The organism is Stenotrophomonas sp. YJH_SMC_32 (assembly GCF_059369975.1).
Map to the genome: position 1 here is coordinate 1 of NZ_JCAFTE010000009.1, position 56,085 is coordinate 56,085.

The 56,085-nt window shown below is 67.7% G+C and carries 52 protein-coding genes; 33 read left to right on the forward strand and 19 right to left on the reverse strand.

Annotated features, from left to right (window positions below; genetic code table 11):
• Window positions 1-497 precede the first annotated feature (497 nt).
• The gene (gene tyrS, locus AC5P7S_RS12315) at window positions 498-1,709 is read right to left on the reverse strand and encodes a tyrosine--tRNA ligase (RefSeq protein WP_095377916.1); all 1,212 of its coding nucleotides are present in this window, start codon (window positions 1,707-1,709) and stop codon (window positions 498-500) included.
• Between the two features lie 167 nt (window positions 1,710-1,876).
• Here tyrS and AC5P7S_RS12320 point away from each other — a divergent pair, with 167 nt between their 5' ends.
• Together AC5P7S_RS12320 and AC5P7S_RS12325 are read left to right on the forward strand one after the other, a co-directional pair.
• Window positions 1,877-3,349 carry a M23 family metallopeptidase gene (locus AC5P7S_RS12320; RefSeq protein WP_095377915.1) on the forward strand — a complete coding sequence of 491 codons (1,473 nt, stop codon included), beginning with the start codon at window positions 1,877-1,879 and terminating at the stop codon, window positions 3,347-3,349.
• A gap of 66 nt (window positions 3,350-3,415) precedes the next feature.
• A complete protein-coding gene (locus AC5P7S_RS12325; protein WP_095377922.1) occupies window positions 3,416-4,543 on the forward strand; it encodes an anhydro-N-acetylmuramic acid kinase in 1,128 nt (375 codons plus the stop codon).
• A 68-nt stretch (window positions 4,544-4,611) separates the two neighbouring features.
• Here AC5P7S_RS12325 and AC5P7S_RS12330 read toward each other — a convergent pair whose 3' ends face one another.
• From AC5P7S_RS12330 to AC5P7S_RS12340, 3 genes are all read right to left on the reverse strand, one after another.
• Window positions 4,612-4,842 (reverse strand): hypothetical protein, encoded by a 231-nt coding sequence (locus tag AC5P7S_RS12330; RefSeq protein WP_005420465.1) that lies wholly within the window; start codon window positions 4,840-4,842, stop codon window positions 4,612-4,614.
• Between the two features lie 78 nt (window positions 4,843-4,920).
• Window positions 4,921-6,225 (reverse strand): AmpG family muropeptide MFS transporter, encoded by a 1,305-nt coding sequence (locus AC5P7S_RS12335; protein ID WP_053500327.1) that lies wholly within the window; start codon window positions 6,223-6,225, stop codon window positions 4,921-4,923.
• Entirely contained in the window at window positions 6,222-7,022 is an 801-nt protein-coding gene (locus AC5P7S_RS12340) for an exodeoxyribonuclease III (protein WP_005420469.1), read from the reverse strand. Before AC5P7S_RS12340 ends, AC5P7S_RS12335 begins: the two co-directional genes overlap by 4 nt.
• A gap of 161 nt (window positions 7,023-7,183) precedes the next feature.
• On the opposite strand from AC5P7S_RS12340, the gene pyrE reads away from it, so the two are divergent.
• The 8 genes from pyrE (at window position 7,184) to AC5P7S_RS12380 (ending at window position 16,682) form a co-directional block, all read left to right on the forward strand.
• Window positions 7,184-7,843, forward strand: coding sequence for an orotate phosphoribosyltransferase (gene pyrE / locus AC5P7S_RS12345; RefSeq protein WP_005420471.1), 660 nt, complete (start codon window positions 7,184-7,186; stop codon window positions 7,841-7,843).
• A 19-nt stretch (window positions 7,844-7,862) separates the two neighbouring features.
• Window positions 7,863-8,525 carry a hypothetical protein gene (locus AC5P7S_RS12350; RefSeq protein ID WP_005420473.1) on the forward strand — a complete coding sequence of 221 codons (663 nt, stop codon included), beginning with the start codon at window positions 7,863-7,865 and terminating at the stop codon, window positions 8,523-8,525.
• Between the two features lie 221 nt (window positions 8,526-8,746).
• Entirely contained in the window at window positions 8,747-8,839 is a 93-nt protein-coding gene (locus tag AC5P7S_RS12355; RefSeq protein WP_005420475.1) for a potassium-transporting ATPase subunit F, read from the forward strand.
• Between the two features lie 12 nt (window positions 8,840-8,851).
• Window positions 8,852-10,561, forward strand: coding sequence for a potassium-transporting ATPase subunit KdpA (gene kdpA, locus AC5P7S_RS12360; RefSeq protein WP_053500329.1), 1,710 nt, complete (start codon window positions 8,852-8,854; stop codon window positions 10,559-10,561).
• A 10-nt stretch (window positions 10,562-10,571) separates the two neighbouring features.
• Window positions 10,572-12,629, forward strand: coding sequence for a potassium-transporting ATPase subunit KdpB (gene kdpB / locus AC5P7S_RS12365; RefSeq protein WP_095377914.1), 2,058 nt, complete (start codon window positions 10,572-10,574; stop codon window positions 12,627-12,629).
• Window positions 12,626-13,276, forward strand: a complete 651-nt coding sequence (kdpC, locus tag AC5P7S_RS12370) for a potassium-transporting ATPase subunit KdpC (protein WP_095377913.1) — start codon at window positions 12,626-12,628, stop codon at window positions 13,274-13,276. Before kdpB ends, kdpC begins: the two co-directional genes overlap by 4 nt.
• Before the next feature lie 51 nt (window positions 13,277-13,327).
• The gene (locus tag AC5P7S_RS12375) at window positions 13,328-15,988 is read left to right on the forward strand and encodes an ATP-binding protein (protein ID WP_053500336.1); all 2,661 of its coding nucleotides are present in this window, start codon (window positions 13,328-13,330) and stop codon (window positions 15,986-15,988) included.
• Window positions 15,969-16,682 (forward strand): response regulator transcription factor, encoded by a 714-nt coding sequence (locus AC5P7S_RS12380; protein WP_005420506.1) that lies wholly within the window; start codon window positions 15,969-15,971, stop codon window positions 16,680-16,682. The genes AC5P7S_RS12375 and AC5P7S_RS12380 overlap by 20 nt, the downstream gene beginning before the upstream one ends.
• A 96-nt stretch (window positions 16,683-16,778) precedes the next feature.
• On the opposite strand, the gene AC5P7S_RS12385 is transcribed toward AC5P7S_RS12380, so the two are convergent.
• From AC5P7S_RS12385 to coaBC, 3 genes are read right to left on the reverse strand one after another with little or no spacing between them, the layout of a single operon-like run.
• Window positions 16,779-19,127: a phosphomannomutase/phosphoglucomutase gene (locus tag AC5P7S_RS12385; protein WP_095377912.1), complete on the reverse strand. Its 2,349-nt coding sequence runs from the start codon at window positions 19,125-19,127 to the stop codon at window positions 16,779-16,781.
• 12 nt (window positions 19,128-19,139) lie between these two features.
• Window positions 19,140-19,613, reverse strand: a complete 474-nt coding sequence (dut, locus tag AC5P7S_RS12390; protein ID WP_005420510.1) for a dUTP diphosphatase — start codon at window positions 19,611-19,613, stop codon at window positions 19,140-19,142.
• Window positions 19,610-20,899 (reverse strand): bifunctional phosphopantothenoylcysteine decarboxylase/phosphopantothenate--cysteine ligase CoaBC, encoded by a 1,290-nt coding sequence (gene coaBC, locus AC5P7S_RS12395; RefSeq protein WP_095377911.1) that lies wholly within the window; start codon window positions 20,897-20,899, stop codon window positions 19,610-19,612. The genes dut and coaBC overlap by 4 nt, the downstream gene beginning before the upstream one ends.
• Before the next feature lie 199 nt (window positions 20,900-21,098).
• Between coaBC and AC5P7S_RS12400 the strand changes: the two genes are divergently transcribed.
• The 4 genes from AC5P7S_RS12400 (at window position 21,099) to AC5P7S_RS12415 (ending at window position 25,212) form a co-directional block, all read left to right on the forward strand.
• On the forward strand, window positions 21,099-21,725 hold the full coding sequence (locus tag AC5P7S_RS12400; RefSeq protein WP_005420514.1) for a response regulator: 627 nt from the start codon (window positions 21,099-21,101) through the stop codon (window positions 21,723-21,725).
• 70 nt (window positions 21,726-21,795) lie between these two features.
• Complete coding sequence (gene radC, locus AC5P7S_RS12405; RefSeq protein WP_014035697.1) at window positions 21,796-22,500, forward strand: RadC family protein; 705 nt, start codon at window positions 21,796-21,798, stop codon at window positions 22,498-22,500.
• A 114-nt stretch (window positions 22,501-22,614) separates the two neighbouring features.
• Window positions 22,615-24,303: an arginine--tRNA ligase gene (argS, locus tag AC5P7S_RS12410; protein ID WP_005420518.1), complete on the forward strand. Its 1,689-nt coding sequence runs from the start codon at window positions 22,615-22,617 to the stop codon at window positions 24,301-24,303.
• A gap of 21 nt (window positions 24,304-24,324) precedes the next feature.
• The gene (locus AC5P7S_RS12415; protein WP_095377910.1) at window positions 24,325-25,212 is read left to right on the forward strand and encodes an SPOR domain-containing protein; all 888 of its coding nucleotides are present in this window, start codon (window positions 24,325-24,327) and stop codon (window positions 25,210-25,212) included.
• A gap of 127 nt (window positions 25,213-25,339) precedes the next feature.
• On the opposite strand, the gene AC5P7S_RS12420 is transcribed toward AC5P7S_RS12415, so the two are convergent.
• Window positions 25,340-26,092, reverse strand: a complete 753-nt coding sequence (locus AC5P7S_RS12420; RefSeq protein WP_005420523.1) for an SDR family NAD(P)-dependent oxidoreductase — start codon at window positions 26,090-26,092, stop codon at window positions 25,340-25,342.
• Window positions 26,093-26,180: 88 nt separating this feature from the next.
• A complete protein-coding gene (locus AC5P7S_RS12425; RefSeq protein ID WP_005420525.1) occupies window positions 26,181-26,669 on the reverse strand; it encodes a hypothetical protein in 489 nt (162 codons plus the stop codon).
• 84 nt (window positions 26,670-26,753) lie between these two features.
• Here AC5P7S_RS12425 and AC5P7S_RS12430 point away from each other — a divergent pair, with 84 nt between their 5' ends.
• A complete protein-coding gene (locus tag AC5P7S_RS12430; RefSeq protein WP_005420526.1) occupies window positions 26,754-27,221 on the forward strand; it encodes a YehS family protein in 468 nt (155 codons plus the stop codon).
• Here AC5P7S_RS12430 and AC5P7S_RS12435 read toward each other — a convergent pair.
• A complete protein-coding gene (locus AC5P7S_RS12435; protein WP_095377909.1) occupies window positions 27,190-28,077 on the reverse strand; it encodes a LysR family transcriptional regulator in 888 nt (295 codons plus the stop codon). The genes AC5P7S_RS12430 and AC5P7S_RS12435 overlap by 32 nt on opposite strands.
• 142 nt (window positions 28,078-28,219) lie before the next feature.
• On the opposite strand from AC5P7S_RS12435, the gene AC5P7S_RS12440 reads away from it, so the two are divergent.
• Window positions 28,220-29,368, forward strand: coding sequence for an MFS transporter (locus AC5P7S_RS12440; protein ID WP_331250375.1), 1,149 nt, complete (start codon window positions 28,220-28,222; stop codon window positions 29,366-29,368).
• Here AC5P7S_RS12440 and AC5P7S_RS12445 read toward each other — a convergent pair.
• Window positions 29,365-30,063: a TorF family putative porin gene (locus tag AC5P7S_RS12445; protein WP_005420530.1), complete on the reverse strand. Its 699-nt coding sequence runs from the start codon at window positions 30,061-30,063 to the stop codon at window positions 29,365-29,367. The two genes, AC5P7S_RS12440 and AC5P7S_RS12445, sit on opposite strands and share 4 nt — an antisense overlap.
• 178 nt (window positions 30,064-30,241) lie before the next feature.
• Between AC5P7S_RS12445 and AC5P7S_RS12450 the strand changes: the two genes are divergently transcribed.
• Window positions 30,242-30,631: a DUF6165 family protein gene (locus tag AC5P7S_RS12450; RefSeq protein WP_005420531.1), complete on the forward strand. Its 390-nt coding sequence runs from the start codon at window positions 30,242-30,244 to the stop codon at window positions 30,629-30,631.
• 6 nt (window positions 30,632-30,637) lie between these two features.
• Here the strand turns inward: AC5P7S_RS12450 and AC5P7S_RS12455 are convergent, their stop codons facing one another.
• A complete protein-coding gene (locus AC5P7S_RS12455) occupies window positions 30,638-31,315 on the reverse strand; it encodes a response regulator transcription factor (protein WP_032954668.1) in 678 nt (225 codons plus the stop codon).
• 198 nt (window positions 31,316-31,513) lie between these two features.
• Complete coding sequence (locus AC5P7S_RS12460) at window positions 31,514-32,086, reverse strand: OmpO family porin (protein ID WP_005420534.1); 573 nt, start codon at window positions 32,084-32,086, stop codon at window positions 31,514-31,516.
• Window positions 32,087-32,296: 210 nt separating this feature from the next.
• Here AC5P7S_RS12460 and AC5P7S_RS12465 point away from each other — a divergent pair, with 210 nt between their 5' ends.
• Together AC5P7S_RS12465 and AC5P7S_RS12470 are read left to right on the forward strand one after the other, a co-directional pair.
• On the forward strand, window positions 32,297-34,699 hold the full coding sequence (locus AC5P7S_RS12465) for a S9 family peptidase (RefSeq protein ID WP_095377908.1): 2,403 nt from the start codon (window positions 32,297-32,299) through the stop codon (window positions 34,697-34,699).
• Window positions 34,700-34,790: 91 nt separating this feature from the next.
• Entirely contained in the window at window positions 34,791-35,150 is a 360-nt protein-coding gene (locus AC5P7S_RS12470) for a DUF1428 domain-containing protein (protein WP_005420538.1), read from the forward strand.
• Window positions 35,151-35,165: 15 nt separating this feature from the next.
• On the opposite strand, the gene AC5P7S_RS12475 is transcribed toward AC5P7S_RS12470, so the two are convergent.
• Window positions 35,166-35,858 carry a hypothetical protein gene (locus tag AC5P7S_RS12475; RefSeq protein WP_095377907.1) on the reverse strand — a complete coding sequence of 231 codons (693 nt, stop codon included), beginning with the start codon at window positions 35,856-35,858 and terminating at the stop codon, window positions 35,166-35,168.
• Window positions 35,859-35,964: 106 nt separating this feature from the next.
• Window positions 35,965-36,852 carry a histone gene (locus AC5P7S_RS12480; RefSeq protein WP_095377906.1) on the reverse strand — a complete coding sequence of 296 codons (888 nt, stop codon included), beginning with the start codon at window positions 36,850-36,852 and terminating at the stop codon, window positions 35,965-35,967.
• Between the two features lie 491 nt (window positions 36,853-37,343).
• On the opposite strand from AC5P7S_RS12480, the gene AC5P7S_RS12485 reads away from it, so the two are divergent.
• From AC5P7S_RS12485 to AC5P7S_RS12525, 9 genes are all read left to right on the forward strand, one after another.
• A complete protein-coding gene (locus tag AC5P7S_RS12485; protein WP_005420544.1) occupies window positions 37,344-38,777 on the forward strand; it encodes a Do family serine endopeptidase in 1,434 nt (477 codons plus the stop codon).
• A gap of 101 nt (window positions 38,778-38,878) precedes the next feature.
• Entirely contained in the window at window positions 38,879-39,244 is a 366-nt protein-coding gene (locus tag AC5P7S_RS12490; protein WP_095377905.1) for a hypothetical protein, read from the forward strand.
• Window positions 39,245-39,252: 8 nt separating this feature from the next.
• Window positions 39,253-39,723, forward strand: a complete 471-nt coding sequence (locus AC5P7S_RS12495) for a phage holin family protein (protein WP_004153834.1) — start codon at window positions 39,253-39,255, stop codon at window positions 39,721-39,723.
• Window positions 39,720-40,181 (forward strand): hypothetical protein, encoded by a 462-nt coding sequence (locus AC5P7S_RS12500; RefSeq protein WP_053499495.1) that lies wholly within the window; start codon window positions 39,720-39,722, stop codon window positions 40,179-40,181. The genes AC5P7S_RS12495 and AC5P7S_RS12500 overlap by 4 nt, the downstream gene beginning before the upstream one ends.
• 67 nt (window positions 40,182-40,248) lie before the next feature.
• Window positions 40,249-41,358, forward strand: coding sequence for an AI-2E family transporter (locus tag AC5P7S_RS12505; RefSeq protein ID WP_005420552.1), 1,110 nt, complete (start codon window positions 40,249-40,251; stop codon window positions 41,356-41,358).
• 31 nt (window positions 41,359-41,389) lie between these two features.
• Window positions 41,390-42,109 carry an HAD family hydrolase gene (locus AC5P7S_RS12510; protein WP_053499497.1) on the forward strand — a complete coding sequence of 240 codons (720 nt, stop codon included), beginning with the start codon at window positions 41,390-41,392 and terminating at the stop codon, window positions 42,107-42,109.
• Between the two features lie 3 nt (window positions 42,110-42,112).
• Complete coding sequence (locus AC5P7S_RS12515; RefSeq protein WP_053499499.1) at window positions 42,113-43,480, forward strand: leucyl aminopeptidase family protein; 1,368 nt, start codon at window positions 42,113-42,115, stop codon at window positions 43,478-43,480.
• 135 nt (window positions 43,481-43,615) lie between these two features.
• Window positions 43,616-44,719 (forward strand): catalase family peroxidase, encoded by a 1,104-nt coding sequence (locus AC5P7S_RS12520; RefSeq protein WP_095377904.1) that lies wholly within the window; start codon window positions 43,616-43,618, stop codon window positions 44,717-44,719.
• Window positions 44,716-45,252 carry a cytochrome b gene (locus tag AC5P7S_RS12525; protein ID WP_005420561.1) on the forward strand — a complete coding sequence of 179 codons (537 nt, stop codon included), beginning with the start codon at window positions 44,716-44,718 and terminating at the stop codon, window positions 45,250-45,252. The genes AC5P7S_RS12520 and AC5P7S_RS12525 overlap by 4 nt, the downstream gene beginning before the upstream one ends.
• 559 nt (window positions 45,253-45,811) lie before the next feature.
• Here AC5P7S_RS12525 and AC5P7S_RS12530 read toward each other — a convergent pair.
• From AC5P7S_RS12530 to AC5P7S_RS12540, 3 genes are read right to left on the reverse strand one after another with little or no spacing between them, the layout of a single operon-like run.
• A complete protein-coding gene (locus AC5P7S_RS12530) occupies window positions 45,812-46,414 on the reverse strand; it encodes a response regulator transcription factor (RefSeq protein ID WP_095377903.1) in 603 nt (200 codons plus the stop codon).
• Window positions 46,411-47,634: a sensor histidine kinase gene (locus tag AC5P7S_RS12535; RefSeq protein WP_095377902.1), complete on the reverse strand. Its 1,224-nt coding sequence runs from the start codon at window positions 47,632-47,634 to the stop codon at window positions 46,411-46,413. The genes AC5P7S_RS12530 and AC5P7S_RS12535 overlap by 4 nt, the downstream gene beginning before the upstream one ends.
• Window positions 47,631-47,759, reverse strand: coding sequence for a hypothetical protein (locus AC5P7S_RS12540; RefSeq protein WP_258391628.1), 129 nt, complete (start codon window positions 47,757-47,759; stop codon window positions 47,631-47,633). Before AC5P7S_RS12540 ends, AC5P7S_RS12535 begins: the two co-directional genes overlap by 4 nt.
• Window positions 47,760-47,961: 202 nt before the next feature.
• Between AC5P7S_RS12540 and AC5P7S_RS12545 the strand changes: the two genes are divergently transcribed.
• The 4 genes from AC5P7S_RS12545 to AC5P7S_RS12560 all read left to right on the forward strand — a co-directional run bounded on the left by AC5P7S_RS12545 (window position 47,962) and on the right by AC5P7S_RS12560 (window position 52,509).
• Window positions 47,962-49,209 (forward strand): efflux RND transporter periplasmic adaptor subunit, encoded by a 1,248-nt coding sequence (locus AC5P7S_RS12545; RefSeq protein ID WP_095377901.1) that lies wholly within the window; start codon window positions 47,962-47,964, stop codon window positions 49,207-49,209.
• Window positions 49,210-49,311: 102 nt separating this feature from the next.
• Entirely contained in the window at window positions 49,312-50,001 is a 690-nt protein-coding gene (locus AC5P7S_RS12550) for an ABC transporter ATP-binding protein (RefSeq protein ID WP_005420572.1), read from the forward strand.
• Between the two features lie 14 nt (window positions 50,002-50,015).
• Window positions 50,016-51,173, forward strand: coding sequence for an ABC transporter permease (locus tag AC5P7S_RS12555; RefSeq protein ID WP_005420575.1), 1,158 nt, complete (start codon window positions 50,016-50,018; stop codon window positions 51,171-51,173).
• 13 nt (window positions 51,174-51,186) lie between these two features.
• On the forward strand, window positions 51,187-52,509 hold the full coding sequence (locus tag AC5P7S_RS12560; RefSeq protein WP_005420576.1) for an ABC transporter permease: 1,323 nt from the start codon (window positions 51,187-51,189) through the stop codon (window positions 52,507-52,509).
• A 74-nt stretch (window positions 52,510-52,583) separates the two neighbouring features.
• On the opposite strand, the gene AC5P7S_RS12565 is transcribed toward AC5P7S_RS12560, so the two are convergent.
• Complete coding sequence (locus AC5P7S_RS12565; RefSeq protein ID WP_095377900.1) at window positions 52,584-52,883, reverse strand: YrhB domain-containing protein; 300 nt, start codon at window positions 52,881-52,883, stop codon at window positions 52,584-52,586.
• A gap of 358 nt (window positions 52,884-53,241) precedes the next feature.
• Here AC5P7S_RS12565 and AC5P7S_RS12570 point away from each other — a divergent pair, with 358 nt between their 5' ends.
• Complete coding sequence (locus AC5P7S_RS12570; RefSeq protein ID WP_095377899.1) at window positions 53,242-56,067, forward strand: TonB-dependent receptor; 2,826 nt, start codon at window positions 53,242-53,244, stop codon at window positions 56,065-56,067.
• Window positions 56,068-56,085: the final 18 nt, after the last annotated feature.

Sequence of the window (56,085 nt, forward strand, 5' to 3'; positions counted from 1 at the left end):
AAACGTCTGCAAGATGGACAATCATCCTTCCTGCAGGCGCCTTCACAAGATACCTGCGCATACTTTCAAAGATCCGGGGAAGTGGCCTCAGCGCCGCTCCCGTGTGCTGCGAAGTTTCCTTCGTAGCGAGCCGCCCATTATGCCAGACTTTTTCAGTCCGTCAACACCTTCGTTCGATCATCTCGTTCGGCGGTGGTGGGCGCCCTGTTGTCGCTGAAGCCCCTTGGTGGCGACCCCTGCGACGGGGGAGGAGAAGTATGTCCCCATTCCGATCATTTGTGAAGGGGGTGTGGCGATTTTTTTCACCGGATGTTGCATCGGTTCATGCGCCGCGCCGCGGGAGGATCCCGTGAAGAGCAGCCGAGCGTGGCTATGCCGGGCGTCCTGCCCGGCCCCCTACGGGCCGTCGCACGCGACGAAGGCAACGGCTCCTGCCGTTGCCTTCGGCTCTACAAGAGCAAAAGGAAGGGCCGGCTGGCGCCGGCCCTTCCTTCTTCTCAGCCAGCGACCAGGCGCACGCGGGCGAAGGTGCGCTTGCCGACCTGCAGCAGGCCTTCGAAGCCCGGCTGCAGCACCTGCTGGCCGTCTTCGACCACTTCACCGTCCACCTTCACCGCGCGCTCCTTGAGCTTGCGGTTGGCTTCGGAGTTGCTCGGGGTCAGGCCGGCCGCCGTCAGCAACGCGGCAATACGCAGGCCTTCGGCCGGGATCGCCACATCCTGCAGCGGCAACTGGGTGATGTCGCCCTGCCCGGTCACCGCCGCCTCCCAGCCGGCAATCGCCTGCTCTGCCGCCATGGCGTCGTGGAAACGGGTCGCCAGCTCACGCGCCAGGCGCAGCTTGACCACGCGCGGGTTCAGGCCGCCATTGGCCACCTGCTCGCGCAGCTGCACGGCCTCGGCCTGGCCGATGTCGAAGGACAGCAGCTCGATCCAGCGCCACATCAGGGTGTCGTCCACCTTCATGGTCTTGGTGACGATGTCGATGGCCGGCTCGCTGATACCAATGTAGTTGCCCAGCGACTTGGACATCTTGTTGACGCCATCCAGGCCTTCCAGCAGCGGCATGGTCAGCACCACCTGCGGCTTCTGGCCATGGTGTTCCTGCAGGCCACGGCCCATCAGCAGGTTGAACTTCTGGTCGGTACCGCCCAGCTCGACGTCGGCCTCCAGGGCCACCGAGTCGTAGCCCTGCACCAGCGGGTACAGGAACTCATGGATGGCGATGGACTGCTGGGCGGCATAGCGCTTGGCGAAGTCGTCGCGCTCGAGCATGCGTGCCACGGTGTGCTGGCCGGCCAGGCGGATCATGTCGGCCGCGCCCATCTTGCCGAACCACTCCGAGTTGAAGCGGACTTCGGTACGGCTGCGGTCGAGCACCTTGAACACCTGTTCCTCGTAGGTACGGGCGTTGGCCAGCACGTCATCGCGGCTGAGCGGCTTGCGGGTCAGGCTCTTGCCCGAGGGATCGCCGATCATGCCGGTGAAGTCGCCGATCAGGAAAATGACCTGGTGGCCGAGGTCCTGGAACTGGCGCATCTTGTTCAGCAGCACCGTGTGGCCCAGGTGCAGGTCGGGCGCAGTGGGGTCGAAGCCGGCCTTGATCCGCAGCGGGCGGCCTTCCTGCAGGCGCGCACGCAGATCCTCGAGCTTGAGGATCTCGTCGGCACCGCGGCCGATCAGGGCAAGGGCTTCTTCAATCGAGGACACGTGACTACTCCCGGCAACGCCGATTCTTGTGTGGGGTGTTAAAGCAAAGTTAACCCGATTGGCTTCACAAAAGCCAATGGGCACAAGGGTTTGACGCGGTTTTCTCAGGTGTCTATGGTAACCGGCGATCAGGCCCGCGCTCCCGGGCCGCCAGGAAAAAACCGCCGATGCACAATTCCGAACAAGGGCGCGCACGCAAGCAGCGCTTCCAGGAACGCCTTCACGTCCTGCACGACAACGCCCTGCATCGGAAGCTCAGGCAACACCTTCCCGCCGCCTTCAATGAGCGCTGGACCCGCCGCCATTGGATGCACGCCAGCCTGTTTGCGACCATCGGCGCCCTGGTGGCGACGATCGTCCCCGGTTTCTCGCACACCATTGATGCGCCTTACGCGGACAGCCACACCAGTCTGGCGCTGCCGCTGCCGCCGTTGACCATGGCCCGCCAGCAGCAGGTGCCCGGCGACAGCTGGCAGGTGCTGCGCATCCAGCGCGGCCAGACCCTGAGCGACCTGTTCGACAAGGCCGGCATTCCGGCCACCACCCTGCACCGGGTGCTGGAGCACCCCGGTGCGCGCGAGGCGCTGACCAAGCTGCGCCCGGGCGCCGAGATCGCCTTCGACATGCCGCTGTCCGGCGACCTGCGCAGCATCCGCTTTGATCGCGACGCCGACAACCGGGTGGAACTGAGCCTGGCCGGCGATGACATCAAGGAGAAGGTGACGCGGCGCGAGACTTCCACGCGTACCGTGGTCACCAGCGGCGAGATCACCAGTTCGCTGTATGCCGCGGCCCGCCGGGCCGGGCTGTCGCCGTCGGCGATCGCGACGATGACCGACGACATCTTCAAGTACGACATCGACTTCTCCAAGGACCTGCAGCCGGGCGACCGCTTCAGCGTGGTGATGGACGAGACCTGGCGCGAAGGCGAGAAGGTGGACACCAGCAAGATCCTGGCGGCGACCTTCACCACCGGGGGCAAGACCTATTCCGGCTTCCGCTTCGACCGCAACGGCAAGTCCGAGTACTACGACATCAACGGCCGTTCGCTGAAGAAGAGCTTCATCCGCATGCCGATCCCGTTCGCACGGCTGAGCTCGACCTTCGGCGCACGCAAGCACCCGGTGCTGGGCAAGATGCGCATGCACAAGGGCGTGGACTACGCCGCGCGTACCGGCACGCCGATCATGGCCGCAGGCGATGCCCGCGTGCAGTTCGCCGGCGTGCAGCGCGGCTATGGCAACGTGGTGATCCTCGATCACGGCCGCGGCCACACCACCCTGTACGGGCACATGTCGCGCTTTGCGAACATCAAGACCGGCCAGCGCGTGGCCCAGGGCACGGTGATCGGCTACGTCGGCTCGACCGGCCTGGCCACCGGCCCGCACCTGCACTACGAATTCCGCGTCAACGGCGAGCACCGCAACCCGCTGACCGTGACCATGCCGCCGCCGGAGCCGCTGAAGGGCGCCGAGCTGGTCGCCTTCCGCGCACAGACCGCGCCGGCGATGGCCCGCATCCAGGGCATGGAGAAGCTGATCTACGCCGATGCCAGCCCGGCACCGACCAGCCGCGACGAGGCCGCCACCGAGGTGGCCAGCGCCAAGGACAAGCAGGCAACCGGCCGCAAGCGCGGCTGAGCGCGCTGCGTTGACGAACAAGGACGCGGCAGCCCAAGCTTGCCGCGTCCTTTTTTTATGCCCGCCATGAACACCACTGCCGACGCTGACGCCCCCCTGTACCTTGGCCTGATGTCGGGCACCAGCGCCGACGGCATCGACGCTGCGCTGGTGCAGTTTCCCGCGGGCGGTGGCTGCCGCTTCGTGCACGGCCTGACCGCCCGCTGGGAACCGGTGCTGCGCGCGCGGCTGGTGGCGCTGGGCGAAGGTGGCCCGTTGGATTCGCTGGAGGAGCTGGGCGAACTGGACGCGCGGATTGCGATCAACTTCGCCGAGGCCGCCAACCAGCTGCTGGCCGAAGCCGGCGTGGACCGCAGTCAGGTGCGCGCGATCGGCTCGCACGGCCAGACCGTGCGACACCGCCCGCTGGCCGATCCGGCGTTCACCGTGCAGCTGGGCGACGGCAACCGCATCGCCGAACTGACCGGAATCACCACAGTATCCGACTTCCGCCGTCGCGACGTAGCGGCCGGGGGGCATGGTGCGCCGCTGATGCCGGCTTTCCACCTGGGCATGCTGGGTGCCGCCGATGAAGACCGCGCAGTGCTCAACCTGGGCGGCATCGCCAACCTGACCCTGATCCCGCGCGAAGGCGCGGTGCGTGGCTTCGATACCGGCCCGGCCAATGCGCTGATGGATGCCTGGTGCCAGCGCCACACCGGCCGTACCTTCGATACCGATGGCGCGTATGCCGCCAGTGGCGCGGTGGACGAGGGCCTGCTGGCCGGCTGGCGTTCGGACCCGTGGTTCGCGCTGCCGCCGCCGAAGAGCACCGGGCGCGAGCAGTTCCATCTGGCCTGGGCCGAGGCGCACATGGGGGAAGGCCAGTACGCCGCCACAGATGTGCAGGCCACGCTGCTGGAGCTGACCGTGGCAACCGTGGCCGATGCGCTGCTGGCGCAGCAGCCGCAGACCCGGCGCCTGCTGGTCTGTGGCGGCGGCGTACGCAACCGGCAGCTGATGAAGCGGCTGGCGGCGCGGCTGCCGGAGGTGCAGGTGGAGTCCAGCGCGGTGCATGGGCTGGACCCGGAGTACGTGGAGGCGATGGGATTCGCCTGGCTGGCGCAGCGGACGATGGACGGGCTGGCCGGCAACCTGCCGAGCGTGACCGGAGCCAAGGGGCCGCGGATCCTGGGGGCAGTCCACCTGGCGTGAGGTGGCGCCATCCACGCATGGCGTGGATTCACCGGGCAGCCGAGCGTGGGCTTGGCTCTACAAAGCCGCTAATCGAAGCCCTGCCCTGCGGGCAAGGCCTGCAGGGCGGCGATGGCGTCGGAGAGGGCGTCCACTTCGGGATCGCCGAAACCGGAGCGGACCTCCAGTTCACTGCTGAACAGGCCCTGCTCCAACAACGCGGCGCAGGTCTGTTCATGGGTCCAGCCGCGGGCGACCGCGACACGTCGGATACGTTCCAGCAGCAGCGGGTCCAGGTCCCGCAGCACAACGTCGGCCATGCTCACTTCCCCGTTCGCAAGGCACCGCCCCCTCGGCGCGTCGGGGGCGATGATCCCGCAGTCCGGGCGGGCAGGCAATCAGGCGACCGGCGGCGGCCCGCGGTCGGCGATCCGCGGCCACAGCCAGGCCAGCAGCAGCAGGGTCGGCACCACAGTGATCGAGCTGAGGATGAAGAACGTGCTGTAGGACGTCGCTTCAACGATGTATCCGGAGACACCGCCGATGAACTTGCCCGGCAGGTTGGCCAGCGATACCAGCAACGCGTACTGCGTGGCGGTGAAGTTGCGGTCGGTCAGCGACGACATGAAGGCTACCAGCACGGTGCCGGCGAACCCCTGGAACAGGTTGTCGGCACTGAGCGCGGCATAGAACGCCCACAGCTTGCCTGGGTTGTGCGCCATCAGCAGGAAGGCCAGGTTGGACATCGCCACGCCCAGTGCGGCCACCAGCAGCATGCGCCGGAAGCCGAATGCAGCCACCGCAATACCCCCCAGGAACGCACCGCCGATCCCCATCCATACACCGAACAGCTTGGACACGGTGGCGATGTCGGCCTTGTCGAACCCCGAATCGAGATAGAACGGCCCGGCCATCACGCCGATCACCTGATCGGGGAACTTGAACAGGCCGACGAAGGCCAGCAGCACCAGTGCCAACGCCACGCCATTACGGCTGAAGAAGCTGGAGATGGGCTGGACGAAGGCTTCGGCGATATCGATGCGACGCTGCACTGCCGTGGCCGGGCGCTCCGGTTCGGCGCACAGCAGGGTAGTGACGATCGGCAGCAGCATCAGCGCAGCCATCGCCAGGTAGGCGACGATCCAGCCTTCGAACTGCGCCAGGTACAGCGCGCCGGCACCGGCCAGGATCAGGCCGATCCGGTAGCCCAGCGTATAGGTGGCCGCCAGCGCGGCCTGCGCGGTCTGCGGAGCGATCTCGATACGGTAGGCATCGACCGCCGAGTCCTGGGTGGCGCCAGCGAACGACGCCACCAGCACCCACATCACCAGTGGCCAGACGCCCTCTTCCGGCCGCACGAAGGCCAGTGCGACCAGGCCGACCAGCACCAGCACCTGCGATACCAGCAGCCACGAACGGCGGCGGCCGAGCGCGCCCAGCAGCGGAAATGCATAGCGGTCCAGCAGCGGCGCCCACAGGAACTTGAGCAGGTAGAAGAAGCTGGCCAGGCTGATCAGGCCGATGCTGCCCAGGTCCAGGCCGACGTCGCGCAGGCGCGTGGACAGCGTCTGCGAAGCGATCAGCAGGAACGGCAGGCCACTGCCGAAGCCAAGCATGGCCATGGTCAGCGCCGACGGGGTACCGAAGGCGCGCTTGATGCCTGCCCAGCCCTTGTAGCTGACCGGCGTGGCGGCCTCGGTCACAGGTCGTAGTCCACGGTGAACGGGGCGTGGTCGGAGAAGCGCTCGTCGCGGTAGATCGAACAGCTACGCAGTTTGTCGCGCAGGCCCGGCGTGATGAACTGGTAGTCGATGCGCCAACCGACGTTGTTGGCGCGGGCGGCGCCGCGGTTGCTCCACCAGGTGTAATCCTCCCCGGTGGGATTGAGCAGGCGGTAGGCATCGGCCCAACCGCGGCCGGCGGCGACATCGGTGGCCTGGCCATGGTCGGCGCAGAGGGCGTTGAGCCAGTCGCGCTCCTCCGGCAGGCAGCCGGAATTCTTCTGGTTGGACTTCCAGTTCTTGATGTCCAGCGCCGAACGCACGATGTTCCAGTCGCCGCACAGCACGTAGTCGCGGCCGCTGCGCGCCCACTCCTCCAGGATCGGGCGCAGCCATTCCATCACTTCGAACTTGAAGCCCTGGCGCAGGTCACCCGAGCTGCCGGAGGGAATATAGAAAGAGACCACGCTGAGATTGCCGTAGCGCGCCTCGATGTAGCGGCCTTCGTCGTCGAACGGGGCCCAGCCCAGCGAGGTGATGACCTGGTCCGGCTCGCGCTTGCTGTAGATCGCCACACCGCTGTAGCCCTTCTTGGTGATGGCGTCGCGGTAGAAGCAGTGATGGCCATCCGGACGGAACATCGGGTCGGTCAGCTGGTCTTCCTGGGCCTTGGTTTCCTGGATGCACAGGACGTCGGCGTCCTGGGCACGGAACCAGTCCAGGAAGCCCTTGGTCGCGGCGGAACGGATGCCATTGGCGTTGAAACTGATGATGCGCATGCGGGGACCTGCGGCGGGAAACCGGGCAAGCATACCGGTTGCCCGTAGGGCTGCGCAGTCCGCCAGGCAGCGCCGCGACAGCCTTCACGCGGGGCCGGACGAGCGCGAAACGCCCAGCTGGATTAGGATTTGTGCTCCAAATGAAGATGAATCGAGTTTTGATGAGCGACCACCGCCACCGTTTCCTGCAGCTGGCCCTGACCGCCGACGCCCTGCGCTTCGGCCAGTTCACCCTCAAGTCCGGCCGGCTGAGCCCCTATTTCTTCAACGCCGGCCGTTTCGACTCCGGTTCGCTGCTGTCCCAGCTCGGCGCCTGCTATGCCGATGCCATCGATGCCAGCGGGATCAAGTACGACGTGGTGTTCGGCCCGGCCTACAAGGGCATTCCGCTGGCCACCGCGATGGCCTGCGAGCTGGCCCAGCGCGGCCGCGACCTGCCGCTGTCGTTCAACCGCAAGGAAGCCAAGGACCACGGCGAAGGCGGCCAGCTGATCGGCGCCGACATGAATGGCAAGCGCGTGCTGATCGTCGACGACGTGATCACCGCCGGTACCGCGATCCGCGAAGCGCTGGGCATCATCCGCGCTGCCGGCGGCACCCCGGCCGGCATCGTGGTAGCCCTGGACCGCCAGGAGATCGCCTCGGAAACCGACCGCCGCTCGGCGGCGCAGTCGGTGGCCGAAGAGGCCGGGATTCCGGTGATCGCCGTGGCGTCGCTGGCCGATCTGCTTGATTTCGCCTCCGGCAACCCGGAACTTGTGGGTTACCGCCAGCCGCTGGAAGCCTACCGGGCCCAGTACGGCGTCCGTTCGATCCGCTGACCGACCCAGGGGAAAGGTCATGTCCCGAGTCCCTGCCGTTCTCTTTGCCGGCCTGCTGCTGGCCGTGCCGTCCACCGTGCCGGCGCAGTCGCGCGACGGCGGCAAAGTGGAGAAGAAGCTGTATTGCTGGAACGAGGGCAAGGAGCGGATCTGCAGCGATTCGCTGCCAGCCGATGCGGTCAATCACGCCCGCGAGGAGTTCAACGCGAAGAGCGGCCTGCGCAATGCGCAGGTCCAGCGCGCGTTGACCGACGAAGAGCGCGCCGCGGCCAGCACCGAGGCGCAGCAGCAGCAGCTGGACCTGATGGCCGAGCAGACCCGCCAGCGCACCGAACAGGCGATGCTGTCCACCTATGGCAGCGAGGACGACCTGCGCCGGGTGTTCGCCGAGCGCCAGGAAGTGCTCGACAACAACCTCAAGACCGCCGAGTACAACGTCACCAGCCTGCGCGAATCGCTGGTGGCGCTGTTGTCGGCCGCTGGCGACCGAGAACTGGCCGGTGGCAAGGTGGCCGACAAGCAGGCCGAGGCGATCCGTCAGCGGCATGTGCAGTTGCGGGCGCAGCAGCGCCTGCAGGCGGGGTTCCTGCAGCAGCAGCAGGCACTGAAGGCCGAGATCGACAGCACGCTGCAGCGCTACCGCGAGCTGAAGGGCGTGGCGCCAGCGAGCCAAGCGCCGTGATTCGCTTGTAGGGTCGAGCCCATGCTCGGCTCCGCGTGGCCTTGGGAAAGAGCAGCCCAGCATGGGCCCGGCTCTACAGTGGGCGGCGCCTGGTTACGGCTTGGCCCACGGAATTTATGCACTCTTTACGCGTCGGCACGATCCGGCGCGTAGTGCGTTTATGGGCGGCAGGACGACGATGACGGCCTGAGGTGGAGGGGTTCCACCAGGACGCTATTGCAATGTCCCCCTGGCTGTCGTTGTTGTGTGGCGTGCTGGTGCTGGTCGCCGCCGCCTATCTCCTTTTTGTCGTGCTGCGGCCCGAGTCGTTCTGAGCGGAGCCTGCCATGACCGAGATGCTTGTGATTATTGCCGCCAGCCTGTTGCTGGCGTGGCCGCTGGGCCTGTACCTGGCGCGCGTGATGCGCGGCACGCCGATGAAGGCCGACGTGCTGTTCAACTGGATCGAAAAGCCGTTGTACAAGGTGTTCGGCGTCGATCCCTCGCGCGCGATGTCCTGGCGCGGCTACGTGCTGGCCTTCGTGCTGAGCAACGTAGTGATCGCCGTACTGACCCAGGCGGTGTTCATGACCCAGGCCTGGTTGCCGTTGAACCCGGACCAGATCCCGAACATGCGCTGGGACACCGCGCTGCACACGATGATCTCGTTCCTGACCAACACCAACCAGCAGCACTATTCGGGCCAGGCCCAGCTGTCCTACCTCTCACAGATGACCGGCATCACCGGCCTGCAGGTGGTGACACCGATGATGGGCCTGGCGCTGGCTGTGGCCACGCTGCGCGCGTTGTTCTCGCGTGCGCCGCAGGCTGCGGCGGCCACCGGTGCCGGCGACGACCGCCAGGTGGCGGTGGGCAACTACTACGTGGACGTGGTGCGCCTGTGCGTGCGCTTCCTGTTGCCGCTGTGCCTGGTGTGGACCCTGCTGCTGACCAGCCAGGGCGTGCCGTCGACGATGGCCGGTGGCCCGCAGGCCACGCCGATCGATGCCAGCGCCGGCATGACCGGACAGAAACTGCCGCTGGGTCCGGTGGCGGCGATGGTCGCGGCCAAGCAGCTGGGCGCCAACGGTGGCGGCTGGTACGGCCCGAACAGCAGCTTCCCGCTGGAGAACCCGACCCCGCTGTCGAACGCGCTGGAGATCGTCGGCATCCTGCTGGTGCCGATGGCGGTGATCTTCATGATCGGTGCGTTCACCGGCCGGCGCCGGTTCGGCGCCCTGGTGTTCAGCTGCATGCTGGGCATGTCGCTGCTGTCCACCGGCGCGATGGTGTGGAGCGAAGGGCACAGTGCCAGCGCCGCCACGCCGCTGCTGATGGAAGGCAAGGAGGTGCGCTTCGGCGCCGACGGCACGGCGCTGTGGGCGGCGGTGACCACCCAGGTCTCCAACGGGTCGGTCAACGGCATGCATGACTCGCTGGCGCCGCTGAGTGGCGGCATCGCGATGGTCAACATGCTGGTCAGCGCGATCTGGGGCGGCATCGGCTGTGGCCTGCAGCAGTTCATCGTGTACCTGCTGCTGGGCGTGTTCCTGGCCGGGTTGATGACCGGACGTACGCCGGAACTGTTCGGCCGCAAGCTGGAGACGCCACAGGTACGCCTGCTGGCCCTGCTGGTGCTGCTGCAGCCGATCACCCTGCTGGTGTTCACCGCGATCACCCTGGCCGTGCCCGGGCTGGCCGCTACCTCCAACCCGGGCTTCCATGGCATCAGCCAGGTGTTCTACGAGTACGTCTCGGCCTACGCCAACAACGGCTCGGGCTTCGAGGGGCTGGGCGACGCCACGCTGTGGTGGAACCTGAGCTGCTCGCTGGTGCTGCTGCTGGGCCGCTTCCCGCTGCTGATCATCCCGCTGGTGGTGGCCGCACAGCTGGCCGCCAAGCGCCAGGCGCCGGAGTCTGCCGGCAGCCTGCAGATCGAAACCCCGACCTTCGCCCTGACCCTGGTCTCGGTGATCGTCATCCTGACCGTGCTGCAGTTCATGCCGGCGCTGGTACTCGGCCCGATCGCCGACCACCTCAGCCTGGGACTGCACTAAGGACACCCCGATGAGTACCCACGCAAGTTCCACCCGTAGTTCCCTTGCCCCGCGCCCTGCGCTGCTTGATGGCGCCGGCCTGCGCCGTGCGCTGGTCGAAGCAGTACGCAAGCTCTCGCCGATGCACCTGGTGCGCAGCCCGGTGATGGCGGTGGTGATGGCTGGCACGATCGTCGCGGCCATCGTCACACTGACCGGCAATGCGCCGCTGGGCTTCGGCCTGGCAGTGACCGCGATCCTGCTGGTGACCGTGTTGTTCGGCAATTTCGCCGAAGCAGTGGCCGAGGCGCGTGGCCGTGGCCAGGCCGCGTCACTGCGCCGTGCCCGCCAGGACCTGGTGGCACGCCGGCTGGCGGCGCCGCAGCCGGGTGCCGCAGAAGCCCAGGTGCCGGCCGCCGAACTGCGCCCGGGCGACCATGTGATCGTCAGTGCCGGTGAGCTGGTGCCGGCCGATGGCGAGATCGTGCAGGGCCTGGCCACCATCAACGAAGCGGCGGTGACCGGCGAATCGGCACCGGTGCTGCGCGAGGCAGGTACCGACCGTTCCGGTGTGATCGGTGGCACCAAGGTGCTGTCCGACCAGATCATCGTGCGGGTGACCGCCGAGCCGGGCCACAGCTTCCTGGACCGGATGATCGCGCTGGTGGAAGGTGCCAACCGCCAGAAGACCCCCAACGAGATCGCGCTGACCCTGCTGCTGGCGGCGATGACGCTGACCTTCCTGGTGGTGGTGGCCACGTTGCCGGCCATTGGTGCAGCCGTCGGCGTCAAGGTCGATCCGCTGCTGCTGATCGCGCTGCTGGTGTGCCTGATCCCGACCACCATTGGCGGCCTGCTGCCGGCCATCGGCATCGCCGGCATGAACCGTGCGCTGGCCGCGAACGTACTGGCCAAGTCGGGCAAGGCGGTGGAAGTGGCCGGCGACGTCGACGTGCTGCTGCTGGACAAGACCGGCACCATCACCTACGGCGACCGCCAGGCCAGCCACTTCCATCCGCTGGCCGGCATCGATGCCAGCCAGCTGCGCGAGGCGGCACTGCTGTCCTCGCTGGCCGACCCGACCCCGGAAGGCAAGTCGATCGTGCGCCTGGCGCGCGAACAGGGCTGCGCCACCGCCGAGCCGGACCGTGCCGACTACCTGGCCTTCAGTGCCCAGACCCGCATGTCCGGCGTGGATCTGGAACATGGGCGGCAGATCCGCAAGGGCGCCGCCGATGCGATCCGTGCCCACGTCCAGGCGCTGGGCGGCAACGTGCCGGCGGAACTGGCCGGGCGCGTCGAGCAGGTCGCGCGCAATGGCGCCACCCCGCTGGTGGTGGCCGAGGGTCGCCACGTGCTGGGCGTGATCGAGCTGTCGGACGTGGTCAAGCACGGCATGCGCGAGAAGTTCGCGCAGCTGCGGGCGATGGGCATCCGCACGGTGATGATCACCGGCGACAACCCGCTGACCGCCGCTGCCATCGCTGCCGAAGCCGGCGTCGATGACTACATCGCCGAGGCCCGTCCGGAAGACAAGCTGGCACGCATCCGCCAGGAACAGGCCGGTGGCCGCCTGGTGGCGATGGTGGGCGATGGCACCAACGATGCTCCCGCGCTGGCCCAGGCCGACATCGGCCTGGCGATGAACTCCGGCACGCAGGCGGCGAAGGAGGCCGGCAACATGGTCGACCTCGATTCGGACCCGGCCAAGCTGCTGTCGGTGGTGGAAGTGGGCAAGCAGCAGCTGATCACCCGCGGCGCGCTGACCACCTTCTCGCTGGCCAACGACGTGTCCAAGTACTTCGCGATCCTGCCGGCGCTGTTCGCCGCGGCCGTTCCGACCATGGCCGCACTGAACGTGATGCAGCTGTCGAGCCCGCGCAACGCGGTGCTGGCGGCGCTGATCTTCAACGCCCTGGTGATTCCCGCGCTGATCCCGCTCGCCCTGCGTGGCGTGCGCTTCCGCCCGGCCACCGCCACCGCACTGCTGCGCCGGAACATGCTGGTATACGGCCTCGGCGGCGTACTGCTGCCGTTCGCAGCGATCAAGGCGATTGACCTCCTTCTTGTCCTGGTATTCGGCGCATGAACCGTTCTGCTTCCACCTCATCTTCCCTTCCGGGCGACGCCAAGGCCGAGGCCCGCGTGGCCAGCCTGCAGGATGGCGCCTGCTGGCGCCCGGCGATCGGCCTGGGCCTGGCCACCCTGCTGCTGGCCGGCGCGGTCTACGCCGGCATCGCCACCGGCTTTGCCGGGCTGGCCTACCCGACCCAGGCCGAAGGCAGCCTGCTGCGCGATGGCAGCGGCCAGGTGCGCGGCTCGGCCTGGCTGGCGCAGCCGTTCACCGCTGACGGCTACTTCCAGGCGCGTCCGTCGGCGGCCAACTACGATCCGATGGCCGCGGCCGGTTCCAACCTGGCGCGCAGCAACCCGGCGCTGGCCGAGCGCGTCGCCGCCAGCACCGCTGCGGTGGCCGCGCGCGAAGGTGTCGCCCCGGCGCAGGTGCCAGCGGACCTGGTCACCCAGTCCGCCGGCGGACTGGATCCGCAGCTGTCGCCGGCGGCGGCGCAGCTGCAGGTAGCACGCGTGGCGCGTGCCCGTGGCCTGCCGGTGGAGCGCGTGCAGGCACTGGTGCAGGCGCATACCGAAGGGCGCCAGTGGGGCCTGTTCGGGCAGCCACGGGTGAACGTGGTGACGCTGAACTTCGCGCTGGACCATGCGGCCAAGACGCCGTGATGCTGGGCTGCACCTGCTGCGCGCACAATGGTGGCCATGACAGCGGCCCCCATGACTGATGCACGTACCCGCCAGGCCGATGCCCTGGTTGAAGGCCTGCAACGCGAAGCCGGCGGCAAGCTGACCGTGTTCCTCGGTGCGGCGCCGGGCGTGGGCAAGACCTACGCCATGCTGACCCGCGCGCAGGAACAGCTGCGCCGCGGCGTCGACCTGGTGGTGGGCCTGGTGGAAACCCATGGACGCACCGATACCCAGGCGTTGCTGGAGGGCCTGCCGCAGCTGCCGCTGAAGGACGTGGCCTACCACGGCCATGCCCTGCAGGAGATGGACCTGGACGCCGTGCTGGCACGGCATCCAGCGCTGGTGCTGGTGGACGAACTGGCCCATCGCAATGCACCGGGCAGCCGTCACGAGCGGCGCTGGCAGGATGTGATGGAGCTGCTGGACGCCGGCATCGATGTCTGGACCACGGTCAACATCCAGCATCTGGAAAGTCTCAACGACGTGGTGATGCGGATCACCGGCGTGCGGGTCAGCGAGACCGTGCCCGACGGCGTGCTCGACCGCCTGCACGACATCGTGCTGGTCGATCTGCCGCCGCGCGAACTGATCGCGCGCCTGCAGCAGGGCAAGGTCTATGTGCCGGAACAGGCCGCGCAGGCCCTGCAGGCGTTCTTCTCGCCGGCCAACCTGACCGCGCTGCGCGAACTGGCGATGCAGGAAGCCGCCGACCGCGTCGACAGCAGCCTGCGCGAAACCCGCGCCGCGCGTGGCGAAGGCAATCTGCCCCTGCGTCGCGGCGTTCTGGTGGCCATCGACGGGGGCGGCCAGAGCGAATACCTGGTGCGGGTGGCGCGGCGCATCGCAGAGCGCCGCGACGCACCGTGGACGGTGGTGACCGTGCAGGGCCGGCGCCAGGACGAGGCGACCCGGCGCGAGATCGATGCGGCCTTTGCGCTGGCAAGGCGGCTGGGCGGCGACGCCGAACTGCTGCATGGATCGAGCATTGCCGATGCCCTGCTCGACCACGCCGCACACAACGGCGTGTCGACCCTGGTGCTGGGCCGTACCCGCGAACGTCCACTGGCACGGATGTTCAACCGCACCCTGACCCAGCAGCTGATCCAGCGTGGCGCGCATTACGAGATCACCATCATCAGCACGCCGCAGGCACGCGCACGCTCGCGCCGCGAGAGCCTGCTGCCGCCGATGCGCGGCATCAGCTACGAGCCTGCACAAGCCCTGATCGCGACCGCATTGGCCTGTGCGGTGGCGTGGCTGGCCGAACACTGGGTGGGCATGGCCGACCTGTCGATGGTGTTCATCGTCGCGGTGGTACTGGTGGCTGCACGCACGCGCGCCAGCGTGGCGGTGATGGCCGCGATCCTGTGTTTCCTCGCCTACAACTTCCTGTTCATCGCGCCGCGCTTCACCTTCGCCATCGGTGCACGCCAGGGCGTGATCACCGTTTTCCTGTTCCTGGCCGCGGCACTGGTGGCCGGGCGCCTGGCCTCGCGCCTGCGCATGCAGGTCATCGCGCTGCGTGCGGCCAACCGCCATGCGCGCGCGCGCCAGCAGCTGGGACGCCAGCTGGCCAGTGCGGCCGGCAACGGCGAGGTGGCACAGGCGGGCCGCCATGCGCTGGAGCAGGCCCTGGACGTGCCGGCGTGGCTGCGGATCGGCACCGATACCGCCGCCGGCGGCCGCAGCCAGCCCGGCGATACCGACCTGGCTGCCGCCGACTGGGCGCTGCGCCACGGCCAGCCCAGCGGGCGTTTCACCGATACCCTGGCCGGCGCGCAATGGTGGTTCCTGCCGCTGCTGGACGGCGAAGACCGTGCGATCGGCGTGGCCGGCCTGTACCTGCCCGGCGCACAGGCGCGCCTGCTGCCCGAGCAGCGGCAGCTGGCCGAAGCGATGGTCGATGACATCGCCCAGGCCGCGCTGCGCACGCGGCTGGTGGCGGAACTGGAGCAGGCGCACGTCAGCAACGAGACCGAGCGGCTGCGCTCGGCCCTGCTCTCCTCGGTGTCGCACGACCTGCGCTCGCCGCTGGCGGCGATGATCGGGTCGGCCGACAGCCTGGCCAGCTACGGTGCGGCCATGGATACAGCCGATCGCCGTGCTTTGCTGGACACCATCCTGGTCGAGGGCGAACGGCTGGACCGCTACATCCAGAATCTGCTTGACATGACCCGGCTCGGCCACGAAGGGCTGAAGATCAACCGCGACTGGATCGGCGTGGACGAGCTGATCGGCTCGGCGGCACGGCGCCTGCAGCGCTACCAGCCAAAGGTGCGGCTGGAGCTGGACATTCCAGCCACGCTGGCACCGATCTGGGTGCACCCGGCGCTGGTCGAACAGGCCGTGTTCAACGTGATGGAGAACGCGGCCAAGTTCTCGCCGCCCGACGCCGCCGTGCAGGTACAGGCGCGCGAGCTGGACGGCCAGCTGCGCATCGACGTGATCGACGCCGGCCCCGGCATTCCCGATGACGAGCGCGCGCGCATCTTCGACATGTTCTACAGCGTCGAGCGCGGTGACCGAGGCCGCCACGGCACCGGCCTGGGCCTGACCATCTGCCAGGGCATGATCGGCGCACATGGCGGCAGCGTGCAGGCGCTGCCCGGACGCGACGGTCGCGGTACCCTGATCCGCATCACCCTGCCCCTGCTCAAGCCAGCCTCCCACGATGAGCCCGACCCCGATTGATGCCAGCGTGCCGGCCGCACGCGTGCTGGTGATCGATGATGAAACCCAGATCCGCCGGTTCCTGGACATCAGCCTGCGCGCGCAAGGCTACCAGGTGCGGCAGGCCGCCACCGGCCAGGAAGGCCTGCAGCTGGCCGCCAGCGAGGACATGGACCTGGTGATCCTGGATATCGGCCTGCCGGACATGGAAGGCCACGAGGTCCTGGAACAGCTGCGCCAGTGGAGCCAGGTGCCGGTGATCATGCTGACCGTGCGCGCCGGCGAAGCCGAGAAGGTGCGCGCACTGGATACCGGCGCCAACGACTACGTGACCAAGCCGTTCGGCACGCAGGAACTGATGGCGCGCGTGCGGGCGCTGCTGCGCACGCGCAGCGTGCCGACCGATGGCACACCGCCGGTGTTCGACGATGGCCACCTGCACGTGGACCTGGTGCGTCGCGAAGTCGCCCTGCAGGGTGAGCCGGTGGCGTTGACCCGCAAGGAGTACGCGCTGCTGTCGCTGCTGCTGCGCAATGCCGGACGGGTGGTGACCCAGCCGCAGATCCTGCAGGAGATCTGGGGGCCGACCCATCAGCACGACACCCACTACCTGCGCATCCTGGTCGGCAAGCTGCGGCACAAGCTGGGCGATTCGGCGCTGGATTCGCGCTACCTGTTCACCGAGCCGGGCGTGGGGTTGCGGTTCAAGGGGTAGTGCCGGCCGCTGGCCGGCAACTGCAGGGTGTGTGAGGTTCATGGGCTTGCCGGCCAGCGGCCGGCACTACCCATTCTGCTGCAGCTTCCAAAGGGGTCAGAACCCCAGCGGGGTGTCGCCCAGCACTGGTTGCAGCTGGCTGCGGAACAGGGCCTGGATGCGTTCCAGTGCCGCCTCGTCGTTGCCTTCGAAGCGCAGCACCAGCACCGGCGTGGTATTGGAGGCACGCACCAGGCCCCAGCCATCGGCGAAGTCCACGCGCAGCCCGTCGATGGTCGACAGGCGGCCACCCACATACGGGTTGTCCGGGGACTGCGCCGCCGCCACCAGCATCGCCACCAAGGCATGCGGCGTCCCGTCGGCCACCGGTACCTTCAGCTCCGGCGTGGCGACCATTTCCGGCAGCTCGCCCAGCACCTCGCCCGGCGTTTCCTCGCGCTGGGCCAGGATCTCCAGCAATCGCGCAGCGGCGTACAGACCGTCGTCGAAACCGAACCAGCGTTCCTTGAAGAAGAAGTGGCCGCTCATCTCGCCGGCCAGCTCGGCATCGGTCTCGCGCATCTTCGCCTTCATCAGCGAATGCCCGGTCTTCCACATCAGCGGGCTGCCACCGTTGCGCAACACGTGGTCGGACAGCTTGCCGGTGCACTTCACGTCGTAGATCACCATCGCGCCCGGATTGCGCATCAACACATCGGCAGCGAACAGCATCAGCAGGCGATCGGCGTAGATGATCCGGCCTTCGCCGGTCACCACGCCCAGCCGGTCGCCGTCGCCATCGAAGGCAACGCCGAGATCGGCGCCAAAGCGCTTGACCGTCTGCACCAGGTCTTCCAGGTTGGCCGGTTCGCTCGGGTCGGGATGATGGTTGGGGAAGGTGCCGTCGACATCGCAGTACAGCGGAATGACGTCGGCGCCGATCGCTTCCAGCAGCTGCGGCGCCAGTGCGCCGGCCACGCCATTGCCGGCATCGGCCACGACCTTCAGCGGACGGTCCAGCTGCACGTCATCGGCGATGCGCTGGATGTAGTCGGCACTGACATCGCGCTGCTGGTAGTCACCGGGCTCAGCGGCCTGCACCAGGCGGCCCTCGACGATGCGCTGGTAGAGATCGGTGATGGCATCGCCGGACAGCGTCTCTCCGCCAATGACCACCTTGAAGCCGTTGTACTCGGGCGGATTGTGGCTGCCGGTGACTGCCACGCAGGTGCCGGTACGCAGATGGAAGGCGGCGTAGTACACCAGCGGGGTCGGCGCCAGGCCGATGTCGATCACCGCGCAGCCGGCACGGCGCAGGCCCTCGGCCAGCCCAGCCGTCAGCTCGGGTCCGGACAGGCGGCCATCGCGACCGATCACCACCTCGCGCAGGCCCTGCTCCAGTGCCACGGTGCCGATGGCCTGGCCGATCAGCGCCGCGGTCTTCGATGTCAGTTCACTGCCCACCACGCCGCGGATGTCATAAGCACGGAAGATGCCGGCGGCCAGCTCTTCAGCGGGCACTGGCGGTGGCGGCGGTGGCGCGGCATCGCCACTGTCGGTCACAGCGGCCTCGGGTGGCGGCGCCTGCTGCAGGCTCTCGCTCAGGGTCGGGCCATGGTCGGCCTCGGACGCTGCGGCGCGGCGCGGCAAGGGCAGCGACTTCGGCAGTCGGTCACGTCCCACCACCAGCAACACGGCAATGAACGCCAGCAGCAACGCCACAATGGCGCTGGCCAGCGCGCCCAGGCCCAGCGGACCGGCGTCGACATTCGGCACCGACGCGACCAGTCGCAGCGGCGTGCCTGCCACCGGGCGCGCCAGCGCTTCGGCGCTTTCGGACAGGCCCGCGTTGCCCTGGGTGACCAGATCGAAGCCACCCTGGCGCAGGCCAAGGAAGCCGGCGGACGGCGCACGCACCTGGTCCAGCGGCGAGGTCAGCCGCAGCAGCGGTTGGCGGACATAGATCACGGCCGGCCCCAGGCTGCCCAGCTGCACTGGCGCAGCCAGGCCCAGGCGATTGCCGCCACCATCGCGGACGACGCGCAGGCTGGGTTTGCCCTCAGCCACCGCCGCTTCCAGCAGGGCCAGGCGTGCATACCCGAAGGTGGCCGGATCGGCATAGGCGTTGGCCAGATCGGCCGTCAGCACCTCGACCTGCTCAACCCCGGTCCAGCTCTCGCGCACGGCCAGCGCCGCTGCAGCGGCATCGCCGGCCTGCAGCGCCTGCTGCACGCGATCGTTCTTCAACTGCTGCTGCAGCTGCTGCAATTGGCCTGCAGCGGCCTGCTGCAGGCCCTGCACGGCCTGGTCGCGCGCTTCTTCCAGCGCCTGGCCGTTGGCCTCCTGCCGCCATTGCTGCACCGCGCTCCATCCGAACCAGCCGGCCAGCAGGATCAGCAGCACCCCCAGTAGTGGTGCACTGCGACCCAACGACCGTCCCCGCTGTCCTTCCCCGATGCCGCTCATCGATGTCCCCTGTCAACGCACCCCGGTATGGCCGAATCCACCCGTGCCCCGCACGCTGTCGGTGAAAGTATCCACCACCTGCAGGCTGACGCGGGCAATCGGAACCACCACCAGCTGCGCGATGCGATCGCCGGGCTCGATGGTGAAGGCCTCGCGGCCACGGTTCCAGACGCTGATCAGCAGCGGCCCCTGGTAGTCGGCATCGATCAGGCCGGTGCCGTTGCCCAGCACGATGCCATGCCGATGGCCCAGCCCGGAACGCGGCAGGATCACCGCGCACAGGTTCGGGTCGGCAATGTGGATGGCCAGGCCGCTGGGCACCAGCGCGGTGTCGCCCGGCTGCAGGGTCAGCGCGGTATCCAGCGCCGCGCGCAGGTCCATGCCGGCGCTGGCTTCGGTGGCGTAGGCCGGCAGCGGCCAGCTGTCGCCGAAGCGCGGATCGAGCAGCTTGACCTGCAGCGGTTGGGAAAGGGATGCCTGGGTCATGCCTGGAGTCTCCGCGCGATCAGCGCCAGCAGTTGTTCGGCCAGTTCGCGCTTGGAGGTGGCCGGGAATACCTGTTCACCGTCCTGCCAGAAGGCCGTGGCGGCATTGTTGTCGCTCTCGAAACCACCGCCACTGATGCCGACCTGGTTGGCGATCACCAGGTCCAGGCGCTTGTCGATCAGCTTGCCGCGAGCATATTTCTCCACGTCATGGGTCTCGGCGGCAAAGCCGACCACCAGCTTCAGCGACTGCGTCTGCGCGGCGACTTCGGCCAGGATGTCCGGCGTGCGCACCAGCTCGATCACCAGCGACTGGCTGTCGGCGGTCTTCTTCAGCTTCTGCGCGGCGACCTGGCGCGGGGTGTAGTCGGACACTGCGGCGGCACCGATATAGATGTCGGCGGGCAGCGACTTCAGTACGGCATCGCGCATCTGCGCGGCCGAGCGCACGTCGATGCGCTGCACGCCCGGTGGCGTCGGCAGCTGGACCGGGCCGCTGACCAGCACCACCTGCGCGCCCAGCGCGGCGGCGGCAGCGGCCAGGGCAAAGCCCATCTTGCCGCTGCTGCGGTTGCCGACGTAGCGCACCGGATCGATGTCTTCGTAGGTCGGGCCGGCACTGATCAGCAGGCGCAAGCCCTGCAGGGCACGGGTTTCCGGCGCGGCAACCGTCGCAGCGGTACCGCCATTGGCCACCAGCGCGGCCACGATGTCGCCCGGTTCAGCCAGCCGGCCGGGGCCGGATTCACCTTCGGCCAGCGGGCCATCGACCGGGCCGATCACCTGCGCACCGCGCTGGCGCAGCAGGGCGATGTTGGCCTGGGTAGCCGGATGCAGCCACATCCGGTGGTTCATTGCCGGGCAGATCGTCAGCGGTGCGGTGCTGGCCAGGCACAGGGTGCTGACCAGGTCATCGGCATGGCCCTGGGCCAGCCGCGCCAGCAGATCGGCGGTACCCGGCGCGACCACGATGCGGTCGGCCCAGCGGGCCAGCTCGATGTGGCCCATGGCCTGCTCGGCGGCGCTGTCCCACAGCGTGGTGCGGGTCGGCTGCCCGGACAGGGCCTGGAAGCTGAGCGGAGTGACGAACTGCTGGGCACCGGCGGTCATCGCCACCTGCACCTGGGCACCGGCATCGCGCAGGCGCCGCACCAGCTCCAGGGCCTTGTAGGCCGCGATCCCGCCTCCGACGCACAACAGCAGTTTCTGGCCTTCCAGCGCGCGGGCCGGCGCGGGGGAAGCGTTGGGGGAGTCAGCCACCTGGAATTCCTGTGCAAACGAGGGCATTAGCTTACCCGATGGTCGGTAATGTCCCGGTGCACAGCGCACATAGCGGGCGGCTATCAGCAGATGGGACTTGCACCACAACGCTTCCGGGGTTCAAGACACCGCGATTCGGAACTTTCCTATACCTGTAGGCCGGCCACGTTTGCAGAATCGTCAGTGGCCACCGCTGGTGTGCCGCTTCGCTTTTCGAGGATCCCGCGTGCACCCGCGCATCATCATCGCCGACGACCATCCCGTCGTCCTGCACGGCATCCGCATCGTGCTGCAGACCCATCTGATGGAGGTCGTCGGCAGCGCGCGTGACGGCGCCCAGCTGCTGCAGCTGGTCGTGCACCACGGCTGCGACGCGGTGCTGACCGACCTCTCCATGCCGGGTACCGGCCCGGATGGCCCGGAACTGATCGCTGAGCTGCGCGCACGCCACCCGGGCCTGCCCGTGGTGGTGCTCACCGGCGCCCGTCACCCCGGCCTGCTCGATGGCCTGCTGCGTGAAGGTGTCAGTGGCCTGGTCGACAAGTGCGCCGATTTCGGCGAGTTGCCGCAGGCCCTGAACGCAGCCATGGCCGGGCAGGTGTTCGTCTCGCAGCAGTTGCGCCATCACCTGCAGGCGCGCGACCTGATGTTCGCGCGTGAACCGGCGGCGCTGTCGGCCCGCGAACAGGAAGTGCTGGACCTGTTGGCCGCCGGGCTGAAAGTGAACGCCATCGCCGTCCACTGCGGCCGCAGCCCGAAAACGATCAGCCGGCAGAAGGCCGAAGCCAAGCGCAAGCTGGGGCTGCAGAACAACCAGGAGCTGTTCGCCTATCTGCAGTCGCGACGCGACTGAGGCAACAGCCTACCCGGGCGTGCGCCCTGCCCTGATGGGACGCATCACCCGCGCTGGCGATGATGCAGGCATGCCCATCCATGACTGGCCCGAGCAGGAACGTCCCCGCGAGAAGCTGATCGCCCGCGGCCCCGCCACGTTGTCCGACGCAGAGCTGCTGGCGCTGTTCCTCGGCTCTGGCTTCGGTGGACGCGACGCGGTGCAGACCGCCCGCGACCTGTTGCAGGCGCATGGCCCCCTGCGCGTGCTGCTGGACCGCCCGGCCCGCGAGCTGGCCCGGTTGCCGGGGCTGGGGCCGGCACGAAGCTGTGCCCTGGCCGCCGGCCTGGAACTGGCCCATCGCTACCTGGCCGCCGAGCTTCAGCAGGGCGAGGCGGTCGGCAACAACCCAGCCGCGGTCGGCCGCTACCTGCAGCACCGCCTGCGCGGCCAGGCCCGCGAGATCTTCATGGCGCTGTTCCTGGACAACCGCCACCGGCTGATCGCCTGCGAGGAACTGTTCCAGGGCACCATCAATGCCGCCCCGGTCTACCCCCGCGAGGTGGTGCGGCGAGCCCTGCTGCACAATGCGGCAGCGGTGATCCTCAGCCACAACCACCCCTCCGGCGACCCGGAACCCTCCGGCGCCGACACCCGGATCACCGATGAACTGCAGCAGGCGCTGGCACTGGTGGACGTACGCCTGCTGGACCACTTCGTGGTCGGCGAAGGCCGCCCCGTTTCGTTTGCTGAACGGGGCCTGCTGTCCCCGCCCCAGCCACGCCTGTTCGGCTGAGCGGGCCTGACCAGGGCCGGGCAGGTACCCCCCACAGGCATGTTCTGGTCAGCGTGGGCGCGGGTATCTGCGCTAAAATGGGCGATTCCGCCGCTCATTCTCACAGCAGGCCTCGTGAAAAATCTCCTCCGCGCCCTGATCAGCCAAGGCATCGAAGCCTTGCGCGCCAATGGCACCCTGCCCGCCGACTCCCTGCCGCCGGACTTCGTGGTCGAGCGCCCGAAGACCCGTGACCATGGCGACTTCGCCACCAACGCCGCGATGCTGCTGGCCAAGGCCGCGCGCAGCAATCCGCGCGCACTGGCTCAGGCGCTGGTCGAGGCGCTTCCGCGCAGCGAGGACGTCAGCAAGGTCGAGATCGCCGGCCCCGGCTTCATCAACTTCCACCTGGCTCCGGCTGCGTACCAGCGCGAAGCCGCGTCGGTCATCAAGGAAGCCCACGACTACGGCCGCAACCTGTCCGGCAATGGCCGCACGGTGGGCGTGGAGTACGTGTCGGCCAACCCGACCGGCCCGCTGCATGTCGGCCATGGCCGCGCGGCGGCGATCGGCGACTGCGTGGCCCGCGTGCTCGATGCCAACGGCTGGAACGCCAAGCGCGAGTTCTACTACAACGACGCCGGCGTGCAGATCGAGAACCTGGCGCTGTCGGTGCAGGCCCGCGTGAAGGGCATTGCGCCGGACCAGGAAGGCTGGCCGGAAGGCGGCTACCGCGGTGAGTACATCGCCGATGTTGCCCGCGCCTACATGGCCGGCGCCAGCGTTGACCTGGAAGGCACGCTGGTGGTCGGCGCCAAGGACCCGGACGACATGCAGGCGATCCGTCGCTTCGCCGTGGCCTACCTGCGCAACGAGCAGAACCTGGACCTGGCCGCCTTCGGCGTCGACTTCGACATCTACTTCCTGGAAAGCTCGCTGTACGCCGATGGCAAGGTCGCCGAGGCCGTGGCCAAGCTGCAGGCCTCCGGGCACACCTACGAGGAAGGCGGCGCGCTGTGGCTGCGCAGCACCGATTTCGGTGACGACAAGGACCGCGTGATGCGCAAGTCCGACGGCACCTTCACCTACTTCGTACCGGACGTGGCCTACCACCTGTCCAAGTGGCAGCGCGGCTACGAGCGCGCGATCACCGAACTGGGTGCCGATCACCACGGCTCGCTGGCGCGCGTACGCGCCGGCCTGCAGGCGCTGGAAGTGGGCATCCCGCAGGGCTGGCCGGAATACGTGCTGCACCAGATGGTCACCGTCATGCGCGGCGGCGAGGAAGTGAAGCTGTCCAAGCGTGCCGGCAGCTATTTCACCCTGCGCGACCTGATCGAGGAGGCCGGCCGCGATGCGACCCGCTGGTTCCTGATCGCGCGCAAGCCCGATTCGCAGCTGACCTTCGACATCGACCTGGCCCGCCAGCAGAGCAACGACAATCCGGTGTTCTACGTGCAGTACGCGCACGCCCGCGTCTGCAGCCTGCTGCGCCAGGCCCAGGAAAAGGGCCTTGTGTACGAGCAGGGCAATGGCCTGGCCAATCTGGGCCGCCTGGCCGACGATGCCTCGCTGGGGCTGATGAACGAGATCTCGCGGTATCCGGAAGTGGTGGAAGCGGCCGGCGTGGCGCTGGAGCCGCACCTGGTGGCGCAGTACCTGCGTGAATTGGCGCATGCCTTCCACACGTGGTATCACGGGACGCCGGTGCTGGTGGACGACGCTACCGATCGCAACGCCAAGCTGACCCTGGCCTGCGCGGCGCGCCAGGTGCTGGCCAACGGCCTCGAACTCCTGGGCGTGAGTGCCCCGGAAAAAATGTAAGCATCAGGAGACGCAGTACACATGGCAGCACGACGCGGCAAAACCCAGGCACGACGCAACAGCAGCAGCCAGGGCACCCCCGGATGGGTGTGGCTGGTGGCCGGTGTGGCGATCGCCGCCGTGGTGTTCCTGGCGGCGCCGAACCTGTTCAAGGGCGAAGGCGATGGCTTCCTGCGTGCCGGTCCGCAGCCGAACCCGAACGCGCAGCCGGCCCCGGTCGCTGATGCCGACAGCGATGTCGGCAGCCAGCCGGCCGCGCAGCCGGCCACGCCGAAGCCGGCCGAACCGGAGAAGCCGGCCGCGACGCAGTACGACTTCTACACCCTGCTGCCGGGCAAGGAAGTGGAAATGTCCGACGCCGAACTGGCCGCCAGCGCGCGCGCCGAGGATCAGCGCCGGGCCAAGGCCGAAGCGTCGCGCGCGCAGGCCGCGCTGGAGGGCAAGCCGGTACCGCCGGCCAGTACGGCCACGCCGGCACCGACCGCAACGGCCAGCGTCGCAAGCACCGCGCCGGTAACCGCGACCAACCGTCCGTTGCCGGCACCGCTGAGCGAGCGCCCGGCCGCGGCAACCCCGTCGGCCAGCATGGCGGCCGCCACTCCGGCGCCGCGCGCGGAAAGCGCGCCCGCCGCATCGGCACCGCCGGCATCCGCAGCTGCACCGGCGGCCGCCGACAACGCCCGCTACATCCTGCAGGCAGGAGCCTTTGGGGCTTCCGGTGACGCCGAAGCCACCAAGGCCAAGCTGGCCATGATGGGCCTGGCGGCACGCGTGGAGTCGGCGCAGATCAACGGCAAGACCGTGTACCGCGTGCGCATGGGCCCGTACGGCAGTGCCGGCGAGTTGTCCGAAGCCAAGCAGAAGCTGGATGGCACCGGCCTGCAGGCGATGGCGATCAAGGCGCAGTAAGCCTGCCGATGTGAATGAAAAAGCCGGGCAGTGCCCGGCTTTTTCGTTTCTGTAGAGCCGAGCCATGCTCGGCTGAATCCAGACGAAGCCGAGCATAGGCTCGGCTCTACAGGACCCGCGAAGCAGGTCAGCCCTCGCGGGCGACCTGGAATCCGGCAAACGACTGGCTGACCGGCATCAGCTCCAGCCGGTTGATGTTCAGGTGCGGCGGCAGGCTGGCCACCCAGAAGATCTGCTCGGCGATGTCTTCGGCGGTCATCGGGTTGGCGCCGCTGTAGAGCTTGTCCGAGGCGTTCTGGTCGCCATGGGTACGTACCACGGTGAATTCGGTTTCGGCCATGCCCGGCTCGATCGTGGTCACGCGCACGCCGGTGCCGTGCAGGTCCGAACGCAGGCCCAGCGAGAACTGGCTGACGAAGGCCTTGGTGCCACCGTAGGCGTTGCCACCCGGGTACGGGTAGACGCCGGCCACCGACGAGATGTTGATGATCGCGCCCTTGCGCTCCACCAGCTGCGGCAGCAGCCGGTGGGTCAGGGTCACCAGCGCGGTGATGTTGGTGTCGATCATCGTGGTCCAGTCCGACAGCGTGGCGCTCTGTGCCGGCGCGGTGCCCTGCGCCAGGCCAGCGTTGTTGACCAGCAGGTCGATCTCGCCAAAGGCCGGCGGCAGCGCCAGCAGGGCCGCCTCCATCGCCACCGCATCGCGGATGTCGAAGGCGGCGGCGTGCACCACGTCCTTGCCGTAGCGCTCGACCAGCGGCTGCAGGCGTTCGCTGCGGCGGCCCGTGGCGATCACTTTCCAGCCGGCCTGGGCGAAGCGGTGGACGGCGGCGGCGCCGAAGCCGGACGTGGCGCCGGTAATCAGGACAGTGCGGGTCATCAGGCAACTCCAGGGGGGAAAAACCGGACGCCCATTCTGGCATTCCCGGCCCGTCCTGAGTTGCCCGCCGTCCAGCCGTCCCCCCGGCTCAACGCACGCGAAACACTCTGGCCTTGGGCAGGTCTTCGTCGACCTGCAGGAACCAGCGCCCGGCAATTCCAGGAACAACGGCGATCTGCGGCGACTGCAACACCTTGCGCAGCTTCATCTGTCCCTTCATCACCTGCCATTGCTGGCCGTTATCAAGGGTGAACAGCGTGCCGGGCTGCCAGCCTGCGACCTCTCCGACTACACGGGCACTGACCGGTTCGTCATCCAGGCCCAGATGCATTGCTGCCGGTGCCGGCACATTGGCAGGCAGCGGCGCAGCGACCGGGGCCACCGCTGCCGTCGACGCAGCGGTCGTGCTCTCTGCCTCGCGCAGTACCCGGTTCAACGCCTGCAACTGCGCTGGGCTGAGCCCGACCTCGGCCAGTTGGGATGCACTGAGGCGCCGCTCGACGGGTACGAAGCGGTCCTGGGCGAAGGCAGCGAAGCTGCCGGCGAGCAGTAGTGCGGAAAACAGATACCGGCGCATGCAAGGGTCCCAGCGAACGAGTGCTCACGATGCTGCAGTTCGATGACACTCCGGTGACACGCCAGGGGCCGGTACAATTGGGCCATGATCAACAATGATGTCCTGCGCAGCGTGCGCTACTCCCTGGACCTGGGTGACCAGCACGTGGTCGCCCTGTGCCAGATGGCCGACCCGGCCTTTGCCGTGGATACCGGGCAGGTGAAGGCCTGGCTGCGCCGCGAGGACGAAGCCGGTTTCGAGGCGATGAACGACAGCGCGCTGGCGCACTTTCTCGACGGCCTGATCGTGCACTTGCGTGGCCGCGACGAGAGCCAGCCGCAGCGCGCAGTGGAAACCCGCATCGACAACAACCTGGTGCTGAAGAAGCTGCGCGTGGCGTTCCAGCTGCGCGACGTGGACCTGATGGAGATCTTTGCCAGCGCAGGTTTCAATGTCTCCAAGTCGGAAGTGGGCGCGCTGTTCCGCCAACCCGGGCACGCCAACTACCGGCGTTGCCTGGACCAGATGCTGCGCAACTTCCTCAAGGGCCTGAGCCTGCGCCTGCGCGGCTGAGCACGGCGTCGACGAACGCCCGCGCCGCTGGTGTCGGCAGGCGCTGCCAGACCAGGTGCACGCGCCGGGTCGGGGTCGGCTGCAGCGGAATCTGCACCACGCCCTGGAACCCATCGGCGATCAATGCCGGCACGATGCCGACCGCCAACCCATGGCGGACGAAGCGCTCGACCAGTTCCATCAGGTTGACCTCGAAACGGACCGTGTGCGGCAGTCCGGCTGCGGCAAAAGCATCATCGGTCTGCCGGCGTGCGCCGGTGCCGCGCGGGAAGTCGACCAGTGCTTCATCCTGTAGTGCGGTCAATGGCAGCCGCTTGCGCCCGGCCAGCCGGTGCGATGGCGCCAGTACCGCTACCAGATCCTCCTCCTGCAGCACCTGGTGGCAGACACCGTCCAGCGCTGCCGAAGGCGCCAGGCCGACCAGTGCCACATCCAGCGCGCGCGACTGTACCTGCGCGATCAGGTCCTCGCTCTTGTCCACGCGCAACTGGAACTCCACCTGCGGGTGCACGCGCTGGAAGGCCGCCAGCATCGCCACAACGTCGATGTCGGTCAGCGAGGAAATCTGCCCGATGGCCAGCAACCCACGCACTTCGCCACTGACGGCGGCCACGTCGGCGCGCAGGTGGCGCAGGCTGGCCAGCACCTGGCGTGCGTGCACCAGCAACGCCTCGCCGGCGGCGGTGGCCCGCACCTGGCGCGGCAGGCGCTCGAACAGCGTGGCACCCAGTTCCTGTTCCAAGTGGGCGATCTGGTGGCTGAGCGCGGACTGCACCACGTGGCAGCGCTCGGCGGCACGGGTGAAATTGCCCTCTTCGGCCAGCGCCACGGCGAACTCGAGCTGCTTGAGGTTCATACAACTATCTTGTTTTCAGATGGCATGGATGATGATGATTCATTTCCATCATGCTCGCAGCAGGCGGACACTGTGCCCCCGCTTCCTGGAACATCGCGTGAGCCCGTCCCTTCCCCCTCTGCACCGTTGGCAGGTGCTGCTGATGTCGGTCGCCACCGGCGTGGCCGTGGCCAGCAACTACTACGCGCAACCGCTGCTGCACACCATCGCCGACGCCTTCGGCGTGCCGTTCGGCCAGGTCGGCATGGTGGTTACCGCCGCGCAGCTGAGCTATGCCGCCGGCTTGATCCTGCTGGTGCCGCTGGGTGACCTGTTCGAACGCCGCCGCCTGATCGTGGTGATGAGCCTGCTGTCGGCGGGCGGACTGGTGATCAGTGCCTGCGCACCGTCGCTGACCTGGTTGCTGGTGGGCACCGCGATCACCGGCCTGTTTTCGGTGGTGGCCCAGGTGCTGGTGCCGTTCGCCGCCACGCTGGCCGCGCCGGAACATCGTGGCCGCGTGGTCGGAACATTGATGAGTGGCCTGCTGCTGGGCATCCTGCTGGCGCGCACCGTGGCCGGCCTGCTTTCCAGCCTGGGCGACTGGCGCCTGGTGTACGCGATCGCCGCTGCCACCCTGGTGCTGACCGCACTGGCATTGCAGCGCGGCCTGCCGCGATTCCACCACAGCGCCGGCCTTGGCTATTTCGCATTGCTGCGCTCCATCGGCGAGCTGTTCGTGCGGGAACCGGTGCTGCGCCAGCGCACGCTGCTGGGGGCCTGCAGCTTCGCCATGTTCGCGATCTTCTGGACCCCGCTCGCATTCCTGCTGGCACAACCGCCGTACGCCTACAGCGACGCCACCATCGGCCTGTTCGGGCTGGTCGGTGCGGCCGGCACGCTGGCGGCGGGTCTGGCTGGTCGCATGTCCGACCGTGGCCAGACCGGACGTGCCACCGCCATTGCACTGGCGCTGTTACTGCTGTCGTGGCTGCCACTGGGGCTGTCGGCCCACTCGCTGCTGGCGCTGCTGGTCGGCGTGGTGGTGCTGGACCTGGCCGCGCAGCTGCTGCATGTCAGCAACCAGAACCTGATCTATGCGCTGCAGCCTGCGGCACGCAACCGCCTCAATGCCGGCTACATGACCGGCTATTTCATCGGCGGCTCGCTGGGCTCGTTGCTGTCTGCACAGGTCTACCAGCGCTTCGGCTGGACCGGTGTCTGCGTGGCCGGTGCCGCCGTAGCCGTGCTGGCCCTGCTGCTGTGGCTGCCCGGCGCGCTGCGTGCGCGCCAGGCGGCATCGTCGAATTAGAAACTGCCCTGCAGCGCCAGCTCCCAGCGTCCACCGGCGTTACCCGGGAACAGGCGCTTGGCCGCACTGTCGGTGTCGTGCACGGTGGCACGCAGCTCCCATGCCGGGGCCAGCGTGGCAATGGCACTGAGCTGGCCATGCAGGTAGTCCGGGCCCTGCGCGGTGGCCAGCCAGTACTGGCCCACCGCCGCTTCCAGGCGGACGCGTTCGTGCAGCGGCACACGCACACCCAGCTGGGCATAGGTGCCGCGATGGCCACCGGCCAGTGCATCGCTGGAATGGGCGACCTGCAGCCAGGCACGCTGCTTCCAGGTCAACGTGGTGTTGAGTTCGGTCCAGTCCAGCGTGCGGCCGCTGCCCGGGTACACGTAGCGGGTCAGGTTCGCATCCAGGTTCCAGGCCGGCGCCAGTGCGCCGGACCAGCCGGCCACCAGGTCGAACTCGCTGCGCGCGCCATTGTCCGGTTTGAACGAAACGTTCGAACCCCACACGCTGGCGTACCATCCCGACGGGATCGAGACCTTCGCGCCGGCCTGCACCGCCGGGTCGCCATCGCTCTGCGAGCTGCCACGCCACACGTAGTCGCTGGTCAATGCAGCACTGCCACTGGCCTGCACCTGTGCCTGCGCGCTGCCGATCCCGAGCAGCCCTGCCAGGGCGGCCACCAGCGCCGCCATCGTCTCCTTGCTGTTCACTGCACTGTGTTCCTCGTCGAAGGCGATCGCGCCGCCGGGACGGCAGTGTCGGGGGCGCCGCCGTAACGGATCGAGGGCGCTGCCCGGCCTGCAGCGCAAATTCGGCGTAAATCCCGTGGATGGAGGCTACGTGCCAGCCGCGCGGTATCATGGCGCCTTGTTTCCAGGAACCAACCACGTGGACGCCATCCTGACCCCGGTATCGATCGGCGAGCTGATCGACAAGATCACCATTCTCGAGATCAAGGCCGAGCGCATCGACGATGCTGCCAAGCTGGCCAACGTGCGCACCGAACTGGATGGCCTGTTGCCCTTGCTGCAGCAGCAGCTGCAGGCGCAGCCGGCATTGGACGCGCTGAAGCAGCAGCTGAAGGCGATCAACGAACGCATGTGGGACATCCAGGACCAGCTGCGCGACAAGGAAGCGGCCCAGGAGTTCGACGATGCGTTCATCCAGCTGGCACGCGGTGTCTATGGCACCAATGGCGAGCGCGTGCAGGTGAAGAACGAGATCAACCGCGTGGCCGGTTCGGCGCTGGTGGAAGAGAAGCAGTACCAGGGCGAGTAACGCCGCTCAGCCGCATTCGAGCAGGTGGCGGAAGCGGAACAGGTCACCATCCCCGCGGATGCCGAGCTTGCGGTAGGCCGACGTCTTCTGCGAGCTGATGGTGCTGGCCGAGCGCCCTGAGCGCAGGGCCATTTCACTGGTGCTGACGCCCTTCAGCACCAACCCGAGCACTTCACGCTCGCGCTGGCTCAGCGGCGTCAGCACCGGTGCAGATACCCGGCGTGTGCGTGGCAGCTTCAGCTCCTCGCGTAGTTCCGGTGGCACGAAGCGCCCTCCGCGAGCGACCACGTCAATGGCGCGCAGCAACGTCTCCGGTGGCATCGACTTGGACAGGAAGCCGCGCGCGCCGGCTCGCATCGCGGTGGTCACCGTACTGGCGTTGCAGTGCGCCGAGAGCACCAGCACCGGCAGCGCCGGCCAGCGCTGCGACAGCACGCGCAGCAGGGCCAATCCATCGCCCAGGTCGCCCATCGGCAGCGCATCGATCAGCAGCAGGTCGACACACCTCGGGCTGCGCTCCAGCAGCTGCAGCAGGTGCGCCTCGTTGGACAGGCTCACGCGCACCTGCACACCACTGTGTTGGCGGAGCAGAACTTCCACGCCCAACCGAAGTACCGGGTGCGGATCCAGCAGCGCCAGGCGTCGTGGCCGATCAGGCCGCAGGGGCGGGAGTGTCGGTGGCATCGCGGCCTGTCCAGGCAACATGGAACATCCACCGTAGGCCGGTGCCCGCAGCGGCGGAATCCAATTCCTTGCAATGCTCGGCCCGCGTGCGCCACCAGTCAGACGGCATTTTGTTTCGCGCCGCCACAAACGCAACAGGCCCGGCAAGAGCCGGGCCTGTCGAGACGCCTCCAGCGCGCAGGCGCGCCGGAACAGCAGTTACCAGCTGAAGCGCGGGCCGACGGTGTATTCCTTGTCGCCGTCGCGGTTCATCTTCAGTTCGCCGTTCAGGCCCCAGTTCTGGTTCAGCTTGACCTGGCCACCCAGGCGGCCGTACCACTGGCCTTCCGGATTCACGCCGTGCTTCTTGGCGTAGTCTTCGTAGCCAACCATGCCGTAGACCTCGGCGTGGGCGCCGAAGGCAGTGCGGATACCGGCTTCAGCGCTGTAGCCGTTGAAGTCCAGGCCATGCTTCTGGTCGAGCTTCTGATAGGCAACGCGGGCAACGAAGTCGGTGCTCGGAGCGATTTCAACGTTGTAGCCGGCACCGATCTTCCACTGGTCCAGCTTGACGTTGGTGTGGTCGAATTCCTGACGGCTGTACTCACCGAAAGCGTGGAAGTTCGGCAGGAAGCCGTACGAACCCTTCACACCCCAACCGTCGGACTTGAACGCGTCGTTGTCGGTCTTGGCGTAGTCGGCTTCGGCGTAGTTGTAGGACAGGTTCTCAGCAGCCGAGGCGGTGAACGGCAGGGCGGCGGCCAGGGCCAGAGCAATCAGCGAATTCTTCATGGGGGTACACCTTTACTTTCTTATGGTGTGCAGCAGCGCCAGGGCGCCATCGCATCGGGAATGTAAATTCTCCGTTATTCGCCACAACGCTCCCTGAAAACAGCAGCCTTCGCATTGCTGAATTTTTTGGCTTGATTCAGGCTGTATCTGGCATACGCGCGCGGCGCGCGTGCATTCGAGTTCCGCTGACCCTTGCAACAGGAGGTTGCCTTGCACGTGCCTGCCCCGCTGCGGTTCCCGCTCTGCGCTGTCGTCCTCGCCTTCATCGACGGGTGTTCCACTGTATCGGCTCAGCCACTGCAGCCTTCTGATTACCAGCGCGCCGAGCGCGTGCACGACAGCCACCTGCGCGGTGCATTGCGCAATGCCTCGGTCGTGCCGAACTGGCTGGCCGATGGCCGCTTCTGGTATGAGCGCGAGGATGCACGCGGTCGACGCCAGGCGGTACTGGTCGACCCGCTACAGGCCACTGGCAAGGTCCTGTTCGAGCCCGCCGCACTGGACAGCGCGGTGGCGCACTTCGGTGCCAGCGGGCCACGCCTGCGACTGGCCAGCGTGCAGGCAACCGACGATGGCCTGCGCCTGCGATTCAGCGGCGAGGCGCCGATCGATTGCCGGTGGCCGCGCTGGCAATGCGCGCCGTCGCAGGATGCGATGCCGCCGGCAGATGCGTTGCTTTCGCCCGCTGGCGATGCCTGGCTGCAGGTGCGCGACCACAATCTGTGGCTGCAGTCGCCCGGAACGGCAGCACGGGCACTGACCACCGGCGGCGAACCCGGTCATGGTTATGGCGTACTGCCGGACTTCACCCTCCGCGGCATTCCGCGCCGCCAGGGCCGGATGCCGGTGCGGCCGTTTGCGGTCGGCTGGTCACCGGATGGCCGCTACGTGGCCGGCATCCGCTACGACGAGCGTGCGCTGCAGGACTACCCCTATCTGGAAAGCACGCCGGCCAACAGCGCGCGCCCACGCGTGCACACCGTGAAGCTGGGGGTACTGGGCGATGCACAGCAGGTGCGCGACAGCCTGTACATCGTCGATGTACGCAGCGGCCGGCAGCAGGACATCACCCTGCCCGAGGGCTGGAACATCCTGAGCGAGGCGGGCATCCTGGGCTGGGACGGTGGCCGGTTGTACGCCGCGATGGCGCACTTCGGCATGCCACGGCGCCTGCGCCTGGTAGAGATCGACGCCGGCAGCGGTGCGCTGCGCACCGTGCTGGAGGAGTCCAGTGATACCCGCCTGCAGCTCAACGTGTATTCCTACAACCGGCCAGCGGTGGCAATCCTGCCCGGCCGGGACACCGCCGTGTGGTTCTCGCAGCGCGATGGCTGGGGCCATCTGTACCGGGTGCGCCTGTCCGACGGCAAGGTGATGGGCCAGCTCACCGGCGGCCGGTGGGCGGTGCGGGACCTGCTCGGCGTGGACAGCGCAGGCGATTGGGCATACTTCAGTGCCGGCGGTGTCGAGGGCGGCGATCCCTACGTGCGTGGCCTGTACCGGGTACCGCTGCACGGCGGAGCGGTGCAGCGCCTGGCCGCCGATGGCGACGACCACCTGGCTGATGCGGGCACCGGCATGCTGTTCGGTGGACGTGCCCCGCAAGCGCTGTCGCCCGGCGGTGGCTACCTGGTGGATACGGTGTCCAGCCTCGCGCAGCCGCCACGCACGGTGCTGCGCGCCAGCGACGATGGCCGCGAAGTGATGGTGCTGGAGGCTGCGGATGCGCAGGCGGTCGTCACTGCTGGCTGGCGGCCGCCACGGCGCGAGCGGCTGCTGGCCGCCGACGGGCGCACGCCGATCTTCGCCACCATCTACCTGCCCCGCGACTATCGCGATGACGGCAGCTTCCCGGTGATCGACGCGATGTACGGCGGTGCTTTCATCAGCAATGCGCCGGTCACCTATGCCGAAGCGGTCTCGGCGCAGAACCCGGTATCCCGCGCCAGCCTCGCCGAGCTCGGCTTCGTGGTGGTCAGCATCGATGCCCGCGGAACCGGCGGCCGCGACAAGGCATTCCATGACAGCAGCTTCCTGCACGGCGCCGATGTACAGCTCGATGACCATGTGGCCGCACTGCGCCAGTTGGGCGAACGCTACCAGGGTATCGACCTGCAGCGGGTCGGCATCTATGGGCATTCGTTCGGCGGCTACAGCGCGGCGCGTGCCCTGCTGTGCTACCCCGCGTTCTACAGGGTGGCCGTGGCCTCGGCCGGCAGCCACAATTTCCAGGGCATGTACGGCGGCGCCCTGCACGGCATGGACCGGCTGTTCGGTGGCGTGGTGCCAGCTACAGCCATGGCCGATGGCGTGCCGACCCCCTTTGCCGGTCTCGACAATGCGGCGCTGGCCAGCAACCTGCGCGGGCATCTGCTGCTGGTCTATGGCGAACTGGACGAGAACGCGCCACCCGCGCTGACCCTGCAGCTGGCCGCGGCCCTGAACAAGGCCCAGCGTCGCTACGACCTGCTGTACCTGGCTCGACAGGACCACGAACTGTTCCGCAACGACGCCACCTATACGCACCGCATGTGGGACTACTTCGTGCGCCACCTCGCCGGCCAGCAGCCAGCGGATACGGCGCTGGCCCCGCTCCCGGGTGGCCCGGGCTGAACTGGCGTACGCGGGATGTCGATCCCCGCCGCGCTGGTTCGTCGTGTACTTGAAGGCCGTGCATGTGGCACGGTCCATCCGGAGGCTGGCAATGAGCTACATCGATGGTTTCGTCCTGGCGGTTCCCACCGCCAACAAGGAGAAGTTCCTCGCCCATGCACGCACAGGAGATCCGGTCTTCATCGAGTACGGCGCACTGCGCGTGGTGGAGTGCTGGGGCGATGACGTGCCGCACGGCAAGACCACCGATTTCTTCGGCGCGGTGAAAGCCACGCCGGACGAGACGGTGGTGTTTTCCTGGATCGAATGGCCCGACAAATCGACCCGCGACGCCGGTATGAAGAAGATGATGGAAGACCCGCGGTTTGATCCAACGAAGAATCCGATGCCGTTTGACGGTGCGCGGATGATCTACGGCGGCTTCGTGCCGATCTACGAGCTGACCCGCTGAACCCGGCGGACGTGCTCAGCGCGCGTCCGTTTCATCGCTGGCAGCGGCATGGCCGGCGCCCAGTGCGGCGCCGGCACCGAGGCCCATGCCGCCCATGCCAGCGCCCATTCCGCCGCCCCCACCTCCGCCACCACCCGCACGGCCGCCCTTGGCATCGCCATCGTTGCGCCCCTTGCCGCCACCACTGGCAGCGGGGCGGGTCGGCCCCTGCGGCGGAATCGGCAGGTCGGGAGGAATCGGCGCCAGGTCCAGCGCTTCGCGCACGAAGTCGCGCAGCGAGACCACCAGTTCGTGGGTATGCACCGGTCGCCCCTGTGCCAGTTCGTTGGCAGCGCGCGCGGCCAGCCGCACCTGTTCGTCGGTGCCCAGCAACAGGATGTCCGAGAGCGCGGCCTCGACCGCATCGCGGATGCGGCGCGTTCGATCTGAACGCGGTTCGGCGATGCCTTCGGCTGCTTCGCGCTGGCGCAGATCACGGCGATGGCTGGGATCCACGCCCAGTTCACCAGTGAATGAACCGCCCAGGGTCTTGTAGGCCGCCATCAGTGTGCGCAGCCGCTCGTTGATCTGCCGGTTCTCGCGCTCGCGACGCTGCTGCAGGGTCTGCATCACCAGCAGGCGGATGCCCACGCCCAGCAGGGTGATCAGGACCAGGCCGGCCAACGTGGACAGCACGCCCTGCCAGGAACTGAAATCGATACCTCGCATGCTGGGGCTCCGGCGGGAAGAATCTGCATCTTGCCCCAGACCGCGCCCCGAAAACGCGAAAGGCCCCACCACCCGGTGGGCGGCAGGGCCTTCGGTCACGGCGCGATTACTTGCGCTTGGCGACCTTGCGCACGGCCTTGACCGGGGCCTTCCTGGCAACAGCCTTCTTGGCCGGAGCCTTCTTGGCGGCGACCTTCTTCAGCGGTGCAGCCTTCTTGGCGACGACCTTCTTGGTCGAAGCGACCTTCTTGCCGACAGCCTTCTTGGCAGCAGTGGTCTTCCTGGCAACGGCCTTCTTGGCGACGGCAGCCTTCTTGCCGACAACCTTCTTGGCGGCGGCGGTCTTCTTGGTGGCGACCTTCCTGGTGGCAGCAACCTTCTTGCCGACAACCTTCTTCGCAGCCACTGCCTTCTTGCCGGCAACCTTCTTGGCGGCGACGGTCTTCTTGGCCACAGCCTTCTTGGCGGTGGCGACCTTCTTGCCAACCACCTTCTTGGCGGCCGTGGTCTTCTTGGCAACGGTCTTCTTCGCGACAGCAGCCTTCTTGGTGGCGGCCTTCTTCACGGTGGCGACCTTCTTGCCGGCAGCCTTGGTGGCGGCCTTGGTGGTCTTCTTGGCAGCGGCGGCCTTCTTGGTCACGGCCTTGCCCGCAGCCGCCTTCTTCTTCGCCACTTCCTTCTTCAGGGCAGCGGCTTCGGCCTTGGCGTTCTTCTTGGCCGCTTCCAGCTTCTTCCTGGCGTTGGCAACTGTCTTGCCAACCGACTTGGCAGCCTTCTCGGCCTTCTTGGCAACGGTCTTCTCGACCTTGGCCACGGCCTTCTTGGCCTTGGCAACGCGGGTACCGGCAGCCTTGCTGGCGCGCTTGACGGTCTTCTTGACCGACTTCACTGCGTCTTCGGCGGCGTGGGCGATGGTCTCGCCGACGTTGGTGGCGGTTTCTTTCACGTTCTCGACAGCGTCGGTCACGACCGACACACCATTACCGTTGCTCATGTTGCCCTCCTGCGGGCCTTAAGTATCAAAACGGGGCGATGCTATACCGACATTGACGATCGTGGAACGGGGCATGTGCCAGCAATCGCATCTGTTGCGACGCCGATGGTGTACGCAGCAGCCCCCGTTGCCACCTGCGGTTCGCAGCAAACCCCTTTTTTTCAGTACTGCGCCACGCGAACCCAGCATTGTCTGGCCGTCGTCGCGCGCACATGCACGGACGCAGCGTCCGGCATCCGTCGTGGCGCATTGCGGCACCCGCCTGCGCGGAACTGCGCAAGTATCCGCCTGTGCCAGTGCGGCGCGCGTTGGCCTTGAGTGGCGCACCCATCACCTGCCCGGGTGTCACCACAACCGCGCTTTTGGCCCCCGCGCTCCCACCTTCGAGGCCCCCGTTTTCATGGCGCATTTATCCAGATCGCGACACACTCATTCAGCTTGTTTTACCGTAGGCCCGAACAGCCCCCACCCACGCCAGCGAACCGACTCCCATGCGACCGCTTCCCACCCTGCTCACGCTCGCAATCGCCGCCGCCTTCGGTGGCTTCGTTGCCACCGGCATCAATGCCCACCTGGACAACCGTGCCGACGCCGCGCCGCTGCCGGCGGTCCTGCCGACCACCGCAGCGTTGCCGGCCTCGGTGGCCGGACAGGCGGTACCGTCACTGGCACCGATGCTGGAGAAGGCGATGCCGGCGGTGGTCAGCGTCAACACCAAGCAGGTGGTTCGCGTACGCAATCCCTTCTTCAACGACCCGTTCTTCCGCCGCCTGTTCCCGGACATCCCGCAGGAACGCATCAACGAATCGCTCGGCTCCGGCGTGATCATCGACGCCAAGGAAGGCCTGGTACTGACCAACCACCATGTCATCGAGAACGCCGATGACGTGCAGGTGACACTGGCCGACGGGCGCACGGTCAAGGCCCAGTTCCTGGGTTCGGACCGCGATACCGACATCGCCCTGATCCGCATTCCGGCGCAGAACCTCACCGACATCAAGCTGGGCAACAGCGACCAGCTGCGGGTCGGCGACTTCGTCGTGGCCATCGGCAACCCGTTCGGCTTCAGCCAGACGGTCACGTCCGGCATCGTCTCGGCGGTGGGCCGCAGCGGCATCCGCGGGCTGGGCTACCAGAACTTCATCCAGACCGATGCGTCGATCAATCCCGGCAATTCCGGTGGTGCACTGGTCGACCTGCAGGGGCAGCTGGTCGGCATCAATACCGCCAGCTTCAACCCGCAGGGCAGCATGGCCGGCAACATCGGCCTGGGCCTGGCGATTCCATCGAACCTGGCGCGCAGCGTGGTCGACCAGCTGGTCAAGCACGGCGTGGTGGTGCGCGGCACGCTGGGGGTGGAAAGCCAGAACCTGACCGCGCAGATTGCGCAGGGACTGGGCCTGGCCGAAACACGTGGTGCGCTGATCACCCGCGTGCTGGCCGGCTCGGCCGCTGCCGCAGCCGGGCTGAAGCCGGGCGACGTGGTGGTCTCGGCCAACGGCCAACGCGTGGACAGCGCCGAAGCCCTGCACAACGTGGAAGGCCTGGCCGCCGTCGGCAGCCCGATGACGCTGGACGTCCGCCGCGAAGGCAAGCCCGTGCAGATCAAGGCAACGCTGAAGGAACAGGCACGTGCGGTCACCGGCGAGAGCCTGGACCCGCGGCTGACCGGCGCCACCTTCGTCGACCTGCCCGAGTCGCTGCGGCAGTCGGGGGTCGGCGGCGTGCTGGTCAGCGAGGTCAAGCGCGGCAGCCGCGCGGCCAGCAACGGCCTGCAGCAGGGCGACATCATCACCGACGCCACCGTGGGTGAATTCGCCGACCTGGCCAGCTGGCGTGCCAATTTCCAGCAACGCCCGCCGACCCTGGTGGTGCGCGTGCTGCGCAACAATGGCCAGCAGCAGGGCCAGCTCGTGATGCGCTGATCGCCCTGCCGTAACACCCCCTATACCCCGGCAATGCTATTGCTGTCAGTCCAGGTCGGCACCGCCGACGCCCGTTCCCCCATCGCAACAGGAGTGATTCGATGAGCCCCACCAATACCGAGAACCTGAAGGAACACCTGGGTGAAGCCGGTTCCCACCTGAAGCAGGCCGCCACGGCCGCCGGCGGTGCGATCAAGGGCGCAACCGGTGCCGCGACCGACGAACTGCGGATGGGCAAGGCCAACGTCAAGGCTGAACTGTCCGACAGCGCGCTGTCCGGCCTGGCCGCCGCCGAGTTCGGCGGGGCCGCTGCCAAGGAACAGGTCGATGCACTGATGGACAAGGGCAAGGACCTGATCGACAGCGCCGCCGAGCTGATCCGCGAACGTCCGCTGGCCTCGTTCGGCGTGGCCTTCGCTGCCGGCTGGATCATCGCCAAGCTGGCCCGCGGCAGCAGCGACAAGTAAGCCGCGGCGTGAGCGAAGACAACGCGCAAGCCCCTGATCCGGCGGCCACCCCGCCGCTGGATGAGAGCATCCGCCAGGTCGGCGCGGCCGGTCGTGCCGCTGCCGATTCGGCCAAGCACTCGCTGCGTTCGCTGCGCCGGCTGGCCTCGGCCGACTTCGCGCTGGCTCGCAGCGCATTCGGCCGTGCACTGGCCTGGGCCGGGGTAGCGATCGTATTCGGTGCGTCGGCCTGGCTGCTGATGGCCGCCACCCTCATCGCCCTGCTGCAAAGCTGGGGCCTGAGCTGGCTGCAGGCCCTGCTGATCACCTCGCTGCTGAGCCTGGCCGTCACCGGTTATGCGATCTGGCGGGTGTCCTACTTCTTCCACCACACCGGCATGCACGCCACCCGGCGCCAGCTGTCCCGCCTGGGCCTGTTCGACGAGCCCAGCGAAGACGACCCCGATGCCGATGTGCAGCTGCCAGAGGGCAAGCCATGAAGTTCGGTGCGCTGCAGCGGCGGGTGAAGCGCTGCGAACAGGTGGTGACCGTGCGTCTGGTCGAGACCCAGGACCACTGGTCCACGCTCAGCCAGGTCTGGCGCCAGGGCTGGTCGCCACTACGCATCGTGGTAGTGGGCCTGGCCGGTGGCTTCATTGCCGGCAAGCTGGAAATGCCGGGCAAGGTCAACGGTGCGCGCTGGCTGCAGATGGTGGGTTCAGTGTCGAACCTGTTCGCCAGTGCGCAGGCAGCGTTCGCCACGGCGATGGCGGCGCAGGCTGCGGCTACCGCCGACGATGCGGCCGAAGAAGCCGACAACGCCAGCGAACAGGCACAGGCGGCTGCATCGGCATCAACCGCACGGCCCGCGCCAGCGCCGGCGCCACGGCCCGCCGCAGAACCGGAGCCGCGCGAACCGCGCCCGGCCGAAGCCGCCACCGAACTGTCCGAACGTTGATCCATGGAATCCGCCGCGCCGATCGCGGCCGGCGGATAATGCGCTCCCCTTTCCGGCTGATGCGTCGATGAGCGAGTCCTCCCTGTCCCTGTCACCAGCCGATCCGCAGGACCCGGAGGCACCGCTGCCGCCTCCGTCTCGCCCACGCGGGCCGATGTCGCTGGTGGTGCTGGCGACCCTGGCGGTGGGCTACACGCTGTGGGCTGCGCAGGACATCATCCTGCCGGTGCTGCTGGCGATGTTCTTCGCACTGGTCGGCAACCCGATCCTGCGCCTGCTGCAGAAACTGTGGATTCCGCGCGCGCTGGGCGCGCTGCTGATTCTCGGCGCCGGCCTGGGCGTGACCGGTTCGCTGGCGGTGCAATTGATCGGCCCGGCGATGGAATGGGCGCAGGAAGCCCCGCAGCAGCTGCGCAAGGTCGCCCGCCAGGTGCAGGACCTGACCAAGCCGGTGCAGCAGGCCAACCAGGCGGCGGAGAACTTCGCGCGCGTCGCCGGCGGCGACAGCAACCACAAGGTGCAGGTGATCCGCACCCAGCTCGACGACCCGTACCGCATGCTGACCCGCGCGCCACGGCTTGCCGCCTCGGTGCTGGCCGTAGTGCTGCTGACCCTGTTCTTCATGATCTATGGGCAGAGCCTGCAGCGCGCGGCAATCGCGCTGTTCCCGAACCGCCAGCAGCAGCGCTTCACCGCCGACATCCTGCGGTCGATCGAGCGCGAGGTCTCGCGCTACGTGCTGACCATCAGCGTGATCAACACCCTGGTCGGGCTGGTGTTCGCAGGCGTGCTGATGCTGCTCGGCATCGGCCTGCAGGAGGCGCTGCTGTGGGGCACGGTGGCCGCGCTCCTGAATTTTGCCCCGTACGTCGGCCCGCTGATCGGCGTGGCACTGATGCTGCTGATGGGCTTCGTGGAATTCCGCGACCCGCTGCAGGCGCTGCTGCCGGCGGCCGCGTACCTGGCCCTGCACACTCTGGAAGGGCAGATGGTGACCCCGATCGTGCTGGGCCGGCGCATGAAGCTGTCGCCGCTGGTGCTGATCCTGGCGCTGATGGTGTTCGGCTGGGCCTGGGGCATGATCGGCCTGCTGCTGGCGGTGCCGCTGCTGGTCTGCATCAAGCTGGTGCTGGCACGGCTGGACGGCATGCAGGGCTGGGCACGGCTGCTGGAATGAAAGCCCGCGCGGGCAGGCGTAGAATGGCGGGGTGAATTTTCCCGTCCAAGCCATCACTCTCGACCTTGACGACACGCTGTGGCCGTTCGCTCCGATCGGCGCCCGCATCGACCTGGTCCTGCACGAGTGGATGCGTGAACACAGCCCCGCCACCGCCGCGATGTATCCGGTAGCGGCGATGCGCGAACTGCGCGAGCGCCTGTACCACGCCCATCCGCACCTCCACCACGATCTGAGCGCGCTGCGTCGGCTGACCCTTCACGAAGCGCTGCACGCCAGTGGCGCCAGCCTCGATCTGCTGGAGCCAGCGTACGAAGCGTTCTACGCCGCGCGCAATCAGGTCGAGTGCTATCCCGATGCGATCGATGCGCTGGCGCGGATTGCCGCGCGGGTGCCGGTGGCAGCGCTGAGCAACGGCAACGCCGATCTGGAGCGGATCGGCCTGGCGCATCATTTCGCCTTCCAGCTGGGCGCGCGCGAACACGGTGCGGCCAAGCCGGAGGCAAGCATTTTCCACGCCGCCTGCACCCGACTGGGTGTGGCGCCGGCACAGGTACTGCATGTCGGCGACCACGCCGAAATGGACGTGGCCGGGGCGATCGCCGCCGGCCTGCGCGGGTGCTGGATCAACCGCGAAGCAGCCACCTGGACCCATCCGAAACTGCAGCCGGACCTGCAGTTCGACACCCTCACCGGCCTGGCCGACTGGTTGGACGCCAACCTAGACGCCGCCGCATCCCGGAGTACCTGACGCATGAGCGAGATCACTGGTTTCACCGCCGACACCACCGCGGCGCTGCCGCTGTACGTGCTGGACCGCGAGCAGTTCGCCGCCTGGAAGGACGGCCAACCGGCCGCCACCCAGGCCTGGCTGGCCTCGCAGGGTTTCACTGCCGGTGCGCACAGCGTGGCCCTGCTGCCCGGCAGTGAGGGCCTGGCCGGCGCGGTGATCGGTGTCGGTGATCGCGCCGATGCCTACAGCTATGCGCATGCGCCGCACGCGCTGCCGGAAGGCAGTGTCTGGCAGCTGGCCAATGAACTGCCTGCCGCCGAACAGGCGCTGCTGCAGCTGGGCTGGGGCTTGGGCAGCTACCGCTTCGACCGTTACCGCAAGCGCAACCGCGCCCCGGCGCAGCTGGTGGCCGCACCGTCCGGCGAAGTGGCCGACCTGATCGCCGCCAGCCTGCGCGTGCGCGACTGGGTCAACACCCCGACCGAAGACATGGGGCCGCAGCAGCTGGAAGACGCCGCGCGTGCACTGGCCGATGCACATGGTGCGCAGGTCGAGGCGATCACCGGCGATGAACTGCTGAAGCAGAACTTCCCGGCCATCCACGCCGTGGGCCGCGCTTCGCACCGTGCGCCGCGCCTGGTGGTGCTGCGCTGGGGCAAGGAAACCGACCCGGCACTGGTGCTGGTCGGCAAGGGCGTGTGCTTCGATACCGGCGGCCTGGACATCAAGCCGGCCGACGGCATGCGCAACATGAAGAAGGACATGGGCGGCGCCGCGCACGCGCTGGCCCTGGCCGGCCTGGTGATGGCGCGCGGACTGCCGGTGCGGCTGACGCTGCTGGTGCCGGCGGTGGAAAATGCGATCGGTCCGGATGCGTTCCGCCCCGGCGAAGTGATCGCCACCCGCAAGGGGTTGAGCGTGGAGATCGACAACACCGATGCCGAAGGCCGCGTGATCCTGTGCGACGCGCTGACCTTCGCCGGTGAGCAGAAGCCGGACCTGGTGCTGGATTTCGCCACGCTCACCGGTGCCGCACGCATCGCGCTGGGTCCGGATCTGCCGGCGCTCTTCAGCAACGACGACACGGTGGCGCAGCAGTGGCTGCAGGCCGGCGACGCAACCCGTGACCCGGTCTGGCGCATGCCGCTGTGGCGGCCCTACCTGCGCTATCTGAGCAGCGGCATTGCCGACCTGGCCAATGCCGGTTCGCGCATGGCCGGCTCGGTGACCGCCGCGCTGTACCTGGAGCGCTTCCTCGAAGACGGCCAGCGCTGGGCGCACCTGGACGTGTACGCCTGGAACGACGGTGAACGCCCGGGCCGTCCGGCCGGTGGCGAAGCGCTGGCGCTGCGCTCGGCGTGGGCGATGTTGAAGGCGCGTTACAGCTGACCGGGTGGGTGCCGGCCTTGGTCGGCACGCCGTCCCCGGCAAACTTGACGAAAATTTGAATACCGGGCCTGGAAGGGTTCTGCGAGGATGTGTGGGTCGACCACCCACACGCTCCGTGAAGGCAGGACTCCGACCATGTCGCTCTTCGGCTACACCCGCACCGGCCAGACGCCGGGCGCACCGCGCAAGCACTCCCCCCTGCTCTGGATCGCGCTGATCGCGCTCATCCTGGGTACCGTGGCGCTGGCCTTCGGCTGGCTGGCCGGCTGGATGGGCGACCGCCTCACCGCGCAGCGCTTCACCGACACCATCGAGGCCACCGGCCCGGCCCATCCGGGCTTCCGCCGTGCACACAGCAAGGGCGTCTGCGTAAGCGGCTGGTTCGAACCCAGCGCGCAGGCCCCTACCCTGTCCAGTGCCCGGGTGTTCTCGCAGACGCGTGTGCCGGTGATGGGCCGCCTGTCGATCGGTGGCGGCGACCCCTACGGCGCCGACAACACCGCACGCGTGCGCAGCCTGGCGGTGCAGATGGTCAGCGATGATGGCCAGGAATGGCGCATGGCGATGAACAGCTTCCCGTTCTTCGCGGTACCCACGGCCGAGGCGTTCTACGAGCAGACCCGCGCCTCGATTCCCGACCCGGCCACCGGCAAGCCGGACCCGCAGAAGATGGCGGCAGTGCTGGCGAAATACCCCAGTGCGCAGGCGTTCCAGCAGTGGGCGAAGACAGCGCCATGGACCAGCAGCTGGGCCGACACCACTTTCAACAGCGTCAACAGTTTCTGGTTCATCAATGCGCAGGGCCAGAAGCGTGCGGTGCGCTGGCGCTGGCAGCCGCTGGCGCCGGTGGTGGAGATGGATGCGGAAGCGCGCAAGCAGGCCAGCGTCGATTTCCTCAGCCAGGAACTGCAGCAGCGCCTGGCCCGCGGCCCGGTGCGCTGGAACCTGGTCGTGACCACCGCCGAGCCCGGCGACGCCATCGATGATCCGTCGGTGCCGTGGCCCGAGTCGCGTGACCAGGTAGTGGCGGGTGTGCTCAGCCTGGACCGCATGCAATCGCAGGAACAGGGCGCCTGCGGCCAGATCAATTTCGATCCGCTGATCCTGCCCAGTGGGGTGCGCGGCAGTAATGATCCGATCCTGGCGGCCCGCTCGGCGGTGTACTCGCAGTCCTTCAACCGCCGTGAACGCGAGCGCGCCAGCGGCAACGTCGAACAACCGAAGGAGGCCGCACGATGAGCACCGGCAACGGCCACTTCAACCTGCTGGCGCGGGTGCTGCACTGGTCCATGGCGCTGATGATCGTCGCCATGCTGTTCATCGGCGTGACCATGGTCGCCTCGCTGCACCTGCGTCCCGCGCTGATCGACCTGCACCGCCCACTGGGCATCGCGATCCTGTTGCTGGCGCTGCTGCGCCTGTACAACCGGCTGCGCCATCGCCCACCGGCGCTGCCTGCCGACCTGCCGGTCTGGCAGGGGGTAGCGGCCAAGGCCTCGCACTGGATGCTGTACGCGCTGATGCTGGCGATGCCGTTGATCGGCTGGGCGATGCTGTCGGCCGGCGGATACCCGATCGTGTTGTGGGGAGGGCTGCACCTGCCGCCGATCGTGCCGCACACCCCGGCGTTGTATGCCGCCTTGCGCAATGCGCACAGCCTGTTGGCGTATGTGCTGTTCGCTACGGTGCTGATGCATGTGGGTGCGGCGTTGTTCCACCTGTGGGTGCGGCGGGACGGGGTGTTCCAGGCGATGGCGCGCGGGAAGGAGTGATGATCGGGTTCGCCGGGAGTTCCCGGCGGATCGTTTCCGCGACCGCGGGGGGTGTCACTTTTCTTTTCGCGCGAAAAGAAAAGTAACCAAAAGAAACGCGCCGCCAGAGCGCGAGCCGGTGCTGCGCACCGGTGCCCTGTGCTTCTCGGTGAATCAGGGGACGGCGCCGAACTCGCTACGCTCAAACACCGGCGCCTCTTCGCCCCTGATTCCCCTGCGATGCTCGGCTCGCTCAAGGCGGAACCAACGTCAAAGGCAGAAGCTGCACCCAGTAGATCCACGCCATGCGTGGATGCTCTTGCTGTTGATCTTGACCTTCAAGTCCGCCTTGAGCGAGCCGAGCACCGCAGGTCCGGCGAGGGCGAAGAGGTGCGGGTGTCTGAGCGCAGCGAGTTCCCGCACCGTCCCTCGACGGACCGAGGAGCGCAGGGCACCGGCGTGCGAAGCGCGCCGGCTCGCGGCCGGCGGAGCGTTTCTTTGGTTACTTTCTTTGCGCGCAAAGAAAGTAACACCCACCCGCGGTCGCGGAAACGACATCACCAGGAAAGGCAGGCCGCCCCTACAGCCACCCCTTCTGCCGCGCCAGCCGGTACGCCTCGATCCGGTTGGCCACGCCCAGCTTGCCGATGCACTCGGACAGATAGTTGCGCACTGTGCCGTGCGACAACCCCAGCTGTTCGGCGATCTCGCTGGCGGTGCGGCCCTCGCCCGCCAGCCGCAGCACGCAACGCTCACGGTCGGTCAGCGGATCGGCCTGCGACCACGCATCCAGTGCCAGCTGCGGGTCGATCGCGCGGATGCCCTGCTTCACCTTGCGCAGTGCCTCGGCCAGGTTCTCGGCCGGTGCATCCTTCAGCAGATAGCCCAGCACGCCCGCTTCCAACGCACGGCGCAGGAAACCGGCGCGGGCAAAGGTGGTCACGATCACCACCTTGATCGGCAGCTCGTGACGCGCGATGCGCTGTGCAAGCTCCAACCCGGACAAGCCCGGCATCTCGATGTCGGTCACCAGGATGTCCGGCTGCAGCTGCTGCAGCATGCGCCACGCGGTTTCGCCGTCGGCGGCGCTGCCCAGCACTCCGATATCCGCTTCCAGGCCCAGCAGCGCCGACAGTGCGCCGCGTACCATCGCCTGGTCTTCGGCCAGCAGGATGCGGATCATGCGGCACCGTCCTGCACCAGCGACGACGGCACGCCTGGCGGCAGCGGTGTGGTCGCAGCGGCCAGTGGCACGCGCACGGTCAGCACCGTGCCCTCGCCCTTTGCGGACTGCAGCTGCAGGCTTCCACCCAGGGCGGCCACGCGTTCGCGCATGCCGCACAACCCATTGCCCTCGGCCTGCACGCCGCCACGACCATCGTCGCGGATCTGCATCGCCAGCATGCGTCCCTCCAGCATGAACTCCACCCGTGCCTGCGTCGCCTGTGCATGGCGCACGATATTGGTCGCGGCCTCGCGCAGCACCAGTGCCAGCCCGCGTTCGACATCCACCGGCATCGCCGGCGGCGGTGCGTACTGAAGGTGGACCTGCTGGCACTCCAGCAGCAGCCGCGCCGATGCCAGCTCGCCGGCCAGGTCGCTGGCGCGGATACCGGTGACCGCACTTCGGACCTGCGCCAGCGCCTCGCGGGCGATGGCCTCGGCCTCGCCGATCTCCTGTCGCGCGCGTCCATCACCGCGGTCGTGCAGCTTGCGCGCCAGTTCCAGCTTCAGCGTGATCAACGACAGGGTGTGGCCGAGCAGGTCGTGCAGATCGCGGCCGATGCGTTCGCGCTCGGCGGTGGCTGCGAGCCGCCGCACCTCGTCCTGCGAAAGCTGCAGTGCCGCATCCTTCTGCTGGTTGAGTGCCTCCACGTTCACGACCAGGCCGACGATATAGGACACGGCGGGGATCCAGACCAGGCTCTGCCACGGGTACTGGAACAGCAGGGCGAGGCTGCAGAACAGGAGGTTCAGACCAGTGAGCTGCAGCAGATACTGCCACCAGCCGCCGCGACCGCTCACCCGCAGCAGCACGCAGCCGAACACGAAGTAGGTCAGCCCGGACGGGTACCAGGGCAGCAGCACCAGCGACATCGCGATCAGGCCCAGGGCATAGCGCGGGGCGTGATGGCGCGGCGCCACCATCACCTTGGCGTACAGCAGCAGGAACACCGGATAGCTGGCCAGCGTCAGCAGCAGCCAGCGCAGGGTAAAGCCATGGCCGAGCAAGGGCGTCAGGAAGATCCACACCGACCACAGCAGGTGGATCGCCTCGCTCCAGGGTGATTTTCCCCGGCGCAGCGTCTCGGCCACCGCCGAGTCCGGCGCGGGGCGCAGCAGGGAGGCAAGCCAGGTGGACGGCACAGGCGGTTCCAGGCGGGGATGATCGCCGCCGATCATGCCAGTTCGGCCGGCTGCGCGCAGGCGCCACCGCCGGCCAGTTGGCACCGGCGCAACCGAGCGCAGATCACGGTACGCTTGGTGGTGCCGCTGCGGCGGGCCGGCAATGGGGCGATCGGATCCATGAGCGGTACCGGTAGCGGGAACGTTGCCATCCTGTGCCGCCGTGGTCACATTTCGCAGTTGCCGCCGTCAGTGTCATCGGATGACAGCTGTCACTGCCGTCATCGCTGTACCTGCCTTCATGCTGTGCCGCACGCTCCACCGCCGGAACCGCCGTCGTCCGCGCTTCCGGCCACACCCGCCCGAACGCCTGTGATGGAACGAATGAACGCCTCTGCCGAGCTGTTGAAGGAACTCCGTATCGACCGCAAATCTCCCCCGCCGGCCTCCGGAGGCAATGGCGGTGGTCGCCGCTTGTTGTGGATCGCGATCATCGTGGTCGTGCTGCTGGTCGCCGCGGCCGTGGCCTACCTGTTCGGTCGCGCACCGGCCGTAGAGGTGGAAACCGCTCCCGCCGTGGCCATCCAGCAGGGCAGCGCCAGCAGTTCGGTGCTCGACGCCAGTGGCTACGTGGTTGCCCGTCGCATGGCCACGGTGTCGGCCAAGATCACCGGCAAGGTGCGCGAGGTGATGATCGAGGAAGGCATGCGGGTCGAAGCCGGCCAGGTGATGGCCACGCTCGACCCGATCGATGCCGACGCGCAGCGCAGCCTGTACGCCTCGCAGCTGCAGGCCGCACGCAGCCAGGTCGCCGGGCTGGAGGCGCAGCAGAGGCAGGCCGCCGCCGAAGCCAGCCGCCTGCAGGCGCTGGTTGGCCAGCAGCTGGTCTCGCGCTCGCAGTACGACCAGGCCGTGGCCCAGCGCGACAGTCTGCGTGCACAGCTGGATACCGCGCAGCGCAACGTCAAGGTTGCCAACGACCAGCTGGCCATCGCCGATCTGGGCGTGGACAACAACATCGTGCGCGCGCCGTTCTCCGGCGTGGTCACCGCCAAGGCGGCGCAGCCCGGCGAGATCGTTTCGCCGCTGTCGGCGGGTGGTGGGTTCACCCGTACCGGCATCGGCACCATCGTGGACATGGACTCGCTGGAGATCGAAGTCGAGGTCGGCGAGGCCTTCATCGGCCGCGTGCAGCCGAAGATGCCGGTGGAAGCCACGCTCAACGCCTACCCGGAATGGAAGATTCCCGGCGAGGTGATCGCCATCATCCCCACCGCCGACCGCGGCAAGGCCACGGTCAAGGTGCGCGTGGCGCTGAAGGTGAAGGACCCGCGCATCGTGCCGGAGATGGGCGTGCGCGTCAGCTTCCTGGAACAGGCGCAGCCGCAGGCCGCGGCCAAGCCGCAGGGCGTGCGCGTGCCGGGCGGCGCCGTGGTCCAGCGCGACGGTGCCTCGGTGGCCTTCGTGCTGGGTGACGAGAGCCGCGTGCAGCAGCGCACGGTCGAGGCCGGCCAGGCGATGGGCAAGGACCGCCAGATCCTCAAGGGCGTGAGCGCAGGTGAATCGGTGGTGGTGAACCCGCCGGACACCCTGCGCGATGGCGCCAAGGTGCAACAGAAACAAGCGCAGTAACGGCCTGGCGCCCGTGGGCGCGGCCAGCAGCATCGCTCGACGCACGCCTGCGGCCGCCGCAGGTGCGCTTCCCCGTTTCCCGCCTCCCGTGGAGAACCACCCATGTCGACCCTGGTTTCACTGCGCAACATCACCAAGACCTACCAGCGTGGCCCCGAGCAAGTGCAGGTGTTGCATGGCATCGACCTGGACATCGCCAGCGGCGACTTCGTCGCGCTGATGGGCCCGTCCGGTTCGGGCAAGACCACCCTGCTCAACCTGATCGGCGGCCTGGACAGCCCCACTGGCGGCGAGATCAGCATCGAGGGCGAGCGCATCGACCAGATGAGTGGCGGCCAGCTGTCGACGTGGCGCAGCCACCATGTCGGCTTCGTATTCCAGTTCTACAACCTGATGCCGATGCTGACCGCGCAGAAGAACGTGGAACTGCCGCTGCTGCTGACCCACCTCAGTGCGGCGCAGCGCCGCCGCAATGCCGAAATCGCGCTCACCCTGGTCGGCCTGGCCGACCGTCGCAGCCACCGCCCGAATGAACTGTCCGGCGGCCAGCAGCAGCGCGTGGCGATCGCCCGCGCGATCGTCTCCGATCCGACCTTCCTGATCTGCGACGAACCAACCGGCGACCTCGACCGCCAATCGGCCGAGGAGATCCTCGGCCTGCTGCAGCAGCTCAACCGCGAGCACGGCAAGACCATCATCATGGTCACCCATGACCCGAAGGCCGCCGAGTACGCCACGCACACGGTGCACCTGGACAAGGGCGAGCTGGCCGACGCGCCGCTGGCCCACTGACGGAGGCCACAGCGATGAAATACTTCTCGTTGGTGTGGGCGCAGCTGTTCCGCAGCCGCACGCGCACCTTGCTGACCCTGCTGTCGGTGGTGGCCGCGTTCCTGCTGTTCGGCATGCTCGATTCGGTGCGCGTGGCGTTCTCGTCGGGTGGCAGCGTGGAAGGCGCCAACCGCCTGGTGGTGGCCTCGCGGCTGTCGATCACCCAGTCACTGCCGATCCGGCTGGAAGCACAGGTTCGGCAGGTGGCCGGCGTCCGTGACGTGGCTTATGGCATGTGGTTTGGTGGCATCTACCAGGACCCGAAGAACTTCTTCCCGAACTTCTCGGTGTCACCCAACTACTTCGATGTCTACCGCGAGCTGCAGATCGATCCGGCACAACTGGAGGACTGGAAGCAGACCCGCACCGGCGCCATCGTCGGCGAAACCCTGGCCAAGCAGTTCGGCTGGAAGATCGGCGATACCATCCCGCTGCAGGCGACGATCTTCCCGCGTGGCGGCAGCAACGACTGGCCGCTGGTGCTCAAGGGCATCTACCGTTCCAAGGACCGTGCGCTGGCCGCCAACGAAGAACGCCAGTTGATGATGAACTGGAAATACTTCGATGAATCCAACGACTACATCAAGAACCAGGTGAGCTGGTACACGGTGACGCTGGACAACCCGGACCATTCCTCGCGGGTGGCACAGGCGATCGATGCGATCTCGGCCAACTCCGACCACGAGACCAAGACCCAGACCGAATCGGCGTTCCAGCAGGCCTTCGTCAAGCAGTTCGCGGATATCGGCATGATCGTCACCTCGATCATGGGCGCGGTGTTCTTCACCCTGCTGCTGTTGACCGGCAACACCATGGCGCAGGCCGTGCGCGAGCGCGTGCCGGAGCTGGCCACGCTGAAAACGCTGGGCTTCAAGGACAGCACTGTGCTGACCCTGGTGATGGTGGAGTCGGTGCTGCTGATCGGCCTGGGCGGCCTGATCGGCATGGGCCTGGCCGCCCTGATCCTGCCGGCCATCGGCCCGAAGAGCATGGGCATGCTGCCGCCGCACGTGCCGACGCCAACCTGGCTGATGGGGCTGGGCCTGATCGTGGTGATCGGCATCATCGTCGGCCTGTTGCCAGCGCTGCGTGCCAAGCGCCTGAAGATCGTCGACGCACTGGCCGGTCGCTGAGGAGAACACAGACATGTTCAAGAGCAAACTCAAGAAGTGGCTGGGCAACGGCGTGACGGTGCTGCTGCTGGCGGTCGGCCTGGTGCTGTGGATCAGCCTGCCGTGGATCGGCGTGCTGGCCGTGGCCGTGCTGGTGGCCCTGTGGTTGCTGCTGACCCGCGGTGGACGGCTGGCGTTGGCCGCCACCCGCATCGGCGTTGCCAGCCTGCCGCAGCGCTGGGGCGCGTCCTCGGTGATCGTGGTCGGCATTGCCGGCGTAGTCGGCGTGCTGGTGGCGATGCTGGCGATGGGCGAAGGCTTCCAGGCCACGCTCAACAACACCGGCGATGACACCACTGCCATCGTGCTGCGCGGTGGCTCGCAGGCCGAGACCAACTCGGTGATCACCCGCGAACAGGTACCCATGCTGTCCACCCTGCCCGGCATCAGCCGCGATGCGCAGGGCCGGCCGTTGTTGTCACCGGAGCTGTCGCAGGTGGTCAACCTGGTGTCCAAGTCCGATGGCACCGACGTCAACGCGCAGTTCCGCGGCGTCGGCCCGCAGGCGTGGGCGGTGCATGACAAGGTCAAGATCGTTGAGGGCCGCAAGTTCGCCACCGGGCTGCGCGAGATCGTGGTCGGCCAGGGCGCCAAGGGCCAGTTCCGCGACATGGAGGTCGGCAGGACGCTGACGCTGGGCAACCAGACCTGGACCGTGGTCGGTGTGTTCGCCACTGGCGATGCGCATGATTCGGAACTGTGGACCGACGCCGATACGCTGGCCACCACCTACCAGCGCAGCGCCTGGCAGTCGATCAGCGTGCGTACCGATGGCAAGGCCGGCTTCGATCAGTTCAAGGCGGCCGTCGCTGCCGACCCACGCCTGAAGCTGGACGTGGAAACCACCCGCGTCTACTACAGCAAGCAGGGCGGCGGGCTGACCAAGCTGATCGACATCCTGGGCAAGGTGATCGGCACGATCATGGCGGTCGGTGCGGTGTTCGGCGCGCTCAACACCATGTATGCGGCCGTGGCCACGCGCGCCCGCGAAATCGCCACCATGCGTGCGATCGGCTTCCGCGGCCTGCCGGTGGTGACGGCCGTGATGCTGGAAACGATGCTGCTGGCGCTGCTCGGTGGCCTGCTCGGCTGTGCGGTTGCATGGCTGCTGTTCAATGGCTACAGCGTGTCCACCATCGGCAGCAACTTCAGCGCGGTGGTGTTCAAGTTCCACGTATCACCGGAACTGCTGTGGACCGGCCTGAAATGGGCACTGGGCATCGGCCTGGTCGGCGGCCTGTTCCCGGCGCTGCGCGCGGCGCGTTTGCCGATCACTACGGCGCTGCGCGAAACCTGAGCATCATGCAGCGGTGGACTGCGCATCACGCAGGGGGACGGAGCGAAGGCTCCGTCCCTTTTTCGTTGCTGAACTCAGGCATCCATCGCCGCAACATCGGATGGTGGGTGCCGCAGGGCCAAATGCTGGCGAACAGCCTCCTCCGGCGCGTACGCCGTGCCCAGCGCGTGCTGCTCACCCGTATGCCTGTCGACGAAGATCGGGCCATTGCCGGCCAGTGCGTCCGAGATCTCGCCGGATTGCAGGTAGCGCAGCGACTGGAAGCAGAACAGCCAGCCTTCGACCATCTCATGCTCGTGCGTGATGGCAACCGACTCATCGTCGCTGGCAAGTGCAGCCTGCACGCGACGGCGTGCTTCGTCGAGCTGGATCATTCCTTCGCCTCTTGTTTTCGATGACAGCGCGAAGAGCATTTCATGCGGGTGGATGCATCGCAACGGATAGGCACCTGCGTACAAGTGCGCACTGCGGCGTGTTGTCACAACCGCTCAAGCGTGGCGGTTCTGTGCCGCTATCGATGCCTCTACTCATCGCAGACGCAGCGCGCGTGACGCTGCGCACAGTGCATCTGTGGATTGTTGGTTGCGATTCATCTTCGCGCACTTCCAGCGGCGTCGAGACAAACAGTTACGAATGGAAACATTCTAGAATCGCGCCCCCCACGTTGGTTTGCAGCACCCCACGCGCCCATAGAACGGGCGCATGTTTTTACTGAAACACGAGATTTCACGGATGTCCCTGAAAACCAATCCGCTGCGCAACGCGATCGTCATCGCGCTGGCCGCCAGCTGCACCACCCCCGCCTTCGCACAGAGCGCCGGCGATACCCCGACCAACCTCGACCGCATCGAAATCACCGGCTCGCGCATCCGCCAGGCCAGTGTCGAAACCGCACAGCCGGTGGTCGCGCTCAACCGCGCCGAGATCGAGAAGAAGGGTTACGTCAACGTCGCCGACATCCTGCAGGACATTCCTGCCGCCGGTGCGCCGAGCATGAGCCGCGCCTCGTCGCTGACTTCTTCGCGCGATTTCGGCGGCATGTACGTCAGCCTGCGCAACCTTGGCCCGGAACGCAGCCTGGTGCTGATCGACGGCCGCCGCATGGGCGTCAGCGCCGGCGGCTACTCCGACCTGGCCTCGATCCCGTCGTCCATCGTCGAGCGCGTGGAAGTGCTGACCGACGGCGCCTCCGCGCTGTACGGCTCCGATGCCATCGCCGGTGTGGTCAACATCATCACCCGCAAGAATTTCGATGGTGGCGAAGCCAGCGTCTATGTCGGCCAGTACGGCCAGGGTGACGGCCAGAAGCGCGCATACAGTGCAACCTTCGGCAAGACCTTCGAGCGCGGCTGGTTCAGCGTGGGCGCCGAGCGCACCAAGGAAGACGAGGTGCTGGGCAAGGACCGCGAGTTCAGCCGTTACACCAACGGCCCGCGCCACCCGAACGATGGCCTCAACGGCAACACGCCGTGGGGCTACGTCACCGTCGGTGGCAAGAACCTGACCGTGGGTCCGGGCGGCGACCCGAGCAAGGCCGGCAACTTCCATGCGCCGGCCCCGGCCGATGGTGCCAACACCAAGTCGAACATGAGCCTGCTGACCGGCCTGGAGCGCACCTCGGTGTTCGCCAACGGTGGCTTCTCGATCACCGACAACCTGCGCATCGTCGCCGACGCGCTGTACAGCAAGCGCGAGTCGACCAAGCACCTGGCCGGCTACCCGTACTCGGTCAGCGCCGCGCAGGCCCGCAATGGCAGCCGTGCCGCCCTGTCCAAGGACAGCGCGTTCAACCTGTGGGGCCAGGATGCGCTGTTCGCGCACCGCACCGAGGAGCTGCCGCGCGGCACCGAGAACAACCTGGAAACCAAGCGCGCCAGCATCGGCCTGGAAGGCAGCTTCGAAACCGGTTCGCGGTACTGGGACTGGAACATCAACTACATGTACAACCGCAACGAAGGCGAGCGCATCGGTACCGGCAGCATGTACCAGCCGCACGTCAACCTGGCCGTCGGCCCGTCCTTCATGGACGGCAACGTGGCCCGTTGCGGTGCGCCGGGCGCGGTGATCGCCGGCTGCGTGCCGTGGAACCCGGCTGCCCCGATGGGTTACACCGGCCCGGGCTCGCTGAGCAACCAGGACGTGCAGGACTACCTGTTCACCCGCTTCGTCGACAAGATGCAGAGCACCACCAAGGTCGCCAGCGGCAACATCTCCGGTTCGCTGTTCACCCTGCCGGCCGGCGACATCCTGGCCGCGATGGGCTTCGAGCACCGCAGCGAGGAGGCCAGCTACACGCCGGACATGAAGGTGCAGAAGGGCGAGATCGCCGGCACCAGCGGCCAGCCGACCCGCGGCAACTACTCGCTCAACGAGGCCTACCTGGAACTGCAGGTGCCGTTGCTGGCCGACCTGCCGTTCGCCCGCGAACTGTCGCTGGACGTGGCCGGTCGCTACTCGGACTACAACAACTTCGGTTCCACCACCAACAGCAAGTTCGGCCTGAAGTGGAAGCCGATCGACAGCCTGCTGGTGCGCGCCACCTACGGCACCGGCTTCCGTGCGCCGACCGTGGATGACCTGTATGGCGGCACCGTCAGCAGTCGCGACTCGTTCACCGACCCGTGCGATACCTCCTTCGGCACCGCCGCCAGCAGCCCGGCCATCGCTGCCCGTTGCCAGGCGCTGAAGGTGCCGGCCAACTTCCGCCAGCTCAACAGCGATGGCAGCGTGGCCACCAAGCCCGGCCAGCAGGCCACCACCGATTTCAGCTCGGGTTCCAACCCGGACCTGAAGCCGGAAACCGCCAAGACCTGGACCGTGGGCCTAGTCTACAGCCCGGACTTCGTGCAGGGCCTGGACGTCAGCCTGGACTGGTGGAAGATCCGCATCGACAACGCCATCGTCGGTGAGTCGGCCACCAACATCCTGGAACAGTGCTACGTGCAGGGTTCGGATGCTGCCTGTGGCCGCTTCACCCGTGGCAGCAACGGCCAGGTCAACTCGCTGGACCGCTCGCTGGTCAACGCGGGCTACCGCGAAACTGCCGGCTATGACATCAACGTGCGTTACCGCCTGCCGGAAACCGCGTTCGGCAAGTTCGCCGTCAACTGGAACACCACCTACACCGATTATCTGGAGCAGCGCAACGACAGTGCCGCCACCACCCCGGTGGAACAGCGTACCGGTTGGGCGGGCGACTTCCGCGTGCGCTCCACCTTCAACCTGGATTGGCAGTATGGCGACCTCGGCATCGGCTGGACCGCGCGCTACTACTCCAGCATGAAGGAGAAGTGCTCGTACATGGACGAGTGCAACATGCCGGGCTTCAACTCGTCGTACACCAGCGCCTCGCCGACCAACAAGGTGGGCTCCAACACCTTCCACGACCTGCAGGTGCGCTACAGCCTGCCGTGGGATGGCACCGTGTCGCTGGGCGTGAACAACGTGTTCAACCACCAGGGCCCGATCATGTACAGCCAGCCGAACAGCAGCTTCACCTACTACGGTGGCTTCGACATCGGCCGCTTCATGTACATGAAGTACCAGCAGCGCTTCTAAGCCTGCAACCGCGTTCCC

What these genes read in the sequence shown, in the direction of transcription:
- AC5P7S_RS12340 (WP_005420469.1), bottom strand. Translation starts at nt 7,022, where the DNA reads ATGCGCATCATCAGTTTCAACGCCAATGGCATCCGTTCCGCCGCGACC.
- AC5P7S_RS12375 (WP_053500336.1), top strand. Translation starts at nt 13,328, where the DNA reads ATGACTGATGCACGTACCCGCCAGGCCGATGCCCTGGTTGAAGGCCTG.
- AC5P7S_RS12460 (WP_005420534.1), bottom strand. Translation starts at nt 32,086, where the DNA reads ATGAAGAATTCGCTGATTGCTCTGGCCCTGGCCGCCGCCCTGCCGTTC.
- AC5P7S_RS12385 (WP_095377912.1), bottom strand. Translation starts at nt 19,127, where the DNA reads ATGAGCGGCATCGGGGAAGGACAGCGGGGACGGTCGTTGGGTCGCAGT.
- AC5P7S_RS12555 (WP_005420575.1), top strand. Translation starts at nt 50,016, where the DNA reads ATGAAATACTTCTCGTTGGTGTGGGCGCAGCTGTTCCGCAGCCGCACG.
- AC5P7S_RS12560 (WP_005420576.1), top strand. Translation starts at nt 51,187, where the DNA reads ATGTTCAAGAGCAAACTCAAGAAGTGGCTGGGCAACGGCGTGACGGTG.
- AC5P7S_RS12535 (WP_095377902.1), bottom strand. Translation starts at nt 47,634, where the DNA reads ATGATCGGCGGCGATCATCCCCGCCTGGAACCGCCTGTGCCGTCCACC.
- AC5P7S_RS12380 (WP_005420506.1), top strand. Translation starts at nt 15,969, where the DNA reads ATGAGCCCGACCCCGATTGATGCCAGCGTGCCGGCCGCACGCGTGCTG.
- AC5P7S_RS12530 (WP_095377903.1), bottom strand. Translation starts at nt 46,414, where the DNA reads ATGATCCGCATCCTGCTGGCCGAAGACCAGGCGATGGTACGCGGCGCA.
- AC5P7S_RS12490 (WP_095377905.1), top strand. Translation starts at nt 38,879, where the DNA reads ATGAGCCCCACCAATACCGAGAACCTGAAGGAACACCTGGGTGAAGCC.
- AC5P7S_RS12415 (WP_095377910.1), top strand. Translation starts at nt 24,325, where the DNA reads ATGGCAGCACGACGCGGCAAAACCCAGGCACGACGCAACAGCAGCAGC.
- dut (WP_005420510.1), bottom strand. Translation starts at nt 19,613, where the DNA reads ATGACCCAGGCATCCCTTTCCCAACCGCTGCAGGTCAAGCTGCTCGAT.
- AC5P7S_RS12570 (WP_095377899.1), top strand. Translation starts at nt 53,242, where the DNA reads ATGTCCCTGAAAACCAATCCGCTGCGCAACGCGATCGTCATCGCGCTG.
- AC5P7S_RS12470 (WP_005420538.1), top strand. Translation starts at nt 34,791, where the DNA reads ATGAGCTACATCGATGGTTTCGTCCTGGCGGTTCCCACCGCCAACAAG.
- AC5P7S_RS12420 (WP_005420523.1), bottom strand. Translation starts at nt 26,092, where the DNA reads ATGACCCGCACTGTCCTGATTACCGGCGCCACGTCCGGCTTCGGCGCC.
- AC5P7S_RS12435 (WP_095377909.1), bottom strand. Translation starts at nt 28,077, where the DNA reads ATGAACCTCAAGCAGCTCGAGTTCGCCGTGGCGCTGGCCGAAGAGGGC.
- AC5P7S_RS12540 (WP_258391628.1), bottom strand. Translation starts at nt 47,759, where the DNA reads ATGGATCCGATCGCCCCATTGCCGGCCCGCCGCAGCGGCACCACCAAG.
- AC5P7S_RS12545 (WP_095377901.1), top strand. Translation starts at nt 47,962, where the DNA reads ATGAACGCCTCTGCCGAGCTGTTGAAGGAACTCCGTATCGACCGCAAA.
- AC5P7S_RS12525 (WP_005420561.1), top strand. Translation starts at nt 44,716, where the DNA reads ATGAGCACCGGCAACGGCCACTTCAACCTGCTGGCGCGGGTGCTGCAC.
- AC5P7S_RS12520 (WP_095377904.1), top strand. Translation starts at nt 43,616, where the DNA reads ATGTCGCTCTTCGGCTACACCCGCACCGGCCAGACGCCGGGCGCACCG.
- AC5P7S_RS12350 (WP_005420473.1), top strand. Translation starts at nt 7,863, where the DNA reads ATGTCCCGAGTCCCTGCCGTTCTCTTTGCCGGCCTGCTGCTGGCCGTG.
- radC (WP_014035697.1), top strand. Translation starts at nt 21,796, where the DNA reads ATGCCCATCCATGACTGGCCCGAGCAGGAACGTCCCCGCGAGAAGCTG.
- AC5P7S_RS12480 (WP_095377906.1), bottom strand. Translation starts at nt 36,852, where the DNA reads ATGAGCAACGGTAATGGTGTGTCGGTCGTGACCGACGCTGTCGAGAAC.
- pyrE (WP_005420471.1), top strand. Translation starts at nt 7,184, where the DNA reads ATGAGCGACCACCGCCACCGTTTCCTGCAGCTGGCCCTGACCGCCGAC.
- AC5P7S_RS12455 (WP_032954668.1), bottom strand. Translation starts at nt 31,315, where the DNA reads ATGCCACCGACACTCCCGCCCCTGCGGCCTGATCGGCCACGACGCCTG.
- AC5P7S_RS12325 (WP_095377922.1), top strand. Translation starts at nt 3,416, where the DNA reads ATGAACACCACTGCCGACGCTGACGCCCCCCTGTACCTTGGCCTGATG.
- AC5P7S_RS12440 (WP_331250375.1), top strand. Translation starts at nt 28,220, where the DNA reads ATGTCGGTCGCCACCGGCGTGGCCGTGGCCAGCAACTACTACGCGCAA.
- AC5P7S_RS12485 (WP_005420544.1), top strand. Translation starts at nt 37,344, where the DNA reads ATGCGACCGCTTCCCACCCTGCTCACGCTCGCAATCGCCGCCGCCTTC.
- AC5P7S_RS12430 (WP_005420526.1), top strand. Translation starts at nt 26,754, where the DNA reads ATGATCAACAATGATGTCCTGCGCAGCGTGCGCTACTCCCTGGACCTG.
- AC5P7S_RS12565 (WP_095377900.1), bottom strand. Translation starts at nt 52,883, where the DNA reads ATGATCCAGCTCGACGAAGCACGCCGTCGCGTGCAGGCTGCACTTGCC.
- AC5P7S_RS12330 (WP_005420465.1), bottom strand. Translation starts at nt 4,842, where the DNA reads ATGGCCGACGTTGTGCTGCGGGACCTGGACCCGCTGCTGCTGGAACGT.
- AC5P7S_RS12320 (WP_095377915.1), top strand. Translation starts at nt 1,877, where the DNA reads ATGCACAATTCCGAACAAGGGCGCGCACGCAAGCAGCGCTTCCAGGAA.
- coaBC (WP_095377911.1), bottom strand. Translation starts at nt 20,899, where the DNA reads ATGCCCTCGTTTGCACAGGAATTCCAGGTGGCTGACTCCCCCAACGCT.
- AC5P7S_RS12515 (WP_053499499.1), top strand. Translation starts at nt 42,113, where the DNA reads ATGAGCGAGATCACTGGTTTCACCGCCGACACCACCGCGGCGCTGCCG.
- AC5P7S_RS12550 (WP_005420572.1), top strand. Translation starts at nt 49,312, where the DNA reads ATGTCGACCCTGGTTTCACTGCGCAACATCACCAAGACCTACCAGCGT.
- AC5P7S_RS12355 (WP_005420475.1), top strand. Translation starts at nt 8,747, where the DNA reads ATGTCCCCCTGGCTGTCGTTGTTGTGTGGCGTGCTGGTGCTGGTCGCC.
- AC5P7S_RS12425 (WP_005420525.1), bottom strand. Translation starts at nt 26,669, where the DNA reads ATGCGCCGGTATCTGTTTTCCGCACTACTGCTCGCCGGCAGCTTCGCT.
- kdpB (WP_095377914.1), top strand. Translation starts at nt 10,572, where the DNA reads ATGAGTACCCACGCAAGTTCCACCCGTAGTTCCCTTGCCCCGCGCCCT.
- AC5P7S_RS12475 (WP_095377907.1), bottom strand. Translation starts at nt 35,858, where the DNA reads ATGCGAGGTATCGATTTCAGTTCCTGGCAGGGCGTGCTGTCCACGTTG.
- AC5P7S_RS12505 (WP_005420552.1), top strand. Translation starts at nt 40,249, where the DNA reads ATGAGCGAGTCCTCCCTGTCCCTGTCACCAGCCGATCCGCAGGACCCG.
- kdpC (WP_095377913.1), top strand. Translation starts at nt 12,626, where the DNA reads ATGAACCGTTCTGCTTCCACCTCATCTTCCCTTCCGGGCGACGCCAAG.
- AC5P7S_RS12500 (WP_053499495.1), top strand. Translation starts at nt 39,720, where the DNA reads ATGAAGTTCGGTGCGCTGCAGCGGCGGGTGAAGCGCTGCGAACAGGTG.
- kdpA (WP_053500329.1), top strand. Translation starts at nt 8,852, where the DNA reads ATGACCGAGATGCTTGTGATTATTGCCGCCAGCCTGTTGCTGGCGTGG.